This is a genomic window from Micromonospora sp. MP36 (assembly GCF_008119785.1).
Classification (GTDB): Bacteria; Actinomycetota; Actinomycetes; order Mycobacteriales; family Micromonosporaceae; genus Micromonospora.
Genome location: NZ_VSFA01000003.1, coordinates 166,451 through 224,121, shown reverse-complemented (window position 1 = coordinate 224,121; position 57,671 = coordinate 166,451). Strand labels below are relative to the sequence as shown.

Below are 57,671 nucleotides of genomic sequence, written 5' to 3'. Positions count from 1 at the left end.
CGCGCCCATCAGTGAGCCGCCGAACCATGCCGCCAGACCCAGATCGTGCATCGACCGCAACGCGGTGTGCCGTTCGGACATCTGATCCCCCTCCGCCGTGTTCGGGCGGTGCGGGTTACCCACGTTCCGGCCGGCTACGCCCCCGGTGCGCGGGCGCGGCGGACCGCTGCCCGGATCGGCCGCAGGTCAGCGGTGCGGCAGGGCGGCCGCGAACGCGGCGACCCGGGCGGCCAGCGGAGTCGCGGCGCGTACCCAGGTGAAGTGGTCCAGCGGGGCGCCCGCCTCGGCCACCGGGTAGCGGTGCCGGGTCACCGTCGCGGCGGTGAGCTTGGCGCAGAGGTGGTCCAGCGTCTCGTGCGGGGTGTACTGGTCGTCGTCCACGCTCACCGCGAGGACCGGCGTACGCACCCGCCGCACCGCCGCCTCGGCGTCGACCCCGTCGAGCACGGGGAACCGGCCGGTCCGGGCGGTGTAGGCCCAGTCCCGGATCACCCCGCGGGCCTGCCGGCCGCCGAACCCCCAGCCCGGCCAGACACCGAGCAGCCGGGCCACCGCGGCGATCCCCTGGGTGTACGGCAGCACACCCCAGCCGCGCAGCCCCGGATACCCACGCCACCAGGGCATGCCGACCGCCACCAGGGCCAGCCCGTCCACCGCGTCCGCGTCGTGCAGGGCCTGGTGCAGCAGCGCGACCTGCCCGCCGAGGGAGTGCCCGAGCAGCAGCCGGGTACGGCCGTCCAGCCGGGGCTTGAGCGCGTCGAGCACCGCGCCGACGTCGGCGGCCAGCTCGGCGTAGCCGTACCGGCAGGTGCGGGCGGGGGCCGGGGTGCTCTCGCCGGTGCCCCGCAGGTCGGCCACCACGACGGCGAGCCCGGCCGCGCGCAGCGCGGCCGCCAGGGGCCGGTAGTAGCGGGCCCGGACGCCCATCGCCGGCCAGACCACCACCACCGGCGCGCCCGGCGGCCCGTCCGGCTCCGGATGGACCTGGACGCCGATGCGCGCCCCGTCGACGTCGACGAACTCCTGCGTGTACTCCCCGCTCACCGGCTCAGCGTACGGCGGCAAGCTACCGGTGGGTAGCCAAGGGGGTGCCTCACCGGGCCGCCGACACCGCCGGCCCGGCCGGGGCGGGCAGCTGCGCCCGGTCCCGCGCGGTCGGGACGAGCCGGTTTGCCGGGACGGCTCGTTCGATCCGGTCGACGGCGGCCAGCACCGTGGGCACGTCCAACTCGGCCAGCGCCGGGTGCAGCGCCACGCCGTCGCCCGGCGGGCGCGGCCCCACCCAGAGCGCCTGGTGCCACGGCCGGTCCGGCGGCGGCCCCCACAGCGCGGGCGACACCGGGCCGAAGAGCAGCACCGACGGGGTGCCGTAGGCGGTGGCCAGGTGGCCGATGCCGGTGTCCCCGGCGAGCACCAGCCGGGCGTGCGCCACCAGGGCTGCCAGTTCGCCGACGCCGGTCCGCCCGGCCAGGACCGCCTCCGCCGGCAGCCCGGCCCCGCGCGCCACCGCCTCGGCGATGCTCCGCTCACCCGGGCCGCCGGTGACCATCACCCGGTGGCCACGCGCGGTCAGCTCCCGGGCCACCGCCGCGAAGCGGGCCGGTGGCCAGCGCCGCTCGGCGGCCTTCGCCCCAGGGTGGACGAGGCTCACCCCGCTGGGCAACGCACCGGGGTCGGGGCGGCGCAACGCCAGGTCCGTCCGATCGGCTGGAATGCCGTACCAGGCCAGCAGCCGGCACCACCGGTCCACCTCGTGCTCGTCGGCCCGCCACGGTGGACCGTCGTGGTGCCCGGCCCCGTCGTTGGCGAACGCCAGCAGCCGACGCGGCCGGGCCTCGGCCAGCATCCGGTGCGACTGCGGGCCCCGGCCGTGCAGGTTGACCGCCAGCGCCGGCTTCGGGCCGGGCCACCCCAGGTGGCCCAGCCCGTCCGCCTCGACCAGGCGGTCCACCCCGCCGACCAGGTCGACCAGCGGGGCCAGCCAGCGCGGCGCGACCAGCGCCAGCTCCGCACCGGGGTACGCGGCGCGCAGCGCGCGCAGCGCCGGCACCCCGGCGGCGAGGTCGCCGACGCCGAGCGCACGCAGCACGAGAATCACGGGTACGACGACTCCTGCTCGGCGCAGACCACCAGCTCGCGTACGGCGCAGCCGGGCGGCTGGGCCAGGGCGAACATGACCGCCTCCGCGGTGTCGGCCGGGTCGTTGAGGATCGCGTCCGCGCCGGGCTTGTACTGCTCGTCCCGGTCGTCGAAGAACGCCGTCCGCATGCCACCCGGGATCAGCAGCGTCACGCCCACCGTCCCGGCCAGTTCGGCGGCGAGCGCGCGGGTGAAGCCGACCACCCCGAACTTCGCCGCGCAGTACGCGGTGGCGTCGCTGACCGCCTTGACGCCGAGCGTGGACGCCACGGTGACCACCGTGCCGTGTGCGCGTTCCAGGTGCGGCACGGCCGCCCGGACCACCGCGGCCGTGCCGAGCAGGTTGATCGCCACGATCCGGTCCCAGGTGTCGCCCGGCACGTTCGCCAGCCGCCCCGGCACGTCCATGCCGGCGGCGGTCACCACGCCGTCGAGGCCGCCGGCCTGCTCGGCGAGCTGGCGGGTGGCCGCCTCGGCGGCCCGGGCGTCGGCGAGGTCGCACCCGACCCAGGGCACCCCGTCGGCCGGCGCCTGCCGGTCCAGCACGTACGGCCGCCCGCCGGCCTTGCCGACCGCGGTCACCACCGCCGCGCCGAGGCCGCTCGACCCGCCGGTGACCAGGATGGACCTTCCGTTCATGTCCCTGCTCATACCGCCGCTCCCTTGACGAGGTGGAGGCCGCGCTGGCGCGCGGCGGAGATGGTGCCGGTGGTGGACCGGCCGGCCAGGTAGGGGACGGTGACGACCCGGCCGCCCCAGCGGCGGACCAGATCCGCCTCGGGCAGCTCCGGCCCGCCGTCCCCGGCGTAGTCGCCGCCCTTGACCCAGACGTCGGGCCGCAGCCGGGCCAGCACCCGGTGCGGGGTGGGCTCGTCGAAGACCACCACCGCGTCCACGCAGTCCAGGGCGGCGAGCAGCCGAGCGCGATCCGCCTCCGGGTTGACCGGGCGCTCCGGTCCCTTCAGGCCGCGTACGCTGCGGTCGGAGTTCAGGCAGACCACCAGGCAGTCACCGAGGCGGCTGGCCGCCTGGAGGGTGGCGAGGTGCCCGGCGTGCAGGATGTCGAAGCAGCCGCCGGTGGCCACCACGGTGCCGCCGTCGGCGCGTACCTTCGCCACCAGATCCTCGGCCGTGCGCGCAGCGGCCGCCGTCGGGCGTTGCTGCGGCGCGCGGTGCAGGCCGGCCGCCCCGCCCGCCGCCACGTACGCCGACGCGGCGGCCACCGCCGCGCCGACCGCCTCGGAGAGCGGCGCGCCGTCGCCGAGCGCCAGCGCGGCGGTGGCGGCGAACCGGTCGCCGGCGCCGCAGGTGTCCTCGACTTGGTCGGGAATGGACGGTGGCGGCACGACCAGCGGGGTGGTGCCGGCGTGGCAGAGCACCGCGCCGTCCGGGCCCATGGTCACCGCGACCGCGCTGACCCGCCAGCGGTGCCGCAGCTCGTGCCCGGCCCGGGTCGCCGTGGACAGCGCCGAGCCGGCCCCCGCGTCGCCGGTGAGCTGCCGCAACTCGGCGAGGTTCGGCGTGGTCAGCCGGACCCCGGCCACGGCGGCCGGGCCGCGCGGGTGCGGGTCCCACACCACCGGGGCGGACGCCTCGGCGAGCGCCGCGCGCAGTGCCGGCTGCCGGACCAGGCCGCGACCGTAGTCGCTGACCAGAATGGCCCGGGCCTGGGAGAGCACCTCCAGCACCGCCTCCGGCGGCTCGCCGGGTGGCTGCGGGTCGCCGCCCCGGTCCAGCCGGAGCAGCGTCTGTCCGCCCGCCCGCAGCCGGATCTTCTCGCCGGTCGCGCCCGGCAGGTGCATCGGGTAGACCGCCACTCCCGCCTCGGCCAGCAACTCGGCCAGGCGAGCCCCACCGGCGTCGTCGGCGAGCGCGGTGACCAGCGCGACCTCGGTGTCCTGGGCGGCGGCGAGCAGCGCGGCCAGGCCGGCCCCGCCGGGCCGGTCGACGGCCGTGCGCTCGTCCAGCACCGGTACGGGGGCGTCCGGGCAGACCCGGCCGACCGCACCGGTCACGTCCCGGTCCAGCAGGGCGTCGCCGACCACGACGAGCGGGCCGCTCACCGCTCCACCCACCCGGTGCCGGTGGACCCGTTGCGGTGGTGGCCGTTCCGCCCGTGGCCGTCGACGCCGTGTCCGGTGACGCTGCGTCCGTTCGCGCTCTGCCCGTTGGCGGCGTGGCCGTTGGCGGTGTGCCCGTCGCGGAGGACCGGGATGAGCGGTGGTGCCCACCCGGCGATGCCGGTGCCGCGGGGTGCGGCCACGGTCGTCGTGGGCAGCTGCCGGATCAGGGGGAGGGCCTGGTCGACGTACTCGCAGAGCAGGTGCGTGGCGACCAGGTGGAGCTCCTGCACCACCTGGCTGTCCGGCGACGGGACGGCGAGCACGTCGTGGCACCGCTCGGCGAGCGGGTTGGGCGCCGGGCCGGTGAAGGCCCAGCAACGCAGCCCGACCTCGCGTCCAGCCTGGGCGGCGGCGAGCAGGTTGGCGCTGGCGCCACTGGTGGACAGGAGCAGGAGGATGTCCTCCGCTCGACCGTGGGCGCGGACCTGGCGGGCGAAGACCTCGTCGTAGCCGTAGTCGTTGCCGATCGCGGTCAGCGCGGAGGTCTCGGCGTGCAGGGCGATCGCGGACAGGGGTTCCCGGTCGTCGCGGAGCTTGCCGACGAGTTCGGCGGTGAGGTGCTGGGCCTCCGCCGCGCTGCCCCCGTTTCCCGCGACGAGGATCCGTCCGCCCCGGGCGAGCGTCCAGGCCAGTTCCGTGCCCCAGTCGGCGAGCCGCTCGGCCTCCCGCCGGAACGGCAGCAGCGCCGCGGCCAGCCCGGACAGGTGCGCGTCGATCGGGTCGGGCCGGGGCATCAGGCCACCGCCCGGGCGGGACGGGCGACCGTGGCCACCGCGGCGTAGACCGCGCTGAGCTGCTCGGCGCAGCGCTTCCACGAGTACCGGCTGCGGATCCGGTCCAGCGCCGCCGTGGCGTACGCGAAGCGGCGCATCTTGTCGGTGAGGATCCGGCGGATCGCGGTGGCCAGCGCGCGGGGGTCGCGCGGCGGCACCAGGTCGCCGGTGAGCCCGTCGACGACGGTGTCGGCGATGCCGCCCACGTTGCTGCCGATCACCGGTACGCCGCAGGCCATCCCCTCCAGCGGGGTGAGCCCGAACGGCTCGTACCAGGGGGTGGCGACCAGCACGTCGGCCGATCGGTACCAGCCGGCCATCTCCTCCCGGGGCACCCCGCCGACCAGCTTGACCCGGTCGGCGACCCCGCAGGACTCGGCGAGCGCCCGCAGCCGCCGGGCGAAGGCATCGGCGGGGAGCAGTTCGGCCGGCGGGCCGCCGACCACCACGCATTCGGCGTCCGGCACCGCGGGCAGCGCCCGGACCACGTCCAGGAAGCCCTTGCGCTCCACCAGCCGGCCGACCGTGAGGATGCGCGGCCGGGCCGGGTCGCGCGGCGCGGCCGGACCGTCGGGTTGGAACACGTGCTGGTTGACGCCGGAGGGGACCAGCGCCATCCGGGACCGGGGTACGCCCATCCGGACCAGCTCGGCCACCTCGTCGCTGCACTGCACGACGACCCGGTCGACGGCCCGCCCGAGCGTCCGCTCGTAACCGATCCGCCCTGGTGGGCTGGTGTCCCGCGCCCCCTGGTGGCGGCGTTTCACCGTGCCGAGCGCGTGATACGTGAGCACGGTCGGCACCCCGGTCCGCCGGCCGGCGTGCACGGTGGCCAGCCCGCTCATCCAGAAGTGCGCGTGGGCCACGTCCGGGGTCCAGCCCTCGCGCCGCCAGGTATCGGCCAGCCAGCTGCCGAACTCGCCCATGTACGGCAGCAGTTCGTCCTTCGGCACCCGCCGGGCCGGGCCGGCCGGCACGTGGCAGACGTGGTAGCCGTCCGGGGTGGACACCGCGTCGGGCAGGGTGGGGGAGTCACGGCGGGTGTAGACGCGAACGTCGTGTCCCTCACCGACCAGCGCGGCCGCGAGTTCCGCCACATGGGTGTTCTGACCGCCGGCGTCCTCCTCGCCGAGTACGGCGAGCGGGCTGGCGTGCTCCGAAATCATCGCGATGCGCATGTCTCCTCCTTCATCAGCCGGTCCCAGTCGGCGAGGAACCGGTCGAGCCCGAAGCGTTCCTTCGTCACCTCGCGCGCCCGCGCCCCCAGCCGGTAGGCCGCGTCGCGGTCCTCGGCGAGCCAGCGGGCCGCCTCGACCAGCGTGTCCACCCGGGTGGAGAGCACCCCCGCGTCGGGCGACACGGCGTCCACCGCCTCGGTGGTGGCCAGCGCGATCACCGGTACGCCCATGGTCATCGCCTCGATCAGGCTCAGCCCGAGGGACGTCCACCGGCACAGGTGCAGGTACGCCCGCCGCCGCGCCACCGCCACGTGCATCTGCTCCTGCGGCAGGTCGTCGTGGCTGGCGAGCCGGTCCGGCGGCAGCCCGAGCCGGTCGGCCAGCCCCGCCACACCCATGCCGTAGACGTCCAGCGGGGCGACCGCGGCGAAGCGCGGCATCAGGTCGGTGCCGGTGACCCGCCAGCGGCGTACCGGCTCGTTGGTGACCACCGCGAGGCGGTCGAGGTCGCCGGTCCACTCCACGGCAGGCGGGACGATGCCGTGCTCGATGACGGCCGTCCGGGTGCCTCCGCTGTCCCAGAACAGCTCGTTGAAGTGCGTGACGTGGGCGATGAGCAGGTCGTCCCGGTCGGCCATCGGGTGGCGGGTCTGTGGCACGTCGCCCTTGGGGGTGTTGTGCTCGACGTAGATCGCGGGCAGGTCCCGGCCGGGGCGGCGGCCCAGCCACCGCTCGGCCAGCTCCAGCTCCTCCGGCCGCTGCAGGACGACCAGGTCGACGTCGGTGCGCCCCAGTTCCTGCGGGGTCACCTCGACAACGTTCGCCGGCCAGGCGTACGTCCGCGCCCGGCCCCGCCCGTACGGGCCGCGGTCGGGCGTGACCGGCACCAGGTAGCGGTGTCGGCCGTGCACGAACGAGGTCGTCCAGGAGCCGTGCACGTGCCACAGCAGAATGTTCATGCCTCTCCTCACGTCGGGCCGGTCGGGGCGCGGGGGACAGGTGGTCAGTCGGGCGGGGCGAGCAGCCGTACGGCGGCGACCACCTCGGCCGGTTCGACGCCGGCCAGACAGGGGTGCCCGGCGACCGGGCAGACGGCCGCGCGGGTGCCCCTGCAGGGCGCCCCAGCGTCGCCGAGGCGCACCGTCGGCACCCGGTACGGCCCCCACTGCCCGAACGGGACGGTCGGCGCGAACAGGCTGACCACCGGGGTGCCGACGGCGGCGGCGAGGTGGGCCGGCCCGGTGTTGCCGACCACCAGGCAACGGGCGCCCGCGATGACCCGGACGAGTCCGGCCAGGTCCGTGGCCCCGCCGAGGTCGATGCCGCCGGCGGCGGCCACCCGCGCCGTCAGGTCCCGCTCGTCCGGCCCGCCGGTGACCACGACCCGCCGCCCGTCGGCGACGAGAGCGGCCACGATCTGCGCGCAGCGACCCGCCGGGCAGGCCCGCGCCGGCACCGACGAGCCGGGATGCACCACGACGTAGTCGTCGGGCAGCCCGGCGACCGGGTTCTCCGGCGCCGTATCGGCCCCGGCGCCGGTCGGGACCGGCGAGTCCCGCAGCCGCAGTCCGGGTTCGTCGTCGGGGGCGAGGGTGTATCCGGCGGCGGCGGCGAGGGAGAGGGCTCGTTCGGGTTCGGGGATGCCGGTTGGTACTCGGTGGCGGGTGTCGAGGAGGGAGCCGGGGTAGTCGTCGCTGATGGCGCTGATGCGGGGTACGCCGGCCATGCGCAGGAGCAGGGCGAGGGGTAGTGGGGATTGGTGGAAGGAGGTGAAGATGACCGCCTCGTCGGCGGCGACGGCGGCGAGGCGGGTAGTCAGTCGCCGCATGTCCTGCGGGTCGACCGGCTCGGGGTTGCTGTCGATCCAGGGCAGTGGCCACTCGATGATCTCGTCGATGCCGGGCAGCAGTTCGGCCGCTACCCGGCCGCGTGGCCCGCAGAGCAGCACGACCCGGTCCGCTCCGGCGGCGACGGCGCGGATGCCCGGCCCGGTGACCAGCACGTCCCCCGCCGAGTCGCTGCGCACCACGAGGACCGTGCCGGCCCGCCCGGCGCGAGGCGCCACCGGCCGGACCGCCCGCATCCGGCGCAGGATCTCGTCCACCGCGGCGGGCAGGTCCCGGGCGACGGTCGGCGCCTCGGCGACCTCCTCCGGGCGGGTGACCGGGGTGGGGACCAGGATGCCGGTCGCCCCGGCGGCGAGCGCGGCCGTCATGTCCCGGCCGATGTCGCCGACCAGCGCGCACCGGGTCGGCGTGGTGCCGAGCGCCCGGGCGGCGGCGTGCACCAGGCCGGGCGCCGGCTTGCGGCAGGCGCAGCCGTCGGCGTCGTCGTGCGGGCACACCTGCCAGTCGTCGAACGGCCCGAGCAGCTCCTCGACCCGCGCGTGGACGGCGCGCAGCTGTCGCTCGGTGAAGCAGCCGCGGGCCAGGCCGGACTGGTTGGTGACCACGGCCAGACGCAGCCCGGCCGCGCGCAGCCGGTCCAACGCCTCCCGCGCACCGGGCACCGGGCGGACCTTCTCCGGGTCGCCGTTGTAGGGCACGTCCTCGATGAGCGTGCCGTCCCGGTCCAGCAGCACCGCGTCGAACAGGGCGCGACCGGACGGCGTCAGGTCGGACCAGCCGCCCCGGGCAATCGAGGTGGACATCATCGTCCCGCCCCGAGACCGTCCGCCGGGACGACCGCGCCGGCGGGCACCGAGCGGGCGCGCCACCAGCCGCGTACCCAGTGGACGACCGCGAGCGGCGGGATGAGCGCGCTGGTCGCCACCATGGTGACGACCTCGTCGCGGGTGCGCGGGCCGGGCGCGATGCGGACCCGGGCGAACTCGGCGGTGCCGGCCGCCCAGCCCAGCCCGGCGACGACGGCGGCCACCCCGAGGCCCCGCCGCCGGGCGCCGGGGCGGGCCACGGCACGCAGCACGGTGGCGGCCAGCGCGACCGCGCCGGCCGTGGCGACCGCGACGTGCCCGGGCCGCCGGCCCGGGGGCAGGTCCAGCTCGGTCCGCCAGTTCGGGCCGTACAGCCGGCGCAGCAGCGCGTCGTCGGCGTTGCCGCGCTGGGTGCGCAGGCTCACCCAGCGACTCTCGGGACGTACCGGATGGCCCACCCGGCGTTGGCCGCGCACCAGGTGCCAGCCGGCGAGCCGGACCCGGTGGGCCAACTCGGCGTCCTCCCGGTAGGCCCGGGGGAAGCGCTCGTCGAACCCGCCGACGGCCACGAGGGCCGCCCGGCGGTAGGCCATGTCCGCAGTGATCCACCGGCCCTCGGCCAGGCCGGCGGTACCGCGTTCCCAGTCGGTGGGGCGGCGGTCCGCCGGCAGCGGCACGGTCAGCACGCCCTGCACGCCGCCGACGGCGCCCGGCACGGCGAGGTCGACGCGCAGCCGCCGGGCCCAGTCCGGCGCCGGCACCACGTCGTCGTCCAGGAAGACCACCCACTCGCCGCGGGCCGCCCGCCAGCCCAGGTTGCGGGCCGCCGCCGGGCCCGCGCCGCGACCGGTCAGCACCTTCGTGTACGCCGCGAGCGCCCCCGGCACCGCCAGCTCCCCGGTCTCGTCACACCGGTCGTCGACCAGCAGCAGTTCGGGCTCGGGCAGGTCGGCGAGCTGACCGGCGAGGGTGTCCAGCAGCACGGCCAGGCTCGGCCGGCCGAGCGTGGGCACCACCACGCTGATCACCGGCCACCGCCCAGCGCCCGGCGGTGCACCGCGAACGGGCCGAGGGCGAGCAGGTCCACCGGCGCCGAGCCGAACAGCTCCATCGCCTCCCGTGGGGTGTCCACCATCGGCCGTCCGGCGGTGTTCAGCGAGGTGTTGACCACCACCGGCAGCCCGGTGAGCCGTTCGAACTCGGCCAGCAACTCGGCCACCAGCGGCTCGGTGTCGGCGTGCACGGTCTGCACCCGGGCGGTGCCGTCGACGTGGGTGACCGCCGGGATGCGGTCCCGCCACGGCGGCTTCACCCGATGCACGAAGAGCATGTACGGGCTGGGGTAGACGCCCTCGAAGATCTCCGCGAAGCGTTCCGCGCGGACCATCGGGGCGATCGGGCGAAACTGCTCCCTGCCCTTGACGTCGTTCATCCGCCGAGTGGTGTCCGGGTCGCCGGGGTGGGCGAGCAGCGACCGGTGGCCCAGCGCCCGCGGGCCGTACTCGCTGCGACCCTGGTACCAGGCGACGATGCCGTTGTCGGCGAGCACCCGGGCCGCCTCCGCGGCGATCGACGCCGGCCGGGTGTACGGCAGCGCCGCCCGGCGCAGCTCCGCCTCCAGCTCCTCGTCCGACCAGCCGCGGCCCAGGTCCGCCCCGGCCATCGGGGTGGACCGGTCGCCCAACTCGCCAGCCAGGTGCAGGGCCGCGCCCAGCGCGGTGCCCGCGTCGCCGGCCGCCGGCTGCACCCAGACGTCGCGATACGGCCCCTCGGCGGCGACCCGAGCGTTCGCCACGCAGTTCAGCGCCACCCCGCCGGCCATGGCCAGTGTGGCGGCGCCGCCGGAGGCGTCGTACAGCCAGCGGGACAGGTCGAGGACGACCTCCTCCAGCCGGGCCTGCACGCTGGACGCCAGGTCGGCGTGCTCGTCGGTCATCTCGCCGTCGGCGGTCCGCGCCTTGGCCATGGTGGCCCAGTCGATCCGGTCGATCCGGAAGCCACCGTCGTCGGTGACCCGGACCAGCTCGCGGAGCATGCCCAGGTGCCTCGGCCGGCCGTAGGAGGCGAGCGCCATCACCTTGTACTCGTCGCTGGAGTGCAGGAAGCCGAGGTGCCGGGTCAGATCCTCGTACAGCAGACCGAGCGAGTGCGGCAGCTGCTGCGCGTACAGGGGGGACAGCCGACCGTCCCGGTAGACGCCGGCCAAGTGGCTGGCCACCTCGCCGCGCCCGTCGAGGACCAGCACCGCGGTGTCGTCGCCGGCCGGTGGCGCGGCCAGGCCGGCGGACGCGGCGTGCGCCACGTGGTGCGGCACGAACCGCACCTTCTCCGGGTCGAGCCCGGGCAGCGCGGCGGCGAGGAACTGCGGCGCCCGCGCGGCGTAGTCGACCCGCAGCCAGTCCCACGGGTCGTCGAGGCCCAGCTCGGCGGCGTCCCGGGTGAGGCCGGGGTCGAAGGAGTACGCGACCGCGTCGAGACTGTCGACGTCGATCCCGGCGCTGGTCAGACACCAGGCGGCGGACAACTCCGGCAGCTCCCAGGCGGCGAAGGGCACCGGGCGCTTGCCGTGCTTGCGTCGGCTGAACCGCTCCTCTTCGGCGGCGGCCACCACCCGGCCGTCGACCACCAGGGCCGCCGCGGGGTCGTGGAAGATCGCGTTGATTCCGAGGACGCGCATGGGAATCCCCTACCCCCGCGAACCCCGCCTAACCTGTAGATCATCGACTTCTCCTGAGGAGATCGATGTCGCCTGTGGAGACTCGCATCAGTGACCAAAGTCCCTGGTCGGCGGGCCGGAAGCGACGAAGCTGAGCAAAGAGGCGCGGCCGGCTCCGGTTTTGTGACCCACCTCGCTCGAGTCGACCTCCGGAGGTGACCAACCGTGTCCACGCCCTCGCAATCCGCGCTGACCGGGGAGCGCCACGCCACGCCCCGCGCCACCGCCGGATCAGCGGTCGCCGGCCGGCAGCGGGGTCGCCGACACCGCTGGCTGCCGCCGCAGCACGGCGCCTGGCCGACGCTGCTCCTCCCGTACGCCACGGCGGTCTGCGTCACCGGCCTCCGGTGGCCGCACCTGCCGCTGCTCGGCGCCTGGCTGGCCGGCTACCTCTTCTCCTACTACGCCCTGCTGGCCGTGAAGACCGGCCGAACCGACCGGGTACGCCCGCAGCTGCTGCTCTACGGCGCCGCGGCCGCGCTGCTGGTCACGCCGGTGCTCCTCGCCCGGCCCGAGGTCCTCGGCTACGCACCGCTCTACGCCCTGCTCGCCGCCGTCAACGCCGGGCACGCCCGGTGGCGTCGCGAGCGGGCCCTGCTCAACGACCTCGCCGCGGTGGCGCAGAGCGTGCTGATGGTGTTCGTGGTGGCCACCGTCGCCGGGGTCCCGCCCGCCGGGCTGGCCGGGGTGGCGGGCGCGGTCGCCGCCTACCTGGTCGGCACGGTGCTCTACGTCAAGACGACGATCCGCGAGCGGGGGAGTGTCGGCTACCGGTGGGCGTCCGGGGCGTACCACCTCGCCGCGCTCGTCGTGGCGGCGGCCTGGTGGGGGCCAGCGGTGGCGGGAGTCTTCGCGCTGCTGCTGCTCCGCGCGGTGCTGTTGCCCGGCCGGCGGCTCGCCCTGGTCCGGGTCGGGCTGATCGAGCTGGTCGGCTCGCTGCTGGTGTTCGCCGCAGTGGTCGGGCACTGGGCCTGACGGCCGACAGGCCAGGCAGCCGCCTGGCGCGCTGTCGACAACTGTGGGTGACAGGCATCCTGGGAGGTCTGCTGTCACCCAGCGTGACGCCGCCGCCTGGCACCCCGTCCGCTGATGCCGCGGCCACAATCCCGTGACCAGCGGAAATTCGTGCGCTAGTCCCCGCGCCGAAACATCCTCCACTCGCCTTTACTCTGCAGCCATATGCGCACCGCTAAACCGTGGGTGACCGCTGCGTCCGTGGCTGCAGAGCAAAGGGCCCGCACCGATGGGTGCGGGAGGCCGGCTGTGGTTACCCGACGTGACCGTGGTCACGCCGGGTCGAGGTCGGCAGGGCGAGAGCCGGTGCCCGGGCATCTCCCGGCACCCGCCCCGCGCCGCCGGGCGGCTCAGCCCTGCAGCATGCCCGGGCCGAACACCTCGTACGCGATCCGCTCCGCCGGCACGCCCCGGCGCAGCAACCCGCCGCGGACCAGGGTCATGAACGGCACCGGCCCGCAGAGATGCACGTACGCCCCGGGAGCCAGCGGAATCCGCGCCGGGTCGACGAGCCCACTGGCGACCTCCGCCTTCAGCCCGGCCAGCTCGCCATCGGCGGCGTCCTCGTACCACAGGCGCACCGACAGGTTCGGCAGCTGCTCCTGGAGCCCGGGCAGTTCATGGCGCAACGCGTGCGCGGCGCCGGCCCGGTCGGCGTGCACCAACGCCACCTCGCGCTCGGGCGCGGTGGCGGCCAGGTGCGCCAGGGTGGCCATCGCCGGGGTGAGGCCGATGCCGGCGCTGACCAGCAGCAGCGGAGCGTCGTCGCCGACCGCGCTGACCTCGCCGAACGGCGGGCTCAGCCGGAGAATGTCGCCCTCCGCCACCCGCTCGTGCAGGTGGCTGGACACCATGCCGTCGGGCGCGCCGGCGGTGCCGGGCACTCGCTTCACCGTGATCCGCCAGTGGTCGGCGTCGGTCCGGCCGGAGAGGCTGTACTGCCGGATTTGCTGGCCCCGGCCACCGTCGAGGTCGACCGCGACCGACACGTACTGGCCCGGGGTGAAGCCGGGCACCGGGCCGCCGTCGGCCGGGACCAGGGTGAACGAGACCACGTCCGCGGTCTCCCGGGTCTTCTCCGCCACCCGCCACGGCCGCCACACGGAGCCGTGCTCCGCCACCCCGGCGACCGTGTAGAGCCGCGCCTCCCGGGCGATCAGCTCGCAGGCCAGCAGCCAGTAAACCTCGTCCCAGGCGGCCACGACCTCCGGGGTGACCGCGTCGCCGAGCACCTCGCCGACCGCGGCGAGCAGGTGCCGCCCGACGATCGGGTACTGGGTGGCGGTGATGCCGAGCGCGGCGTGCTTGTGCGCGATCCGGTCCATGATCGGCCCCCACGACACCGTGCTGCCGCCGATCAGGTGCTCGGCGTACGCGACCACCGCGGCGGCGAGCGCGGCCTTCTGCTGCCCGGTGGCCTGGTTGCCCCGGTTGAAGATGTCCAGCAGCTCCGGGTGGGCGTCGAACATCCGCTGGTAGAACCGGCCGGTGATCGCCTCACCATGGGCCTGCACGGCGGGCAGGGTAGCCGCCACCACCGCTGCTGAGGATTCCGAGAGCACTACTACTCCTTGAGACGGGGAACGGGTCGAGCCCACTGAACAGGAATCTGAGATTCCGCTTCAGGGTCGAAGGTCCTGGCCGGGGAATGATCCAGGTCACCCACCAGGTCCGGCCGGTCGGCCCGTGTTGCGCCGCCCCGCCGCTGGCTACGGTCGAGGAGTGAAGCTCAACCGGGCGACGGACATGGCTCTGCGGATCGCCATGTTCACCGCCGCGTCTCCGGCCCGGACGACCGTGGAGGAGCTCGCCACCCAGCTCGCGCTGCCCCGCAGCCACGTCGCCAAGGTCGTGCAGCGGTTGCAGCGGCTGGGTGTGCTGGTGACCATCCGAGGCCGCTCCGGCGGGGTGGCCTTCGCCGAGCACGCCGGCGAGCTGACCGTCGGGCGGGTGGTCCGGGCCTTCGAGGGGGACGACGAGGTGGTCTCCTGCGAGCAGCCGGCCTGCCCGCTGGTCGCCGGCTGCCGGCTCCGTGGCGAACTGCGCCGGGCCCAGGCCGCCTTCCTCGCCGTGCTCGAGGAGGTACGCCTCGGCGACCTCGTGGACGGCCCCACCGGCCGGATCCTGCTCAGCCTCGGGGCGCCGCCGGCCCGCGGCGCGAACGTCGGGTCATAGGCCATCGCCGGGCCCGCCGAGCGGTTCGGCCTCGGCGTAGAGCCGCTCGAACCAGCCCGTCGGATCGCCCTCAACGGGCACGCGGGAAGACAACCGGCGGGTCGGATGGTTGTGCTCCACGGACGCCTCCTCGCCTCCGGACGCCCGTGACCGGGCGGGGGCACAGACCCCGGACGCACCCTAACCGGACGCCGCACCCACCCGGTGCCACGGCTCTGTCGGATCGCCGGGCTAGGCTCGCTGCGGCGCGCCGCGCGAGGCGATCAAGCCGGCGAGCGGTACCACACCGCCGAGACCTGGGAGTACGACCAGTTGACCGCACAGCCTGAGACCCTGTACGGGGCCGACGACCTGACGCACCTCGAGGGGCTGGACGCCGTCCGCAAGCGCCCCGGCATGTACATCGGCTCGACCGACAGCCGTGGCGTGGGTCACCTCGTCAACGAGATCCTCGACAACTCCACCGACGAGGGTGTCGGGGGTCACGCCACGAAGATCGACGTGATCCTGCACGCCGACGGCTCGGTGCAGGTCGACGACGACGGCCGGGGCATCCCCACCGACGTGCACGCCAAGTCCGGCATCTCCGGTGTGGAGCTGGTCTTGACCCGGCTGCACGCGGGCGGCAAGTTCGGCGGCTCGGGCTACAAGACCTCCGGCGGCCTGCACGGAGTCGGCGCCTCCGCGGTCAACGCGCTCTCCCGGCGGTTCGACGTCACGGTCCGCCGCGGCGGCAAGGTCCACTCGATGTCGTTCCGGCACGGCGTACCCGGGATCTTCGACGGGGACGGCCCGGACGCGCCGTTCACCCCCGGCCCCGGGCTGCAGATCGTCGGTGCCATGAAGCGCCGCCAGCCGACCGGCACCTCGATCCGCTGGTGGCACGACCCGCGCTACTTCGAGACCGGGGCGAAGCTCGACACCGAGGCGGTCCGGCTCAAGCTGCGCAACACCGCCTTCCTCGTCCCCGGCGTGGCGTACCGGTTGCGCGACGAGACGGGGGAGGAGGTCGTCGAGGAGAACTTCCACTTCCCCAACGGCCTCACCGACATGGTGGAATACCTGGCCCCGGCCGGCGACCGCGCCGTCTCCGGCACGCTGCTGGTCACCGGCGAGGGGACCTACCGGGAGAACGCCGCCGACGCCAACGGCGTGATGCAGTCCAACGTGCAGCGCCGGGCCGAGGTCGAGGTCGCATTCCGCTGGGGCACCGGCTACGACCGCACCGTCGAGTGCTTCACCAACACCATCCGCAACGCGCACGGCGGCACCCACCGCAAGGGCTTCGAGCGCGCCCTGGTGCGTACCCTCGCCGAGGCCGCCCGCAACACTCGCGGCCTGCTCAAGCCCAAGGAGGACGCGCCCACCCTGGACGACGTCCTGGAGGGCATGACCGCGGTGGTGCACGTGCGGATCCCGGAGCCGCAGTTCACCTCGCAGACCAAGGACGAGCTCTCCACTGCCGGCATCACCAAGGTGCTCCAAGGCCTGGTCGAGCAGCACCTCAAGGCCTGGCTGGAGGACCGGAAGACCAAGGCCGAGGCCCGTACGGTGCTGCAGAAGATCGTCGACGCGGCCCGGGTCCGGCTCACCCAGAAGCAGCAGAAGGACGCCGCCCGGCGCAAGACCGCCCTGGAGGGCGCGTCGATGCCGGCGAAGCTGGTCGACTGCCGGGCCACCGGGGTGGACCGCAGCGAGCTGTTCATCGTGGAGGGTGACAGCGCCCTCGGCACCAGCCGGATGGCCCGCTCCTCCGAATACCAAGCCCTGCTGCCCATCCGCGGCAAGATCCTCAACGTGCAGAAGGCCAACCTCCAGCAGGTGCTGGACAACGCCGAGTGCGCGGCGATCGTGCAGGTGCTCGGCGCCGGCTCCGGGCGTACCTTCGACCTGTCGGCGATGCGCTACGGGCGGGTGCTCATCATGGCCGACGCGGACGTCGACGGCGCGCACATCCGTACCCTGCTGATCACGCTCTTCGCCCGGTACATGCGGCCGCTGATCGAGGCCGGCCGGCTCTACGCGGCGATGCCGCCCCTGCACAAGATCACCACCAAGGGGCGCAACCCGCAGACCATCTACACCTACACCCAGGCTGAGATGGAGGCGACGGTCCGCAAGCTGGAGAAGGCCGGCAAGCAGATCGTCACCCCGATCCCGCGCTTCAAGGGCCTCGGCGAGATGGACGCCGACGAGCTCTGGGAGACCACCATGAACCCGGCCACCCGGGCGGTCCGCCGGATCACCCTCGACGACGTCGAGGCCGCCGAGCAGATCCTCGAACTGCTCATGGGGGAGAAGGTCGAACCCCGCCGCAACTGGCTGATCGACTCGGCGGACCGGGTCGACCGCGAAGCCATCGACGCCTGACACCGGGTTCTTTTCGGAAGGAAAGCTGAACCATGGCACGCCGTAGGGACGACCGCGCCCGCGCCGACCTGTCGGCCTTCGACCAGGCCGGGGCGCGGGTCTTCGACAACCCGCTGGTCACCGAGGTCTCCGACTCCTACCTGGAGTACGCCTTCTCGGTCATCCACTCCCGCGCCCTGCCGGACGCCCGGGACGGCCTCAAGCCGGTGCACCGGCGCATCCTCTGGTCGATGTACGAGCAGGGCCACCGCCCCGACCGGGGGCACGTGAAATCTGCCCGAATTGTCGGGGATGTGATGGGAAAGTACCATCCGCACGGCGACGCCGCCATCTACGACGCGATGGTCCGCCTCGCCCAGGACTTCTCGCTCAACGCGCCGCTCATTGACGGGCATGGCAACTTCGGCTCCCCGGACGACGGCCCGGCCGCCGCCCGGTACACCGAGGCCCGGATGTCTCGGGAGGCGATGCTGCTCGTCGGCGAGCTGGGCGAGGACACGGTCGACGTCGAGCCCAACTACGACGGCTCGCTCACCCAGCCCACCGTGCTGCCGGCCGCCTTCCCCAACCTGCTGGTCAACGGCGCGTCCGGGATCGCCGTCGGGATGGCCACCAACATGATCCCGCACAACCTCGGCGAGGTGGTCCAGGCCGCCCGCTGGCTGATCAACCACCCGGACGCCACGCTGGACAAGCTCATGGAGTTTGTCCCCGGCCCCGACCTGCCCACCGGCGGGCTGCTGCTCGGCCTGGACGAGGTGCGCCGGGCGTACGAGACCGGCCGGGGCGTGGTGCGGATGCGCGGCCGGGTGCAGATCGGCCCGCTGGAGGGCAGCCGCGGCCGGCAGGCCATCACGGTCACCGAGCTGCCGTACGGCGTGGGCGCGGAGAAGGTCATCGCGGCCATCACCAACGAGGTCAACAAGACCAAGCGGCTCAGCGGCATCGCCGACGTCAAGGACCTCACCGACCGGGAGAACGGCACCCGCCTGGTCATCGAGTGCAAGGTCGGGGTCAACCCGCAGGCGCTGCTCGCCGACCTCTACCGGCTCACCCCGCTGGAGCAGTCCTTCGGCGTGAACAACCTGGTCCTGGTGGACGGCCAGCCGCAGACCCTGGGGCTCAAGGAGCTGCTGGAGGTCTTCCTGGCCCACCGGTACGAGGTGGTGACCCGGCGCAGCGCGTACCGCAAGCGCAAGCGCGAGGAGCGGCTGCACCTGGTCGACGGTCTGCTGATCGCCCTGCTCGACATCGACAAGGTGGTCAAGTTGATCCGGGCCAGCGAGGACGCCCAGGCCGCCAAGGACGGCCTGATGCAGAAGTTCAAGCTCTCCGAGATCCAGGCGACCTACATCCTGGACACCCCGCTGCGGCGCCTGACCAAGTACGACCGGCTGGAGTTGGAGGCCGAGCAGGAGAAGCTGCGCGCCGAGATCGCCGAGCTGTCGAAGATCCTCGACGACCCGAAGGTGCTGCGGAAGCTGGTCTCCGACGAGCTGGCCGCCGTGGTCAAGCAGTTCGGCGCCGAGCGCCGCACCACGCTGGTCGACGGCGACCTCAAGGAGGTCCTCGCGGCCTCCGTGCCGGCCGGGCCGCTGGAGGTCGCCGACGACCCCTGCCAGGTGATCCTCTCCGCCACCGGGCTGGTCGCCCGGACCGCGGCCGAGTCGGAGGAGGCCGCCGAGGCGCGCCGCCGCTCCGGCCGGGTCAAGCACGACGCGGTACGCGCGGTGGTGCACTCCACCGCCCGCGGCCGGGTGCTCCTGGTCACCAGCGCCGGGCGGGCCTTCAAGATCGACGTACTGCCGCTGCCGGTGCTGCCCGAGCAATCCGGCACGGTGTCACTGCGTGGCGGCATGTCCGCCGCCGAACTGGTGCCGCTGGAGCCCGGCGAGACGGTGGTGGGGCTGGCGCCGCTCGGCCCGTCCGCCGAGGGCTCGCCCGGCCTGGCGCTGGGCACCCGACAGGGCGTGGTCAAGGTGTGCGCGCCCGAGTGGCCGGTCCGCTCGGACGAGTTCGAGGTGATCTCCCTGCGCGACGGCGACGAGGTGATCGGGGCGACCTGGCTCGCCGACGGCGCGGAGGCGCTGGCGTTCATCTCCTCGGAGGCGTCACTGCTGCGCTTCGCCGCGTCCCTGGTGCGGCCGCAGGGCATCAAGGGTGGCGGCATGGCCGGCATCAACCTGCCGGCCGGGGCGAGCGCGGTCTTCTTCGGCGCGGTCCGCACCGACGACCCGGGGCACGGGGAGCCGATGGTGGTCACCTCGACCGGGGCCACGGTCAAGGTGACGCCGTTCGCCGCGTACCCGGCGAAGGGGCGGGCGACCGGCGGGGTGCGCGCGCAGCGATTCCTCAAGGGTGAGGTGGACCTGGCGGTGGCCTGGGTGGGCCCGCGCCCGGTCGGCGCGACCGCGAACGGCGATCCGGTGGAACTGCCGCCGGCGGATCCCCGCCGCGACGGTTCGGGCTTCGCCGTCATGCTCGGCCCCACCGTCGTCGGCCACCAGATCGAACGCGACTGACCCACGCGCTGCGGGGGCCGGCGCTCACGCCGCCGGCCCCCGCAGCGTTTCCCGTCCCACCCGTCCCGCCCGCTGGCTGGCGGTGATCATGAAGTTAGCGGTGACGGAACAGGCATTCCGTGCGGCCAACTTCATGATCACCGGGGCGAGTCCGGCGAGTCCCGGGGAGGGAGGTGGGGTGGGGTGGGGTCAGAGTTCGGGTTCGGGGCCGCGGCGGGATTCCGCCGTGGTGCCGCGGAGGCGGGCGATGAGGCGCATGCCGTGGTAGATGATCAGGGCGGCGGCGGTGCCCAGGGCGATGCCGTTGAACGACAGGTCGCCGGCGGTGACGGTGTAGTTGGCCGCGCCGACGATCACCGCCACGGCGGCGGTCATCAGGTTGACGGGGTCGTGGAAGTCGACCCGGTTCTCGATCCAGATCCGCGCGCCGAGGATGGCGATCAGGCCGTAGAGGGCGGTGGTCGCCCCACCCAGCACACCGGCCGGCACGGTGAGGATGAGGGCGCCGAACTTCGGGCTCAGCCCGAGCAGCACCGCCGCCACGCCGGCCACCCAGTACGCGGCGGTCGAGTAGACCCGGGTCGCCGCCATCACGCCGATGTTCTCCGCGTACGTGGTGGTGCCGGAGCCGCCGCCCGAGCCGGCGAGCACGGTGGCGATGCCGTCACCGAGGAACGCCCGGCCCATGTCCCGGTCGAGGTTGCGGCCGGTCATCGCGGCGACCGCTTTGACGTGCCCGGCGTTCTCCGCGATGAGCACCAGGATCACCGGGATGACCAGCACCACCGCCCGCACGCTGAAGTTCGGGGCGTGGAACTGCGGCAGCCCCACCCAGGCGGCCTCCTTCAGGGCGGTGACCGCCTTCGGGTCGAGTTCGCCGAGCACGGCGGCGAGCACCCAGCCGACCACCACGCCGAGCAGGATGGAGAGCCGGGCCAGGAAGCCCCGGAACACCACCGTGGCGACCAGGATCGCGACCAGGGTGACCACCGCGATCAGCGGCTGCGCCTTCACGCCCGTGCCGCTGCCCCCGCCGTCCCAGGCGACCGGGGCGAGGTTGAGCCCGATCAGCGCGACGATCGCGCCGGTGACCACGGGCGGCATGAACGCGTCGATCCATCGCGCGCCGGCCCACTGCACCACCGTGCCGACCAGGGCCAGCACCGCGCCGACCACCACGATCCCGCCGAGCGCCGCCGGAATGCCACCGCCGGTCTTGGCGGCCAGCACCGGGGCGATGAACGCGAACGACGAGCCCAGGTACGACGGCAGCCGGTTGCCGGTGATCAGCAGGAACAGCAGCGTGCCCAGCCCGGAGAAGAAGAGCGTGGTGGCCGGCGGGAAGCCGGTGATCAGCGGCACGGTGAAGGTGGCGCCGAACATCGCGACGACGTGCTGCACGCCGACGCCGACGGTACGCGGCCAGGAGAGCCGCTCGTCGGGATGCACCACGTCGCCGGGGCGGATGGAGCGGCCGTCGCCGTGCAGGCGCCACGGGGACCAACGGGATCGCGGCTCGGTGGGGGACTGGGACATGCTGCGCCCTTCGCGTCGTCAGGTGACGGGGGCGTGATCGACCCTGAGAGTCGTTTCTAGCACGTCACCGATCCGCGCCCGGGCGCGGTCGGCCGGATCCCGGACCACGAACGTTCGCCGAGGGCGGCCGATCCGCCCGGTGGCGTCCGGCGGCGCGGCCGGGCGGCCGTCAGGCCACGCCGGCGGGGCGGAACTGGACGCTGACCCGGGGGCCGACCGGGCGGGCGGTCTTCGGGATGGCGTGCTCCCAGGTGCGCTGGCACGACCCGCCCATCACCACCAGGTCACCGTGGCCGAGCGGGAAGCGCAGGCTCGCGCCGCCACCCCGGGGCCGCAGCAGCAGCGGGCGCGGCGAGCCGAAGGACACGATGGCCACCAGGGTGTCGCTGTGCGCCGAGCGGCCCAGGGTGTCGCCGTGCCAGGCCACACTGTCCCGGCCGTCCCGGTAGAGGCACATGCCGGCGGTGACGAAGGGCTCGCCCAACTCGGCCGCGTAGTGCCGGGTCAGCGCTTCGCGTGCCGCGGTGAGCACCGGATGGGGCAGCGGCCGGCCGGCGGCGTACCAGCAGAGCAGGCGGGGGACGTCGACCTCGCTTTCGTACATGGTGCGGCGCTCGGCCCGCCACGGCACGTCGCGTAGCAACGTGTCGAGCACCCCGTCGGAGCCCCGCACCCAGCCCGGCAGGTGGTCGACCCAGGCTCCGCGGCTCAGCTCGTGCCGGCGCAACCGGCCGGCGAGCGGGCCCAGGGTCGGCCCCTGCTCGGCGAAGTCGAGCATCGAGGGCTGGTACGCGACGTCGGACACGCCGCCGATCCTACCTCCTTCTCGAACAGACGTACGACGACGCGATGCGCGACGCCGGAGCGTCCCGATGACCGGGCGACACGCGACGCCGGAGGGCGCCGATGACGGGGCGACACGCGAGGTCGGAGCGTCCCGATGGCCGGGCGGCGCCACGGCGCGGGCGGCGGTCCGGGGCGCCGGCGGGTAGGGTGCCCGGCGGCGGCGTCGCGGTGGAGCGCCGCCCCGGGTGGTCCCGGTGCCACCCGTCGCCGACGCCCGAGGAGGGGACGCGTGCTGGTGATCCTGCTGACGGTCGGGCTGCCGGCATGACCAGCGCGCCGACCATCGTCCGCGCCGTCCGGCTGCCGTCGCTGACCGGGTTGCGCTGGATCGCCGCCCTGCTGGTCTTCGGCTTCCACGCCGGGACCATGCGGATCGTCGCCGAGCCCGACTACAAGGCCGTGGTGGACTGGCTCTTCGCGCTCGGCCTATCCGGTGTGGAGTTCTTCTTCATTCTCAGTGGATTCGTGCTGGTCTGGTCCTACCGGGACGGTGAGCCCCGGCGTACCTTCCTGCGCCGCCGGCTGGCCAAGATCTACCCGAACCACCTGGTCACGTTCGTGGCGGCGCTGCTGGTCGCGTTCTGGTTCGCCGATCCGGTCGCCCCCTGGGCCGCGCTGGGCAACCTCACCCTGACCCAGGCGTGGAACCCCACCCCCGGCTACTTCTACAGCGTCAACACGGTCAGCTGGTCGCTCTCCTGCGAGCTCGCCTTCTATCTGTGCCTGCCGTGGGTGCTGCCGGCGCTGCGCCGCACCCGCCCGGGCGTGCTCTGGGCGGTGGTGGTCGCCGCACCGCTGCTCATCCTGGCCCTGTGGCCCGGCCAGCGCCTGGTGCCCGAGGAGAGCCGCTGGTGGTTCGCCCAGATCTTCCCGGTGGTGCGGTCGCTGGAGTTCTGGATGGGCGTGGCGGCGGCCGAGCTGATGCGCCGGGGCCGCTGGCGGGGTCCCGGGCTGACCCCGGCCACCGTGCTCTTCGTCGCCACCTGGGTGGTCGCCGCGCAGTGGGTCCGCGCGGAGCTCTGGGCGGCCCTGCTCGCGGTGGCGTACCTCCTGGTCATCACCGCCGCGGCCGACGCCGACGTGCGCGGGCGGCGCACCCCGTGGCGGTCCCGACCGATGGTCTGGCTCGGTGAGGTCTCGTTCGCGTTCTACCTGGTGCACGTGCTGGTGATGCAGACAGTGCTGCGCCTGACCGGGCACTGGGGCGAGGGGCTGCGCGGCTGGTGGGGCCCGCTCGCGGTGCTCGGTTTCCTGCTGGTCAACCTGCTGCTCGCCGCAGCCCTGCACCGCTGGGTGGAGATGCCGCTGATGCGCCGGCTGGGACCGCGCCGCCGGGACCGTCCGCCGGCCGCCCCCGCCGTGGCGCCCGGCGAGCCGGTCGAGGTCCGCGTCCCGCGGCCCAGGTCGATCGAGTACGCCGGGCGGCGCGACCCGCACTGAACGGGCCACAGCCGATCGGCGGCGCCCGCTGGCCCTGTCCACCCTGGCCGGTGCGCAAGTCCACCGGCGGTGCGACACGCCCGGCGATGGTGCGATACGGCCGTTTCGGCGGTAATTTGGGCACGTGCTTCCGATCGCGCTCACCTGTCCCGTGTGGTGGGTGGCGCGCTGGACGGCGCGGATGCTGGCCAGCCTGGCCGTGGTCGTCGCCTGCTCGCTCGGCGCCGCCACGTTGCCCCTCGGCCCGGCCGCGACGGCGCACGCGGCTTCCCCCACGGTCGCCGTCGACCGCGCGGCCCTCGACGCCGGGCAGCTCGGCGACGTCCGGTCCACCGGGGTCGACCGGACCCTCCGGGCGCTGATCCGCTGGTCCGACCGGGCCGCCCACGCGGTCGCCCGGGCCGGCGCGGGATCGTCCGGTCCCGCCGCGCGGATCGGGACCGGATCGCCCGAGGCGGCCGGGTGGACGGCGTCCGGCTCCGCCGAGGCCGACAGCGCCGTGGCGGCGGGTCCGGTGGCAACGCGGGCGGCCGCCGCCGGCGACCGGCAGGTCGGCCCGGTCGACGTCCTGGACCCGATGGTCCGGGGTGTTGTGGTCGCCCCTTCCGACCGGCACCGCGTCCTGGTCGGGCTGGTCCCGGCGACCGTCGGCTCCCGGGCCCCGCCCGCCCGCTGACGAGCCCGGCGGGTCCGCCCGCCCACGCCGTACCACCGAACCTCACCCCGCACCCGCCCGGCGGCCCGGCGGCAGCCGTGACCGGTCGCGCCCCGCCCCGCCGGCCGTGCGGACCTCTCCACCACATCGTTCCGTTAGGTGCCGACCTTGAAGCAGACCGTTCTCCATCACTTCCTGACCGAGATTCCCGCGGCCGCCGCCATCTGGTCGGCCCTGCTCGTGCTCGCCATGGCCGTGCTCGCCGCCCTGGTCGCCCGGCCGGAGCGGGACACCCCGCCGGATCCCGTCCCCGACCCGGCCGCCGAGGAGGCGGCCCGCCGCGCCGACCTGCGCCGCTACGCCGAGGAGGTGGCGGTGGCCGCCGCCGGGGCCGCGCAGACCGCCCGCCGGTGGCGCGAGCAGTGGCTGACCGCGCACGACGAGCTCGACCGGGCCTGGCGGGCGTACGACGAGGCCGAGGCGGCCGCCCGGCGGTTGGCGGGGGCCACGGTGCTGCGCGCGCCGCGGACGCCCCGGACGCCGGCCGAGTACGCGGCCCGGGAGCGGTGGCTGCACCACGCCGCCATGACGGCGCACTGGCGGGGCGACCTGACCGCCCGGCAACTCGCCGACGTCCTCGCCGGCCGCAACGGGTGGGATCCGCGCCGGCACCCGGCCGAGCAGGAGATCGTCCTGGCCCGGGCGGTACGCGAGGGCCGGCGGGCCCACTGGCGGGCGGTCGCCGAGCGGGAGCGGCGGGCCTGGCGGGACGCCGAGCTGGCCGCCGAGGCGGCGCGGGTGCTGGCCGTGGAGGCGTACGCGGCCGCCGAGGCGGTCCGGCCCGAGGCGGTTCCGGTACGCCCCGCCGAGGCGGTGACCCAGACCCTCGCCCCGGTGGCGGCCGGCGCCGCCGGGGTGCCCGCCGCGCGGTGGCGGCCGGCGCGGGTCGGCTGAATCGTTATCCGATTTGGGTGAGCCCGGTCACGGCGACCGGGAAAACGGTCATCCGGATCAGGCCGGGCGATCGAGCCCCGCAATTCCCCTGCGATCGGCGCCCGGATGTCCGAAAGTGGCCCCTACGGTTCCCGCTAAAACGGTCGTCCCATTGAGTCACGTCAGTGACCGGCTGTTCCGGTCTCGGTAACGATGGTTGACGTTTACGCAGTTGGGAGCGCTTGGCAGGCCGGGTGCCCACCGGTAGTGTCAGCGCGTCCGGCGCGGTTTCCGATCGCAAGTGGCGACGCCGTGCCGACCCGCTCAATCGTGATCTCACGAACCGGGGACCCAGTGCAACACCGGGGTGAATCCGCGAGCCGACGCCCGCGGTAGGGCCTACTTCCCGCCCGAATCCGTCAGCTAACCCGGTAGGCGGCCACGGAAGGAGTTCCAACCTCGTGCGAACCACCCCCCGATCCTCCCCCCGCCTCCACGGCGCCACGGTGCCGGCGCTCGCCTGACCGGCGAGTTCCGGTAACCGACCCCCGCAGCCCGGCCCGCCGGGCGCTCTTTTCCCGCGGCCACCCGCCCCAGCAACGCGCGTGAGCTCCTCCGCGCGTCGGGGCGACGTGTGCCGCTCCGGCCCCCCGTGGAGGAACACGTGAAGCACCACCTGAAGCGTCAGCTGCGGCGCCTCGCGAGCGAGCGCCCGTACCAGATCGTCGCCGGCTCCGCCGCGGCCCTCGTGCTGGCCGGCGGCGCCAGCGCGGCCCTGGCCAACACCAACGACGCGCCCGTCCGGCAGGAGACCACCGCCGCCGTCGCCGAACTGGCCCCGCGCCTCGGTGACGTCGCCACCCGGAGCGAAGCCCGGGTCGCCGCCCCGTCCCCGACCGCTTCGCCCAGCGCGTCACCCTCGGCGAAGCCCAGCTCTGCCAAGCCGGACCCGGACGTCACGAAGACCGCGAAGGCGAAGCCGAAGCCGCCGTCGACCAAGGTCCTCGACTACTCCTACGAGGCGCAGACCGCCTACTGGAACTGCGGCCCCGCCGCGGTGCGGAACGCGCTCAGCGCGAGCGGCGTCGAGACCACCCAGGACGCGATGGTCGCCCCGCTGAACGCCGGCGTGAACGGCACCAACTCCGCCGAGGACACCACCCGCGGGCTCAACCAGATGGTCAAGGGCAGCCCGTACCGGACCCACATGATCCCCGGCCAGGCCGCGACCCCGGCGCAGATGGACCAGCTCCAGGCCGACGTGGTCAAGGCGATCACCGACGGCCGTGGCGTGGTGGTCAACATCGCCGGCTCCGCCACCGACACCGACGGCGGCTGGCACTCGTTCCCCGGCGGCCACTACATCGCCGTGATCGGCTACAAGGACGACGGCCGGACCGTGCGCATCGCCGACTCGGCGAACCCGGCGCTGCCCGAGTACTGGATCACCACCATCGATCTGGCGAACTGGGCGGGCACCCGCGGCTACTCCGCCTGATCCCACCCCGGCACATCGGGCACCGGCTCCTTTCGCCGGTGCCCGACGTCGTATCCGGGTCCGGTCTCGCGCCTGGTGTCCGTCCGGTGGCACACTGCGCCGTATGGGTGACGAGACGGGTACCCGCCATCTGCTGCTGCTGCACGGCATGGGCGCCACCGGTGAGGTGTGGCTGCCCTGGGCGCCGCTGCTGGAGCGCCGCTGGGCGGGGCGCTGGCTGGCGCCCGACCTGGCCGGCCACGGCTGGTCGCCGCCGCTGCCGGCGTACTCCTTCGAGGCCCTCGCGGGGCGGGTGCTGGCCGGGCTCGGTCCGGTCGCCGAGCGGCTCGGCCCCCGGGACCGGCTGGTGGTGCTCGGGCACTCGCTCGGCGGGGTGGTGGCGCTGGCGCTGGCCGCGCGGGAGCGGCAGCTCCCGATCGACGGAGTGGTCGGGCTCGGCCTCAAGGTCGCCTGGTCCCCGGCCGAGCTGACCAAGGCCCGCGAGCTGGCCGAGCGGCCGGTGACCTGGTTCGCCAGCCGGGACGAGGCGGCCCGCCGCTACCTACGGGTGGCCGGGCTGACCGGGCTGTTCGCCCCGGACCACCCGGTCGTGGACGCCGGACTGCGCCGCGAGGACGGCCGCTGGCGGCTGGCCATGGACCCGGCCGCGTTCGCGGTGGGGGAGCCGCAGCTGCCCGCCCTGCTCGCCGCCACCGACGTGCCGGTGCTGCTGGCCCGGGGCGAGCAGGACCCGATGGTGAGCGACGCGCAGCTCAAGGAGCTGGGCGTGCCGGTGATGACGCTGCCGGGGCTGGGCCACAACGCGCACGTCGAGGACCCGGAGGCCGTGCTCGCCCTCCTCGACGCGTACCACTGACCGCCGTCAGGCGGTGGGTGACAGCGGCGAGCCGTCCGGCGCGACCGGGTCGGCGGCGCGGGGGGCCGGCGCGGTCCAGCCCGGTTCGAGCTGCCGGCGGGCGGCGTCGAGGAACGCCTCCGCGTACGAGTCGGCGGGGAAGTCGCCCAGGTAGCGGGTGCGGGTGGCCCAGCGCGCGGCGGCCTTCGGGTCGGTGTCGAGCAGCTCGGTCAGCACCTCGTCCACGTTGGACATGTCCCGGCGCAGCACGTAGCCGGAGCCGGCCAGGGGGAACCGCGCGACGAACTCGTCGCCGTCGGCGCCCATGTCGGTCACCGCGTACGGCTTGCCGGAGTAGAGGTAGTCGGAGATCACCCCGGAGACGTCCGAGACCAGCGCGTCGGAGCGGTTGACGCAGTCGGTCAGGGTCAGCTCGCGGGTGGCCGCCGCGCCCCACACGTGCTCCCGGCCGGTCTTCGCCTTGTCTGCGGCGAGCAGCTCGGTGAGCCGGGCCAGCTGCCGCGCCGAGGCCGGGTTCTGCGCGGTGTACGGGTGGTGCCGCAGGATCACCGTGGCGCCCCGGTCCAGCAGCCGGCGGAGCACCGTCTCGGCCACCGGCAGGGAGCAGTAGTTCGCGTCGGCGTGGTGTCCCGTCCAGGTGGGGGTGTAGAGCACCGTCGGGTTGGTCAGGCCGCGGGCCGGCTCCCGGCGTACCTCGATCGCCTCCACCTGGGGACGGCCGACCACCACGAACTTCTCGGCGGGGATCTCCACGCCGGCCCGCGCGTACCGCTCGATCGCCGCCTGCCCGGCCACGAAGATCCGGTCGAAGATCGCCGACACCGGGTTGGCGCTGGGCGCCTTGTCGCTGTCCCCGTGGTGCAGCTGCACGTGGGTCAGGTGGGAGAACCGGATGCAGTGGCTGTTCTTCGCGCCGTGGTTGACGTAGAACGCCGCCCGCAGGCTGGGCACCAGCGCCTCGTCCATGGCCTTGAGGGTCGGGCAGAAGACCACCGGCGCGCGGGTCGCGGCGGCGATCGTCGGCAGGAACTCCGGCTCCCGCAGCATGACCAGGAACGGCCGGCCGATCCGTTCCAGATAGGGCAGCCACATGGTGACCTGGTATTCCGACCCAGGCGGGGCGGAGAAGTGGAGCACGAACTCGGGCTGGTGGCGGCGCAGCGCCCGGCCCACCGGGCCGCCCCCGGCCGGCGGCCGGAACCGCCGGCGGGCCAGGTCCAGCCCGACCGCGCCGCACCCGACGCCGACGAGCAGAGCGGCGACCAGCGCCAGCCAGGCCGGGAGGGCCAGGCCGGCGGCCACCGCCACCACGGCGAGCAGCACCAGCAGCGCGTCACCGAGCCGCGCGGCCACCAGCGGCGTCCAGGTGCGGACCGGCAGGTTGGCGGCGCGGATCTCCAGCGCCCCCGCCTCGCGCAGCGGCCCGACCAGCAGCACCAGGCCGAGCAGCACCAGCGCGGTGGCGGCCAGCGCCGGCTCGAAGCCGGCGTCGAGCCGGCGGGCGTAGCCGACCAGGATCCCGGCGGCGACCAGCACCGACTCGGCGACGCCGTCGGCGGTGGGTCGTACCCGGCGCTCCCATGCGGCGGCGGCCAGGGCGGCGACCGCGATCGCCAGCCCCCAGCCGGTCGCCCCGGTGAGCGCCACGACGAGGAACGCCAGCACCGCCAGCCCGGTGGTCAGTGCCCGGGCGAGCAGCTTCCGGACCAGGTCACCACGCATCGCTACCACCCCGTCCCGCTGGTCGCCCGGCCCGGCGTCGGCGCCGGGTGCGGGTCCGGCTGGGCCGGCACCACGGCGACCTGCTCGCCGGCCGCCGCTGGCTCGCCCGGCGCCCGGCGGACGTCGATGACCTGGCCGGTCAGGTCGGAGATGAGCACGTCGAGGGAGGCCTGCGCGACCGCCTCGGCGGAGAGCAGGGTGTGCTCCGGCTCCTCGCCGAACGCCCTGGTACGCATCGGCGTGGCGGTGCGCTCCGGGTTGACGCAGTTGACCCGTACGCCGAACTCGGCCCACTCGTCGGCGAGCGCCTGGGTCAGGTTGACCAGGGCGGCCTTGGTGGCGGAGTAGAGCGCGTACCGCGCCCGGCCCCGGGTGTAGGAGCTGGAGGTGTAGAGCAGCAGCTGGCCCTTGGTCTGCTGGAGGTACGGCAGGGACTGCCGGGCGATGGTGACCGGGCCGACGAAGTTGACCTGCAGGAGCCGGTCCATCGTCGCCTCGTCCATCTCGGCGAGGGCGCCCTTCTCCAGGATCCCGGCGGTGACCACCACGTGGTCGATCCGGCCGGTCGCCTCGAAGGCGATGGTCAGCGCGGCCGCCACGTCCTCGGCGCGCTCCACGTGGGTGCCGGTGGTGGAGCGGCTGAACGGGAAGACCTGGGCACCGTAGCGGCGGGCCAGCTCGGTCAGCTCGTGGCCGATGCCGTAGCTGCCGCCGAAGACCACCACGGTCCGGCCGGTCAGCTCCTCGGTGTAGCTGCGGTGGTCGGTCACCCGGGGCGTCTGCGCGGCGGCGAGCTGGAAGAGCTTGTCCGCCAGGTGCACGTCGACCGGGTGGGTGACCTTGATGTTCTCGTCCGAGCCGTCGATCACCTTGATCGGCGTGCCGGGCAGGTAGCGCAGCACCACGCCGCAGTCGTCGGTGGCGGCGAAGTCCGGGTCACCCGCGGCCCGCCGGTACGCCTCCCGGATGGTGCCGGACCGGAACGCCTGCGGGGTCTGGCCCCGGCGCAGCGCGGCGCGGACCGGGATGTCGGTGATGCAGTCGTGCTCGTCCACCTGGATGATCGTGTCGGCGGACGGGATGGCCACGTCGACCGCCGAGTAGGTCCAGAGGGCGTTCACGCACTCGCGGATGATCCGGCCGCTGACCAGCGGTCGCACCGCGTCGTGGAAGAGGATGTTGCAGTCCTCGGGGCCGATCACGTCCAGGGCCAGCCGGGTGGTGGCGTTGCGCGTGTCGCCGCCCTCGCCGATGAAGGTGACCTTGCGGAAGCCGGCCTGTTCGACGATGCGTTCGGCGTCGTGGACGTGGCCGGCCGCCATCAGCACGATGATCTGGTCGATCTCCGGCGCGGCCTCGAAGACCGCGAGGGTGTGCTCGATGATGGGCTTGCCGGCGACCTTGAGCAGCTGCTTGGGAATGCCCAGGCCGAGCCGGGTGCCCGTGCCGCCGGCCAGGATCACCGCCACGGTCCGGCTGGGGCGCCAGGGGGCGGGGGCCGGCGCCGTGGCCGGATGCTGGGTCATGCGGTCCTCACCGTTGTCACCAATGTTGCTCAAGGGTTCACCGAGCCGGGCTTGCGGGAGTCGTCGCGCGGATCCGCCGAGCGCTCGGGTCGTACGACCATAGCTCCCGGCCCGGCCCGAACGACGCGGGACGGGCACCCCGGCCGATACGTCGGGGTGCCCGTTTCCGCACTACTTGCCGCTCGTGAACGCCTCGTACTGCGCGATCACGTCGGCGGTCGGCCCGTCGGCCCGCATCACGCCCGACTCCAGCCAGATCGTCCGCTCGCAGGTCTCCTGGATGGTGCTGAGCTGGTGGCTGACCAGGAAGACGGTGCCGGCGCTCTCGCGCAGCTCGCGAACCCGCTGCTCGCTGCGCCGGCGGAACTTCCGGTCACCGGTGGCGAGGGCCTCGTCGATGAGCAGCACGTCGTGGTCCTTCGCCGAGGAGATCGCGAAGCGCAGCCGGGCCGACATGCCGGAGGAGTACGTCCGCATCGGCAGCGAGCCGAAGTCGCCGCGCTCGTTGATGCCGGAGAACTCGATGACCTCAGGCGTCCGCTGCTTCACCACCTCGGGCGAGAAGCCCATCGCCAGCAGGCCCAGCGCCACGTTCCGCTCGCCGGTGAGGTCGTTGAGCAGGGCCGCGTTGACGCCGAGCAGGGCGGGCTGGCCCTGGGCGTAGACGGCGCCCCGGGTCACCGGCAGCAGGCCGGCGATCGCCCGCAGCAGGGTGGACTTGCCCGAGCCGTTGCTGCCGATGAGGCCGATCGCCTCGCCCCGGTAGGCGGTGAAGGTCACGCCCTTGACGGCGTGCACCTCCCGCACGGTGGGGGCGGGCATCCGGGTCAGGATCCGCTTCAGGGCGCTCACCGGCGTGTTGGTGTTGGCCGAGCCGGCGCCGTGCACCCGGTAGATCACGTGGGCGTCGTCGACGATCACCGTGGGGATGCGCCGCCCGTCGGCCGTCGTCTTCGCGTGCTGGGGGAGGGTGGTGGTCTCAGCCACGGCCGTACTCCGTTTCTCCGCGCCAGAAGTAGAGGTAGCCGCCGACGCCGATCACAGCGGACCAGATGGCCGCCATGACCCAGAGCCGGGGTGCCGACGAGCTCAGCGGGGCGTTCTCCATGAGCGCGTGCCGGACGAGCTCGATGTAGATCAGCAGCGGGTTGGCGTGCACGATCTCGATCGCGATCGGGTTGTGGATGTTCTGGGCGAACTTGTCCACGCTGTAGAGCACGCCGGAGCCGTACATCCAGGTCCGCATGATGAACGGCATCAGGTTCTTGATGTCGACGATCTTGGCGCCGACCCGCGCGAGTCCCAGCGCCAGGCCGGCGTTGAAGATCGACTGCAGGATCACCGCGGGCACCACGAGCAGCCACTCCAGGGTGATCGGCTCGCCGGTCACCAGCACGATGCCGACCAGGACCACCATGGCGGTGACCAGGTGCTGCAGCTGGATCAGGGTGGCCGCCAGCGGCATGGTCGCCCGGGGGAAGTGCATCGCCCGGATCATGCCCAGGTTGCCGCTGATCGACGACACCCCGGTGGAGACCGCGGCCGAGGTGAAGGTGAAGACGAACAGGCCGATGCAGAGATACCCGATGAAGTTGCTGACGCCGCCGCGGGTGTTGAGGATCACACCGAAGATCAGGAAGTAGACCGCCGCGTTGGTCAGCGGGGTCAGCACCTGCCACAGCCGGCCGAGCCGGGCCGTGCTGAACGACGCCACCACCTTGGCGTTCGCGTACGCCGCGATGAAGTGTCGGTAGGACCACAGCTGCCGCGTGTACGCGGCCAGAGAGGGGCGGGCCCCGGCGAACGTCAGGCCGTAACGCTCGGCGAGCTGCCTCTGCGTCAGTCCTGCGTCGGGGTCGGCCACCGCCGTGTTGGCCATGGGTAGGCGCTCCGATCTTTCGGTGTGCGGGATGAGCGCGACAACGGAAGGTGGGGCGCGAAGCCGTCGCCCCGCCCGCTCGCTGGACGCAAGGTAGTCCATGGGTACGTCGCGACGCAACCGTTCCGTCGCTGCGCTACATTGTTCCACGTGGCGACCGAGAAGAGGCGTGCTCCGGCCGGCGCGGCGGTGCTCCGAGACGACATCACCAGCGCGATCCGGGACGCCGTCATGCACGAACTCGCCGTCGTAGGCTACGCACGGCTGTCGATCGAGGCGGTGGCCCGGCGCGCCGGGGTGAGCAAGGCGGCCGTCTATCGCCGCTGGAGTTCCAAGCTCGACCTGGTCCTGGAGATCGTCGGGTCGGTGGCCGGCCAGCGCCTGCTGCTGCCGGACACCGGCAGCCTCACCGGCGACCTCGAGGTGGTCTACCTGATCATGTCGCGCGCCCTGCGCCACCCGCTGGCGTCCCAGATCATCCCGGACCTGCTCGCCGAGGCCGCCCGCAACCCGCAGATCGGGCAGACCCTGCAGGAGGTGCTGCGCAACAACCAGCAGGCGCTCGGGGAGCGGCTGATCGGACTCGCCGTGACGCGGGGCGAGCTGACCGCGATCGACCCGGTCGCCGCCACCGACCTGATCGTCGGCCCGCTCTACTGGCGGCTGGCCATCGCGCGGGTGCCGCTGGACCCCGCCGAGATCCCCCGGCTCGCCGCGGCCGTCGCCGGCGCCCTCCAGGCCGCCTGCCAGACGCCCCTGTCGAGCCAGGACGAGGGGCAGTTGGTTGCCCAGCAGCAGTGACGCACCCGCCCCACACGTCCCACCCGTACCGCCCATCCCACCCGAATCCGTACCGGTTAGCATCGCGGCCGGACGAGCTCCAACCGACAGGAGGAAGCCCATGTCTGGGCCCAATGCAGAGTTCATCCCCCCAGCCAGGCCGGTGATCGGCGAGGCCGAGATCGAGGCGGCTGTGCGGGTCCTGCGCAGCGGGATGGTCGTCCAAGGCCCTGAGGTGGCGGCCTTCGAGCAGGAATTCGGCGACCTCGTCGCCGGCCGCCACTGCGTGGCGGTCAACTCCGGCACCTCCGCCCTGCAGTTGACCCTCATGGCCCTCGGCTTCGGCCCGGGCGACGAGATCATCGTGCCCTCGTTCTCGTTCGCCGCGAGCGCCAACGCCGTCCGCCTGGTCGGCGCCACGCCGGTCTTCGTGGACATCGAGCCCGGCAGCTTCTGCATCGACCCGGCCGCCGTCGAGGCGGCCGTCGGGCCCCGCACGGTCGCGATCATGCCCGTCCACCTGTACGGCCACCCGGCCGCCATGGACCGGATCATGCCGATCGCGGAGCGGCACGGCCTGGCCGTGGTCGAGGACGCGGCCCAGGCGCACGGGGCCAGCCTCGGTGGCACCCCGGTGGGCGCCTTCGGCACCGCCGGCTGCTTCAGCTTCTACCCGACGAAGAACATGCACAGCCTCGAGGGCGGCATGATCACCACCGCCGACGCCGGCGTCGCCCGCACACTGCGGCTGCTGCGCAACCAGGGCATGGAGCAGCGGTACGCCAACGAGATCGTGGGCGCCAACATGCGGATGACGGACGTGGCGGCGGCGATCGGCCGGGTGCAGCTGCGCCAGCTCCCGGAGTGGACCGCCCAGCGCCAGGCGAACGCCAAGTTCCTCGACTCGAAGATCACCGGCATGGTGACCCCGCCGGTCGCCGACGCCGCGGTGCACGTCTACCACCAGTACACGGTCCGGGTCCGGGGTGACCGGGACGCGGCCCAGAAGCGCCTCACCGAGCTGGGCATCGGCAACGCCGTCTACTACCCGACCCCGATCCACCGGCTGAAGCCGTACCTCACCGAGGACGGCCAGCCCGGCCCGTGGGACCTGCCGGAGACCGAGCGGGCCGCCGCCGAGGTGGTCTCGCTGCCGGTGCACCCGTCGCTGAGCGCGGCCGACCTGGAGCGGATCGCCGAGGGCGCGAACCTCGCCGGGGGCGCCCGATGAGCCGCGGCAAGCAGCTGCGCGCCGGCCTGATCGGCCTGGGCGCGATGGGGCGCAACCACGCCCGGGTGCTCTCCGGCCTGGACGGAGTCGAGCTGGTCGGCATCGTCGACCCCGCCGGTGACCCGACCGGGCAGCTCCGCGCGCCGGTGCTGCCCACGCTGGAGGACCTGCTCGCCCTCGGCATCGACTACGCGGTCGTGGCCTGCCCCACCGCGCTGCACGAGCCGATCGGCGTGGAGCTGGCCCGCAACGGGGTCAGCGCCCTGATCGAGAAGCCGCTGGCGCAGTCGGTGGAGGCGTCGGTCCGCCTGGTCGAGGCGTTCGAGACGGCCGGCCTGGTCGCCGGCGTGGGCCACATCGAGCGCTACAACCCCTCGCTGCAGAACCTGCGGGTGCGCCTGGAGGCCGGTGAGCTGGGCGAGGTGTACCAGGTGGTCACCCGGCGGCAGGGCCCGTTCCCGCACCGCATCGCCGACGTCGGCGTGGTCATGGACCTGGCGACCCACGACATCGACCTCACCGGCTGGGTGACGGGGCGGGAATACACCTCGGTGTCGGCCCGCACGGTGTCCCGCAGCGGCCGGCTGCACGAGGACATGGTGGCCGCGGTCGGGCAGCTCACCGACGGCACCATGGTCAGCCACCTGGTGAACTGGCTGAGCCCGCTCAAGGAGCGGTCCACCGTCATCACCGGCGACCGGGGCTGCTTCGTCGCGGACACGCTCACCGCCGACCTCACCTTCTACGCCAACGCGGCCATCGACATGGAGTGGGAGGCGCTGCGGACCTTCCGCGGTGTCGCGACCGGCGACATGATCCGGTACGCGATCCCGAAGCGGGAGCCGCTGCTGGTCGAGCACGAGCGCTTCCGCGACGCGGTCGAGGGCAAGGAGAGCGACATCGTCACCCTGCGGCAGGGACTGCGGACCGTGCAGGTCGCCGCCGCACTGCTGGAGTCCGCGTCGGCCGGGGTGACCGTCTCGGTCGCGCCGTCCGACAGCGGCGACCCGCTGCCGTCCGCCGTCGCGTCCTGACGGCCGGCGGCACGAGGAGACAGGGCACCTGATGGAAGCCGGTAGCACGCCGCGCCCGACCCGGGGCCGCGTCGTCATGCTCGTCGACAATGGCGTGCAGGGCGACTCGCGGGTCCAGAAGACGGCCCGTTCGGCAGCGGAGGCCGGGTGGGACGTCGTGCTGCTCGGCATCCTCAGCAACGGTGCCCAGGAGAACTGGTCGATCGGGGACGCGCGGGTCCGGCTGATCCGCGTGCCCCGGTCGCTCGGCCAGCACCCCAGCCAGTTCCACCGCTCGCTGCGCCGGCCGCTGGCGTACCCGCCCGGGCGGCACGGCGGCTACCGGATCCAGCGGATGAAGGCGTGGCAGGCGGCGATCGAGGAACGGCGGGTGGCCCTCGCGGTCGCCCGCCGCACCGGCTCTGCCTCGCTCACCCAGCGCCTCGGCGGTCTGCTCGCCCCGCCGGCCTCGCTGGCCGCCAGGGCGCTCGGCCGCTGGGCCAAGTTCCGCGGCGGCGAGCTGCACCGCCTACGGCTGCGCCAGCAGGACCCCGACAACCTGATCACCCGCACGTCGATCCGGTTCTGGCAGACGCTGCTCGGCCCGCGCAGCTGGCGCCGGCTGGACCGCGGGCTGTGGGACTACGAGTTGGCGTTCGGCCCGGTCATCGACCAGCTGGCGCCGGACATCATCCACGCCAACGACTTCCGCATGATCGGCGTGGGTGCCCGGGCGGCCCGGCGGGCCCGGGCGCGCGGGCTCGGCACCAAGCTGGTCTGGGACGCGCACGAATTCGTCGGCGGGGTGCTCGGCCGCGCCGACAACCCCCGCTGGCTGCCCGCCCAGGTCGCCCACGTGGAGGAGTACATCGGCGCGGCGGACGCCGTCATCACCGTCTCGGCGACCCTGGCCGAGCTGCTCCAGCGCACGCACCGGCTCCCGGTCCGCCCCGACGTGGTGCTCAACGCCCCGCCCCGGCCGGTCACCGGCGTACCCGACGACGGCGGCACGGACGTCCGCGACGCGTGCGGCATCGACGCGGCGACGCCGCTGCTGGTCTACTGCGGCGGGGTGAACCCGTCCCGGGGCGTCGAGTTGATGATCGACGCGTTGCCGCAGCTGGAGAAGCTGCACGTCGCCCTGGTCACCCTGCACCCCACGGCGAGCAACGCGGCCTCCGAGGCGTTGCGGGCCCGGGCGGTGGAGCTCGGCGTCGCCGACCGGGTGCACCTGCTGCCGTACGTGCCGCACTGGCGGGTGCCGGCCTTCCTGGCCAGCGCCGACGCCGGCGTCATCCCGATCCACCACAAGCCCAACCACGAGCTGGCGCTGATCACGAAGTTCCTCGAGTACTCCCACGCCCGGCTGCCGATCGTGGTGAGCGATGTCCGCACGATGGCCGACACGGTCCGGGAGACCGGCCAGGGCGAGGTCTTCCGCGCCGAGGACGTCGCGGACTACCTCCGCGCGGTGCGGGCGGTGCTCGCCGACCCGGCCCGCTACCGGGCCGCGTACGACCGCCCCGGCCTGCTGGACGGGTGGACCTGGGAGGCACAGGCCGAGGTGCTGGAAGGCGTCTACCGCCGGCTCCGGCCCGACCTGGCCCCGCCGGCCGCGGCGCCCACCGGGGCGGCGGTCGCCGCGGGCTGACCCGCACCGGCACGGGCACCTCTCGTGCCGCCGGTCGCCCCACCACTGCCAGACGACCTCGGCCGGCCCGCGTGATCCGGGCCGGCCGAGGTAGTTCGTACGCCTATGCCTGGCGACCCGGCAGGAACAGCTCGTCGAAGTCGTGCCGGACCACGCTCCAGTCCCAGGTCTTCGTCGCGTGCCCGGCCGCGGCGGCGCCCTCCGCCCGCCAGACGTCCTCGGTGGCGGTCGCCGCCCGGATCCGCTCCGCCGCCTCCGCCGGAGTGCCGACCACCCAGTCGGCGGGGAACAGCGTCCGGGCACTGGCCTCCCGCCCGGCGAAGAACGGCCAGTCCCGCGCCACCGGGACCGCGCCGCTGGCCGCGCCCTCGACCAGGGCGCAGTGGAAGCTCTCCCGCACCGAGCTGCTGAGAATGACCCCGATCCCGCTGAGCACCCCGGGCACGTCGTCGGTGTGCCCGATCCGGGTCACCGCGCCGGACGGTTCCAGCTCGGCCAGGTCCGCCGTCAACTCGGCCTGGTACTGGCGGACGGACTCGCTCGCCTTCGGGTCAAGGCCGCCACCGACCAGCACCAGCCGGTACCGTTCGTCGTCCGCCCGCAGCCGGCGGAGCACCTCGATCGCCCAGCGCGGGTCCTTGGCCACCGCGCTGGTGCCGATCAGACCGAGCGTGAACCGGGCGGACGGCTCCTTCGGGCGGTCGTACCGCCGCAGGTCCATGGCGTTCGGGATGACGTGCAGTCGGGGAGCCTGCTCCCCGGTGAGCGCCGGCACCACCTCGCAGGTCAGGTCCCGGAGGTGGTCCGAGACGAAGACCAGGTCGTCCACCCGGGAGAAGTCGATCAGGTGGGGCCAGAAGCTGAACGCCTCGAAGCTGTGCAGCCGCATGACCACCCGGGTGTCGCCGGGGTCGACCAGGGTGGTCATCCCGGCGGCGGCGACGCACCAGTCGACGAAGAGGGTGTCCGCCCAGTCCAGATGCGGCCGCAGCCACTCCTCGACCCGGTTGCCGTACTCGCTCCGGCCGGCGACGAGATGCTCGACGATGCCGGCCGGGTTGTGGGTCAGCGGCGCCGCGACCGGATCGTCGGCCAGGTGCAGGTAACGCAGCTCGACGCCGGGCGCCTCGGCGTACCGCTCCTTGATCTCCCGCAGGAAGTGGGCGTTGCCGTTGGTCATGATGAGCAGGCGCAGCGGCCGGTCCGCCGGGGGTGCGGCCGCCGGCGTCGCCCGACCGCGCGGGGTGGCCATCGCCCGGGCGGTCGCGCTGGCCCGCAGCGGGGCCAGGAACTCGGCCGGCCGCTCGGCCAGCGGTGAGCTGAGCTGGTCGAAATGCGGCACCCGGTGGAACAGCAACCGCATGGCCTTGTACAACGACTTCGCCGCCCGGGCCTGCTGGCGGGGGAGGAACTCGTCGGCGAGCGCGAGTTCGGCCGTGACCGCCTCGGTCAGGCAGACCGGGACGCGACCCAGGTCGAGCTCGGCGCTGGCCTCCCGGGTCAGCAGGTCGGCCCGGCTCTTGCGGCCGCCGATCCGGCCGGTCGCGGCGGCGGTCGTCGCCGCCGCGAGGCGGGGGGCGTCCGCCTGCACCGACCGCAGGTGCACCCGGTACGCGAGGGCCACCCGCACCCGTTCCGGCAGACCGGGGGCGGCCACCGCCGAGCGCCACAGCCGACCGCCGACGCGGCTGCGCAGCACCGCCGGCGCCATCGCCGCCTCCAGCGACTCCCGGGCCCCGGTCACCGCCGCGCGCCGCGCCCCGCGTACCACGATGCCGGCCCGGGCGGACAGCCGCTCCGACGCCCGCCGGGCGACCCGGTGCGTCCCCTCGTGGCGGGCCCGGACGATCCGCCCGGCCGCCCCGATCCCGTTGCAGGCGTCCGCCCGCGGCTGCCGCTGAGCCATCTCCCACACCGCGTGCACGGCCGTCGAATCGAGCGCGACCAGCACGTCGGCCGTCCGCACCCAGCGGCGGGTCCACGGATCGGCCCAGGCCCGGACCCAGAGGGCGCGGGACGGCTGGGTGATCCGGGCCAGGGCCCGGCGCAGCCGGGGGTCCGCCGGCTCGGCCGCGAGCGTGCGGACCTCGGCGAGACCGGGCTCCAGGGCCAGCGCGTCCGCGTCGACGTCGCCGACGATGCCGACCGAGGCGCCCTGCGCGCGGAACCGACGCAACGCCTCGACCAGCACGGACTTCTGCTGTGGCCGCTCACCGGCCACGATGAGCACCTTCGTCATGCCTGTCCGCCTTCGCTGGAGGTGCCGTCACTGCCCGGGCCGGTCGCCGCTCCGGTGACCATCGCGGTCGCCTCGGCGACCGCGGGGGCGAGCTGCGCGCCGCGGGCGAACCGGCGGGCGTGCGCCTGCGCGGCGGCCCGCTGCTCGTCGGTCGCCTCGACGGCGAGCCGCGCCGCCGCCGTGAACGAGTCCGCGAGCCGGCGCGGGTCCAGCCCCACCGCTCCGGTCCACAGGGGATGGCCGGCGAGGACGGTGGCGGCGTCATGGTCGACCTCGTGCGCCGACACCACCGGCAGCCCGCTGGCGGCGTACTCGTAGACCTTGCCGGAGGTGACGAAGCGGCCACCCACCAGCATCAGCACCAGCGCGTCCCAGCGGCCGTAGGCGGCGGCGACCTCCGCCTTGGCCAGCGGCCCGCCGAACTCCACGCCGTCGCCCGCGGCGGCGCGCAACAGCTCCATGTGCGCGTTCGCCTCGCGCAGCGCGCCCGCGCCGATGTGCCCGCGCACCTCGAACCGGCTCCGGGCGAGCAGCGGGTCCTCGCGGCGCGCCATGCGCCAGGCGGTGAGCACCGAGTCGAGCAGCGCGGGCGCGAAGTTGATCGACCCGAGGTAGCCGAAGGTCAGCCCCGCCTCCGGATCGGGGCGGTGCGGGGTCGCCGGCACGCAGTCCTCGTCGTAACCGTTGCGCACCACCCGCACCCGGTCGCGCAGCGCCGGGTAGCGCTCGCGGTAGAAGTCGGCGATCGGCTCGTTGACGCACCACACCGCCCGCGCCTCGGCGAGCACCTTCTCCTCCCAGCGGCCCGCCGCGGAGTCCTTGGTGAAGGCCGCCCCGCCGCCGATCACATCCACCGACCAGCCGTCGCGGAAGTCCACCACGTACGGCACCCGGTACTCCTGCCACAGCCGCCAGGTCGCGGCCAGGTTGACGTACGGGGCGCAGGTGGTCATGAGCAGGTCCGCCGCGTGCTCCTGGTGGACGCGCAGCACCGCCCTCTCCAACTCCGGCCGCCAGCCACCGAAGACCGGCTCAGGGAAGATCCGCAGCTCCTGCCGGCGCTGCTGCTCAATCCACCGCTGCGGGTGCAGCGAGCGGGCCTCGGAGAACGCCCTGATGTCGGTCTCCAGGTCCGTCCGCGCCAGCGGCAGCCGCTCGATGACGATGCGCGGGTCGACGCCCTCGGAGAGGGTGTGGTCGAGCCCGTACTCCCGCTCCCAGGACTCGTCCGCGATGGTGATCACCGTGACGTCCCAGCCCGCCGCGGCGAACTGGTTGGCGGTCTCGCGCATCCGGTAGGCGGAACTCTTGGCCGCCGGCGGAAAGCCGATGGCCAGGTAGATGACGTGTGGCCGGGCGCCCCGGCGGGGACGGCGGCGGCCGGCCCGGGTCAGGGCCGCGAGGGGGGAAAGTCTGCTCTGCATCGTGCTGCTGGCGATCTCTTCCGGCAGGGATTGAGGGGTGTCGTGCGTGGGTCAGGCGAGGGCGTCGGCCAGGACCTCCACCACGCGGTGGGCGGCCCGCCCGTCGCCGAACGGCTCGCCGCGGGGAGCGGTCGGGGCCGGTCGGGTCAGCGTCGCCGCCAGGGCCGCCGTCCCCAACTGGTGGGGGTCGGGCACGAGGCGGTTCCAGTCGCCGTCGAGGGTCTCCGGCCACTCGGTCTGCGGGCGCAGGGTGGTGCACGGCCGGCCCAGGAGGTATGCCTCCTTCTGCAGCCCGCCGGAGTCGGTGACCACGCCCACCGAGCCGAGCACCGCGGCCACCATGCCCGCGTACGGCAGGGGGCGGCCGACCCGCAGCGCGCCCCGGTCCAGCTTCACGCCGTGCTCGTCGGCCCGGGCCGTCAGCCGGGGGTGGGCGAGCAGCGCCACCGGCACCGGCAGGGCCGCCAGCGCGTCGACCAGGGCGGCGAGCCGCTCGGGGTCGTCGGTGTTCTCCGCCCGGTGCAGGGTGGCGACCAGGTACGGCTCGGTGGGGTCGATCCCGGCCGGCAGCGCGGGTGCCGGCTGCGCGCCGGCTAGCACGGTGTCCCGCACGGTGAAGCAGACGTCGACCATGACGTCGCCGACCAGCACCGACCGGCCCGCCAGGCCCTCGGTGGCGAGGTGCCGCATGGCCTCCTCGGTGGGCGCCAGCAGCAGGTCGGCGGCGTGGTCGGTGAGCACCCGGTTGTGCTCCTCCGGCATCCGCCGGTTGAACGAGCGCAGCCCGGCCTCCAGGTGCGCCACCCGCAGGTGCTGCTTCACCGCGGACAGCGCCCCGGCCAGGGTCGAGTTGGTGTCGCCGTAGACCAGCACCCAGTCGGGCCGTTCGGCCGCCAGGACCGGGTCGAGGGCGGCGAGCGCCTGCCCGGTCTGCACCCCGTGGCTGCCCGAGCCGATCCCGAGGTGGACATCGGGCGCCGGGATGCCCAGACCGGTGAAGAACACGTCGGACAGGTCGGCGTCGTAGTGCTGGCCGGTGTGCACGATGACGTGCCGATGCGCCGTGCCGGCGAAGGCGGCGGCGATCGGTGCCAGCTTGACCAGCTGGGGTCGGGCGCCGACGATGCTGACGACCTTCACGTGGCGGTACTCCAAGTCCTGCAGGCCGGCGCGGGCCGATGTCGTGCCGCGGGTCCGGGCCCCGACGCGCGGGCCGGCGCTGATCATGCGCTGCGGCTACCTTGCAACAGGGAGTCTAGCCAGTCCGGGACAGTGACTACCGTAGACTCGCCAGGCCCCCGCAGGGGCGGGAGACGACGGGGAGGGACACGGGCCGGATGATGTCCACAGGTGCCGACGGCGCCCGGCGCGGACGAATCGTGATGCTGGTGGACAACGGCGTCACCGGTGACTCCCGGGTCCAGAAGTCCGCCCGCTCCGCCGCCGCGGCGGGCTGGGAGGTGATCCTCCTCGGCCGGTCGCCGTCCGGGCTCCCCGAGACCTGGCACCTGGGGGAGGCCGAGGTCCGGCTGCTGCCCGTGCCGGCCACCCTGGCCAAGCACCGGCACGAGTACCGCCGCCGCTGGTTGCGCGCGCCGCTGGCGTACCCGCCGGGTGGCCTGGCCGCCCACCGCAAGCAGTGGGTCCGCGCCTGGCGGGCCGACCTGCGCCTGCGCGCGGCCCGCTCCGGCGCCTCGTCCCGGCTGCGGGCGGAGGAGAAGGCGGCCGGGCTGCTGGAGCGCTGGGTCGACTTCCGCGCGGCCCAGCAGAAGCGCTCGCCGCGGACCCTGCACGGGCCCTGGGACCGGACGTACACGGCGTTCTGGCAGCGGCTGATGGGCGACCGGGCGTGGCGGCGGCTGGCCCCGGGCCTATGGGACTGGGAGCTGGCGTTCGGGCCGCTGATCGACCGGCTGAAGCCGGACCTGATCCACGCCAACGACTTCCGGATGCTCGGGGTCGGGGCCCGCGCCAAGATCCGCGCCCGGGCCCGGGGACGCGACATCAAGCTGGTCTGGGACGCCCACGAGTTCCTGCCCGGCGTCCGGCCGGTCGCGCACAACGCCCGGTGGCTGCCGGCGCACGCCGCCCACGAGCGGGAGTACGCCCCGTACGCGGACGCGGTGCTGACTGTCTCGGACTCGCTGGCCGAGCTGCTGCGCGCCACGCACCGCCTGCCCGAGCTGCCGACGGTGGTGCTGAACGCCCCAGAGGCGCAGCCCGACCGGCCGACCGACGACGGCGAACCGCTGGACCTGCGCGCCCGGTGCGGGCTCGGGCCGGCGGCGCCGCTGGTGGTCTACAGCGGGGCCGCGGCCGAGCAGCGCGGGCTGGGCACGATGGTCGAGGCGCTGCCCCAGCTCGACGGCGTGCACGCCGCGTTCGTCGTCAACAGGCCGGACGGGGACTACGTCCAGGGGCTGCTCACCCGGGCCGCGGAGCTCGGGGTGGCCGACCGGGTGCACGTGCTGCCGTACGTGCCGCACTGGCAGGTCGCGCCCTTCCTGGCCGGCGCCGACGTCGGGGTGATCCCGATCCACCACTGGCCCAACCACGAGATCGCGCTGATCACGAAGTTCTTCGAGTATTCGCATGCCCGACTGCCGCTGGTCGTCAGCGACGTGAAGACTATGGCGGCGACGGTGCGCTCGACGGGCCAGGGCGAGGTGTTCCGGGCGGAGGACGTGGCCGACTACGTCCGTGCCGTTCGTCACGTGCTGGCCGATCCGCAGCGCTACCGGGCGGCGTACGAGCAGCCCGGGCTGCTGGCCGGCTGGACGTGGGAGGCGCAGGCGCGGGTGCTGGACGACCTGTACTCCCGGCTCCTGCCGGCCGCGCCCGCCGGCCCCGCCGGCCCTGCCGCCGAGGCGGGTACGGCCGATGTGCGGCACCATGGAAGGACGGGGAGCACCCTTTCCGCCTGAGCTTCGCCGACCGCCGGCCCGGTGCCCGCCGTGGCCACGACACCCGACCGAAGAAAGCGCGATGCGACGAGACGTGAAGTCCACCGGCCCCACCGACGCGAGCGGGGCCGACTGGTCGACAGGATCCGCCGACAACGACAGCAGCTCCATCACCGGGCCGCAGGAGACCGCGCAGCGGGAGGGTCGGCGGCCCCGCCTGCTCTACCTCGCGTTCTTCTTCCCGCCGAGCCGGGGCAGCGGGGTGTTCCGGGCCCGGGCCACGGCCAACCACTACGCCGAGGCCGGCTGGGACGTGACCGTCATCACCGCGCCCCGGGAGTTCTTCAGCTACTACCTCGACGGCGGCAGCGACGAGACCCTGGAGGCGACGGTCGACCCCCGGGTACGCGTCGAGCGGCCCCCGATGAACACCTACCACTGGGAGACGGACGTCCGCCGGTTCAGCCGGCTGCGCAAGGCCATGCCCGTGGTGGCCGACCGGTTCTACCGGCGGATGCAGCGGTGGTTCCTGCCGGAGCACTACATCGGGTGGATCCCCGGGCTGTTGAGCCGGGCGTTCAAGCTGCACACCCGCCGCCGCTTCGACCTGGTCATCGCCACCGGCAACCCGTTCGTGTCGTTCGCCGCGGCCTGGTTCCTGGGCAAGACATGGCGGGTGCCCTACGCGGTCGACTACCGGGACGCCTGGACCTTCAACCAGTTCACCGAGCAGGTCCGGTTCGGCCCCGGCACGCGTACCGCCTCCTGGGAATCCCGCATCGTGCGGGACGCGGCCGAGGTCGTGTTCGTCAACGACGGCATGCGGCAGTGGTACGCCGATCAGTACCCCTTCGCCGCAGACCGGATGACCGTGGTGCCAAACGGCTGGGAGCCGGAGTTCGTCGGTCGTCCCGAGTTCCAGCCACCGGCGCCGGATCGTCCGCTGCGCTTCGGCTACCTCGGCACCGTGACCCCGTACCTGCCGCTCGACGAGCTCTTCGAGGGGTGGCGCCTGGCGCGCAAGGATCCGGTGCTGGCCGACGCCGAACTGCACGTGCACGGCCATCTGGGCTTCTTCGCCCAGACCGCCGAGGAGTTGCGCGAGCGGTTGGCCGCCCACGAGGACGCCGGGGTCCACTACCGCGGCTCGTTCGGCAAGGCCGACGTGCCGCGGGTGTACGGGGAGACCGACGCGCTGGTCTTCTGCGTCCCCGGCGCGAAGTACGTCACCTCGGGCAAGGTGTTCGAGTACATGGCCTCGGGCAAGCCGATCGTGTCGGTGCACCGGCCGGACATCGCCGCGTCCGAGGTGCTGGAGGGCTACCCGCTCTGGTTCGCCGGTGACCGGCTCGACGCGGAGACCGTGGCCGAGTCGTTCGTGGCCGCGGCCAAGGCGGCCCGCGAGCTGGACCCGTCCCGGCACGCCGCCGCCCAGGCCCACGCCGAGAAGTACACCCGGACCGCGACCCTGCAGCCGTGGGAGGCCCGGATGCGCGCGCTGGTGGAGGAGTCCCGTTGAGTGCGAATGCCCATAAGGTCGTCTTCCTGGCGCTGGGCCCGCACCGGGTCCGGGCCGCCGAGCGGCACGTGGCGCAGCTGACCGCCGACGGTGCGCGGGTCGAGCTCGTCGCGCCCGACCTGCCCGAGTGGCGCGACGTCGACGTGCCGCAGGACGTGGGGGTCCACCGCGTCGACGCCCCCGACCCGCGCGCCGCGACGCGTGCCGCCCGGCGGCTGCTGCGCGACCGCAGCGGCCCGCTGCATGACGCCGACCTGCTCGTGATCGGCGACCCGTACGCCTTCCCGGCGGCCTGGGACGCTGTCGCGCGGCGGCCGGACCTCGCCGTCGCCCTCGAACCGACGGCGGACCCGGCCCGCCGCCCCGCCCCCGCCGACCTGGCCGTCGTCACGCCCTGGTACCCGTCGGCCAACAACCCGCTGGCCGGCGCCTTCGTCCCGCCCACCATCGGCGCGGTGCGGGCCGACCACCCCCGGATCTCGGTGTTGCACACCGAGGACTGGCCCTACCGCTACGACGCGCCGAACGTCGAGGCGATCTCCGTCGCGGCCGACCGGCTGGCGGCCCGCGTCGGCCCGGTCATCGAGGACACGGCGGCGGGGGAGGTCACCCGGGTTCCGGTGCCCATCTCGTCCAAGCGCGACTACGCCGCCTGGGCCCTCGGCCACGTCGAGGCCATCCGCCGGACCCTGCCGACGGGGCGGATCGAGGCCCCGCTCGTGCACGCCCACACGGGCATCTACGGCGGGGTGGTCGCCCAGCGGCTGGCCCGGCCCGACGCCCGGATCATCGTCACCGAGCACGCCAGCTTCCTCTACAACATCTTCAAGCAGCCCGCCGCGCGCCGGCTCTACGAGGAGGCGCTGCACCGGGCCGACGTGTTCCTGTGCGTCAGCCAGCACCTGCGCAACGAGATCCGCGACCAGTTCCCGCACCACGCCCACAAGCTCCGCGTCATCCCGAACGCGATCGACTTCAGCGACTTCACGCCGCGGCCGAAGCCGCCCCGGGACCTGCTGCGCTGGCTGTACGTCGGCCGGCTGAGCACCCAGAAGGGCGTCGACCGGGTGCTCGCCGCGTTCCTCGCGATCGCGGCCGAGGAGCCGGCGGCCACGCTGACGCTGGTCGGCACCGGTCCGCTGGTCGACCAGATCCGCGCTGAACTGGCCCGCAGCCCGTACGGGGACCGGGTGGACCTCCGCCCGGCGGTGCCGCCGGCCGAGGTGCCCGAGCTGATGCGCACGCACGACCTGCTGGTGCACGCCAGCCCGGCGGAGACCTTCGGGATGACCGTGGTCGAGGCGGTGGCGTGCGGCACCCCCGTGCTGGTGGCCGAGAGCCTCGGCCCACAGGAGACGCTGGGCGGGCTGAACGGACGCGCCGGCCTGCTGGTCGAGATCAGCGAGGACCCGGCGGTGCTGGTCGAGGGCTACCGGGAACTCCGCAAGCGGATCGACGAGCTGGACCTGCCGGCCGCGAGGGCCAGCCTGGTCGAGCGGTACGGGCGGGATGCGGTGGCGGCCCGGCTCCGCGAGGTGTACGCGGCCCCCGAGCCCGCCCCGATCGAGGTGACCACGCCGGCCGCCCCGGCGCAGGTGGCCGCGCCGGCCGCCGCCGAGGTCGCGCCGTCCGGCCAGGACGACCCGGACGCGCCGCGGGTGGTGCTGGTGGCGATCAGCCCGCCGCAGTTCAAGGTCGTCCGGCAGTACGTCCGGCGCCTCATCGAGCGCGGCTACGCCGTCGACGTGATCACCAACGACCCGCTGCAGTGGCGCCGCTCGGAGGTCGACAAGCGGGTCCGCCTGCTGCGCCTGGACACCGCGGAGCGCAAGCGGCCGGTGCTCTGGACCGAGCAGCTGTTCGTCTACCGGGCGCCGGGGAAGGCCCTCGCGGTGGCCCGTAAGCGGGCTCGCGGGAAGGACGCGCTCTGGCCGGAGCTGGTCGTGTCCCGGCTCGAACGCGGCCACGCCTCGGCCGCGCGCTGGTTCCACACCTCGGTCTTCTACCCCGGCTACCGGGTGGTCCGCTCCCAGGTGCTGTGGCGGATCGTGCGCCGGGACGTGCTGCCGAAGCTGGACCTGGCGCGGACCGAACGGGTGGTGGTGGCCGGCGTCTTCGGCGTGTCGATCGGGTGGCAGCTGGGCCGCCTGCGACCCGACCTCACAGTCACCACGTCCCTTGTGCCGCCGGAGCCGGTGTCGCCCTGAGCGCCGCCCGACCCTCACCGGACAGGCCGGCCGGCGGGGTCGAATCATCCGCAAACCGGGCAAGGTGAGGTGGCGGCAGATCGGGGCGAGCCTCGCGTAGACTCGCGACGGCTCGCCGGCCGGTTACGGCGTGTCAGGTCGACGGCCCCGGTCGGCGCGGGCCGTCCCCTAGGCGAACCAGCGGTTCCCAGAGAGGCGGAAACGGGCACGATGGCGATGGACGGCACTGCCGCGCAGCCGCGCGGGCGGGTTGTCATGTTGGTCGACAACGGCGTCAACGGTGACTCCCGGGTGCAGAAGGCCGCCCGCTCGGCCGCCGAGGCCGGCTGGGAGGTGGTCCTGCTGGGCCGGTCCCCTGGCAGCCTGCCGCAGACCTGGCAGCTCGGCCGGGCCGAGGTGCGCCTGCTGGCCGTGCCCGCCCCGCTCGCCCGTCGCCGGCACGAGTTCCGTCGCGCCTGGCTGCGCTGGCCGCTGGCGTACCCGCCCAGCGGGATCGCCGCGCACCGGCAGCAGAGCGTCAAGGCGTGGCGGGCGGACCTCGCGGTGCGGGCGGCGCAACTCGCCGTGGCCGACCCGGCGACGCCCCGGCTCGGCCTGCGTCGGCGCGCGCTGCGGGCCGAGGAGGTCGCCGCCCGGGCGGCCGGCAAGTGGGTCTCGCTGCGCTACTGGATGCTGACGCAGGCCCACCGCCGGCGGCGCTTCCGCAACCCGTGGGACCGGGCGTACACCCTCTTCTGGCAGCTGGCGAAGGGCGACGGCGCCTGGCGGCGGCTCGAGCCCGGCCTGTGGGACTACGAGCTGGCCTACGGGCCGGTGGTCGACGAGCTGCGACCGGACCTGATCCACGCCAACGACTTCCGGATGCTCGGCGTGGCCGCCCGGGCCAAGATCCGCGCCGCCGCCGAGGGCCGGGACGTCAAGGTGGTGTGGGACGCCCACGAGTTCCTGCCCGGGCTCAAGCCGTGGCAGGACAATGCCCGCTGGCTGCCCGCGCACCGGGCGCACGAGCGGGAGTACGCCCCGTACGCCGACGCCGTGATGACGGTCTCGGACGGCCTGGCCGAGCTGCTGCAGCGGGAGCACGGGCTGGCCGAGACGCCGGACGTGGTGTTGAACGCCCCGGCCGCCCACCACGAGGAGCTCGTCCCGGACGCCCCCGCGCCGGACCTGCGGGCGCTCTGCGGGATCGGCCCCGACGTGCCGCTGCTGGTCTACAGCGGGGCCGCCGCCCGGCAGCGCGGCCTCGACATCATGGTCGACGCGCTGCCCCAGCTGCCCGGGGTGCACGTGGCGCTGGTGGTCAACAAGCCGACCGGGCCGTACGTCTCCGGGGTGCTGGCCCGCGCCGCGAAGCTCGGCGTCGCCGACCGGGTGCACGCGCTGCCCTACGTGGCACACTGGCAGGTGGTGCCGTTCCTGTCCGGCGCCGACGCGGGGGTCATCCCGATCCACCACTGGCCCAACCACGAGATCGCGTTGATCACCAAGTTCTTCGAGTACTCGCACGCCCGGCTGCCGCTGGTGGTCAGCGACGTGAAGACGATGGCCGGGACCGTGCGGTCCACCGGCCAGGGTGAGGTGTTCCGCGCCGAGGACGTGGCCGACTACGTGCGGGCGGTGCGCGCCGTCCTGGCCGACCCGGCCCGCTACCGGGCCGCGTACGACCGCCCCGGCCTGCTGGCGAACTGGACCTGGGAGGCGCAGGCCGAGGTGCTCGACGGCGTCTACTCCCGGCTGCTGCCGGGCCGGCCCCGTCCGGCCGCAGCCGGCACGCCGGCGGAGCCGGGCGCGCAGCCGCCCGTGGGAGCCGCCCGGTGACCGAGCCCGACGTGACGGTCATCACGGCCGTCTACAACACCATGCCCTACCTCACCCGCTGCCTCACCTCGCTGGTGGAGCAGACGATCGGGCGGGACCGGCTGGAGGTCGTGGCGGTGGACGACGGTTCGACCGACGGCAGCGGCCGGGAGCTGGACCGGTTCGCCCGGCTCTACCCGGGCACGGTCAAGGTCGTCCACCAGCCCAACTCCGGCGGGCCCGCCGCGCCCAGCAACCGCGCCCTGGAGCACGCCACCGGCCGCTACGTCTTCTTCATCGGCTCCGACGACTACCTCGGCCCGGAGGCGCTGGAGCGGCTCGTCGCGGCGGCGGACCGGTACGACTCCGACGTCGTGCTGGGCCGGACCGTCGGGGTCAACAGCCGTAACATCCACCAGGCGGTCTTCGCCCGCAACGAGCCCGACCTGGACCTGTTCGACTCGGCGCTGCCCTGGTCCCTGTCCAACACCAAGCTGTTCCGGCGGGACCTGATCGAGCGGTACGGGCTGCGGTACCCGGAGGACATGCCGGTCGGCAGCGACCAGCCGTTCACCATCGAGGCCTGCGTCCGGGCCCGCCGGATCTCCGTGCTGGCCGACTACGACTACTACTACGCGGTGCGCCGGCTCAACGCCCGCAACATCACCTACCGCAGCCGCCACCTCGAGCGGCTGCGCTGCGCCGAGTCACTGGTGGAGTTCGTCGCCGGCCTGGTTGAGGCGGGCAAGCGCCGCGACGCGATCCTGGTGCGGCACTTCAGCTGGGAAGTCGCGAGGCTGCTGGAGAACGACTTCCTGGCGCTGGAGCGGGGCGTGCAGGAGCAGGTCCGGGCCGGCGTGCGCGCGCTGGTCGAGCGGTACCTGACCGACGAGATCCGCGACCAGCTGCCGATCCAGGCGCGGGTACGGCTGGGCGCCGCCCGGTACGGCGAGCTGGCCGACCTGCTCGCCGTCATCCGGCAGGACGCCGAGGAGGGCATCCCGCCGGCCGTGGTCGACGGGGACCGCTGGTACGCCGGCTACCCGGGATTCCGCGATCCCCGGCTCGGCATGCCCGACCGCTGGTTCGAGGTCACCGACCGGGTCGCCGACTGGATCGCCCGGCTGGACACCGTCTCCGTGTCGTTCCTCGGCAACCGGGCGCTGGCGGTGACCGCCCGTAGCCCCCGCGGAGACCTGCCGCGGCTGGCCACCGCGGTCCGGCTCCGCGCCGGCGAGACCGTCAGCGCCGACGCCACGGTCGAGGCGGACGGCGCCGGGACCCTGGTGCGGGCGCAGCTTCCGCTGGCCGGGCTGCTCGCCGGCGTCGCCCCCGGTGGCGAGCTGCGGGTGGTCCGGGCGGAGGTCGAGGCGTTCGGTACCGTTGGTGAGACGGCCCTGCGCGGACCGGCGCGGCCCGTGCCACAGCGCACGGTGCAGCGGCGGGGAGGCCACCTGCACGTCCTTACCGCCACGACGAACCACAAGGGTGAGCTCGTGATCGCCGTAGCACCTCTGACGCCGCGCCGGCTGCTGGCCCGCCTGCGGCGCAGGCTTCCACTAGGAGGAAAGAAGTAGCCATGAACATCTGCGTCGTCGCCCTGGGCAAGATCGGGCTGCCGCTCGCCGTGCAGTTCGCGTCCAAGGGCCACCGGGTGATCGGAGCGGACGTCTCCGAGCGGGTCGTGCAGCTGGTCAACGACGGCGCGGTGCCGTTCCCCGGTGAGACCGACCTGGACACCAAGCTCAAGGAGGCCGTGTCCGCCGGGCTGCTCAGCGCGACCACCGACACGGCCGCCGCGGTCGCCGAGTCCGAGGCCGTCGTCGTGGTCGTGCCCCTCTTCGTGGACGCCGAGGGCGTGCCGGACTTCGGCTGGATGGACGACGCCACCCGGGCCATCGCCCGTGGCCTCAAGCCGGGCACCCTGGTCAGCTACGAGACCACCCTGCCGGTCGGCACCACCCGCAACCGCTGGGCGCCGATGCTGGAGGAGGGCTCCGGCCTCACCGCCGGCAAGGACTTCCACCTGGTGTTCAGCCCGGAGCGGGTGCTCACCGGCCGGGTCTTCGCCGACCTGCGCCGCTACCCGAAGCTGGTCGGCGGCATCGACGAGGCGTCCGCCGCGCACGGCGTGCGCTTCTACGAGGCGGTGCTGGACTTCGACGAGCGGGCCGACCTGAACCGCCCGAACGGTGTCTGGGACCTGGGCTCGGCCGAGGCGTCCGAGCTGGCCAAGCTCGCCGAGACCACCTACCGGGACGTGAACATCGGCCTGGCGAACCAGTTCGCCCGGTTCGCCGACACGGTGGGCGTCGACGTCACCAAGGTCATCGAGGCCTGCAACACCCAGCCGTACAGCCACATCCACCAGCCGGGCATCGCCGTCGGTGGGCACTGCATCCCGATCTACCCGCGGATGTACCTGTGGAACGACCCGGCCGCCACCGTGGTCCGCTCGGCCCGTGAGGCCAACGCCGCCATGCCGCAGTACGCCGTCGACCTGCTCGCCGCCGCGTACGGCGACCTGACCGACGTGGGCGTGCTGGTGCTCGGCGCCGCCTACCGCGGCGGCGTGAAGGAGACCGCCTTCTCCGGCGTCTTCCCGACCGTGGAGGCGCTGCGGGCCCGGGGTGCCAAGCCGTACGTCTCCGACCCGATGTACACGAACGAGGAGCTGGCCGCGCACGGCCTGCCCGGCTACGACGGCGAGCCGGTCGGCGCCGCCGTCATCCAGGCCGACCACGCCGAGTACCGCACCCTCACCCCGGCCGACCTGCCGGGCGTGACCGTGCTGGTGGACGGGCGTCGGGTGACCGACCCGGCCCGCTGGGAGGGCGTCCGCCGGGTGGTCATCGGCGGCTGACCCCGGCCAACGCGACGCGGGCCCTGACCGGATCACCGGTCAGGGCCCGCTCTCGTCGACGGGGCCGGCCGCCCGCCGCTCAGCCCTGGGTCAGGCCCGCCGGAGGGTTGTCGACGTCCCGGGAGACGACCTCGCCCTTCTCGTCGACCCAGCCCTTCGGCCGCGCCGGGTTGCCGACCACCAACTGGTACGGCTTGACGTCCCTGGTGACCACCGAACCGGCGGCGATCATGGCGTACTCGCCGACCTCGATGCCGCAGACCAGGGTGGCGTTGGCGCCGATCGAGGCACCTCGCCGGACCAGGGTCGGGGTGATCGTCCAGTCCGGGTTCTGGGCGCGCGGGCGGAAGTCGTTGGTGAACACCGCGGACGGCCCGACGAAGACCTCGTCCTCGATGGTGACGCCCTGGTAGACCGAGACGTTGTTCTGGATCTTGACGCGGTCGCCGACGGTGACGTTCGCGTCGACGTACACGTTGCGCCCGATCACGCAACCGGCACCGACCTGGGCGCTCGACCGGATGTGGGCCAGGTGCCAGACCTTGGTGCCGTCGCCGACCTGGGCACCGTCCTCCACGTCGGCCGTCGGGTGGACGAACACGGACGGGGAACGGTCGTTGGTGTCAGTCATCAATCAACTCGCATCGTCGGGCGCGCCGTCGCGCCAGCGGAGCCGTGCGTCGGACCGCGCCGGGGGACCGAGGCGGCCGCGCGGGCCGGGACCAGCCGACACCCGGCTGCCTGCATCGGCCGGCCGATAGTCGGACTCGGCGTAGCATAACGAGCCCCCTGCCGCGCGGCGCCGCCACCGGGTCGGCGGCCGGTCAGCGCGCCGGGCGGGTCACGGGGAGTATTTCCACTGCAGGCTCAGGTAGGTGCCGTACCAGGCGGAGACGAGCACGAGGAAGCCGAACACGGCCAGCACGGTGCTCCGTCGCGCCTTCGTCAGCCCCACGGCGACCGGCAGGAGCAGCGCGAAGGCGGGCATCAGGTAGCGGCCCTTCGCCCAGAAGTAGTTCTCCGTGCCGATGCTGATCAGGAAGAACGTGACCGAGTAGACCACCAGGGGCAGCGGGTAGCGGTGCAGCACGAGCAGCGCGATCAGCACCACCGCGACACCCAGCAGCAGGGCGGACACGTACATGGGCAGCGAGGTGGGCGCGATCAGCACCTTCTTCAGCGTCTTGACCGTCGAGGCGCCGCCGTCGAAGCCGATCCGCCAGTACTTCTCCTGCATGGTGAAGTAGGCGCTGGGCGAGCCCAGCCGGTGCCCGATCCAGGCCAGGTAACCCAGGTAGCCGAGCGGGGCGAGCGCGGCCCCCACCCATGGCCGCCAGCCGTCCTGACGGCGGACGATCGCCACCAGAGCGGCCAGCCCGACTGCCGCGATCAGGGTCGTGGCGGTCGGGCGGGCGAGACCGGCGACGAGGCAGAGCAGGCCGGCGGTGAGCCACTGCCGGCGTAGCACCGCGTAGAGCGTCCACGCGACGAGCGCGGTGAACACCGTCTCGGTGTAGGCCATGTTCTGCACGATGGCGTGCGGCAGGACCGCCCAGAGGGCGACCAGGATCAGGCCCACCCGGCGCGAGCCGAGGTGCGCGCCGACGGCGTAGATGCCCCACGCGGCGGCCAGGCCGGCCGTCCAGGCGACGATCAGCGCGGCGACCGGGGTGGAGAACGGGGTGACGGCGGCGACCGCCGCGATCAGCCCCGGGTAGAGCGGGAAGAACGGCAGGTTCGGCAGCGTGCTGTGGGACTTCGGGTGGTGGCCGACCAGCCCGGTGTCGTACCCGTCGTCGGCGATGCCCACGTACCAGATGCCGTCGAAGCGGCTGTGCAGCAGCGACCAGAAGTCCGCGCCCGACCGGTGGGCGAAGAGCGCGAGGACGACCAGTCCGCTGAGCCGCAGCAGGGCGTAGAGACCCATCGCCGCCAGCGCCGGGTGACGGTGCCAGCCCCGTCCCGGACGCTCCTCGGCCGCGGCGTCCGTCCGGCCCGCCGCGTCGGCGCGGGTCCGCGTGTCGACCGGGCGTTGCTGCGGGGCGGTGGGGGCGTCGACGTCGTGGCGGAACGACCCGTCGTACGCGGGGGCGGGAGCGGACACAAGGCAGAACCATAGCCCACCGATTCGGCCCGCCCCACCCATGGCGTGCCCGGGGCTCCCGCCGCGCGCGCCGGTCTGCCACGATGCGTGGGCAGCAGGTCGAGGGACGGAGGCACGGGTGCGGATCCTCCTGGTCGAGGACGATCGTCGGGTGGCCGGCGCCCTGTCGTCCGCGCTGATCCGGCGGGGCTACGAGGTGGAGCACGCCGCCACCGTGGAAGCCGCGCTCTCCGCCGCCCCCTGCGACCTGGTGCTGCTCGACCTGACCCTGCCCGACGGGGACGGCACCGACCTGTGCCGGGAGTTGCGCCGGCGCAGCAGCCAGCTCGGCATCATCGCGGTGACCGCCCGGGGCGAGGAACGCGACCGGGTGCTCGGCCTCCGGCTGGGCGCCGACGACTACGTGGTCAAGCCGTTCTCGATGGTGGAGCTCCAGGCGCGGATCGAGGCGGTGCTGCGGCGGGCCGCCCACACCGTGCCGGAGCGCAACCTGATCGAGGCGGGCGCGGTCCGCATCGACGTGGGCGGCCGGACGGTCAGCGTGGCCGGCCGACAGGTGACGCTCACCCGCAAGGAGTTCGACATCCTGCTCTCCCTGGCCCGGCAGCCCGGCGTGGCGGTGCCGCGGGACCGGATTTTGCTCGACGTCTGGGGCACCACCTGGGCGGACCGGCACACGGTCGAGGTGCACGTCGGCTCGCTGCGGGGCAAGCTCGGCGACCCGACGCTGGTGGAGACCGTACGCGGGGTCGGCTACCGGCTCCGCGGCGAGTGAGGGGGCTGGGGTGCGGCGCCGTCTGGTGATCAGCTACCTGCTGCTGATGGTGCTCGTGCTGCTGGCCCTGGAGACGCCGCTGGCGGCCACGCTGGCCACCCGGGAGACCGACCGGGTTCGGGCCGACCGGCTCGCCGACGCGAGCCGGTTCGCCTCGCTCGGCGGCCCGGCGCTGCGCGGCGGCGGGGCCGGCCCGCTCGACGGCGAACTGGCCGCCTACGACGACCTGTACGGCATCGGGGCCGCGCTGGTCGACCGGGACGGTCGTACCGTGACCGCCTCGGTGAGCTGGGAGTCCGGCCCGGGGACGGCCGCCGCCCTGGACACCGCGCTGGCCGGCCAGCAGTTCAGCGCACCGGACTCGGTGTGGCCCTGGGTGGACGGGCCGGTGGTGGTGGCGGTCCCGGTCACCGACGGCGGCGAGGTGCTCGGCGCGGTGGTCACCGTGACTCCGCCCGGCAACGTCCGGCGTACCGTGGCCTCCTGGTGGCTGCTGCTGGCCGCGATCGGCCTGCTCGCGGTGCTGGCCTGCGTCTCGACCGCGTTCGGGCTGGCCGGCTGGGTGCTCCGCCCGGTCACCGAGCTGGACGCGGTGACCCATGAGATCGCCGAGGGTGACGGCACCGCCCGGGTACGCCCCCGGCTCGGCCCGCCGGAGCTGCGCCGGCTGGCGGCGAGCTTCAACAACATGGCCGACGTGGTGTCCGACGTGATGGACCGGCAGCGGGCGTTCGTGGCGCACGCCAGCCACCAGCTACGCAACCCGCTGGCCGCGCTCCGGCTACGGGTGGAGGAGCTGGGACCGAGCCTGACCGACGACGACGGCCGCGCCGAGCACCGGCTGGCGCTGGAGGAGACGGATCGGCTGGCCACCCTGCTCGACGCCCTGCTCACCCTGGCCCGGGCCGAGCGGACGGAGAACCAGCGGGTCAGCGTGGACGCCGCCGAGGTCGCGGCCTCCCGGGTGGCGGCCTGGCTGCCGCTGGCCCGGCACCGGTCCATCGACCTCCGGCTCGACACGGTCGCGGCGCCGGCGTACGCCCGGACCGTGCCGACGGCGATCGACCAGGCGCTCGACGCGTTGATCGACAACGCGGTCAAGTTCAGCGACCCCGGCGGCGAGGTGACCGTGGCGGTACGCCCGGCCGACGGGGGGATCGCGTTGCAGGTGCGCGACACCGGCCCGGGCATGACGGCCAGCCAGCTCGGCCAGGCTACCGAGCGGTTCTGGCGGGCACCGGACGTGCAGAACGTGGACGGGGCGGGGCTGGGGCTGACCATCGTGGCGGTGCTGGTCGACGCCTCCGACGGCCGGTTGACGATGCGCCAGGGCCAGCCCCGGGGCCTGGTCGCCGAGCTGTGGTTCCCGAGCCCGGACGACCCCGCCGCGGAGCGGGGGAGCGGCGCCGGCGCGACCGGCACCGACCCGGCCGAGCGGGTCCGCTCGGCCGCCGGCTGAGCCCGCACCGCCGCCGGTTTGACGCGGCACCGGCGTCAGGGTTTGGTCGACCGGTACCAGCCCGCCGCGCCCGGGTGCAGGGGGAGCGGGGTGGTGACGATCGCGGAGCGGGGACTCATCCGGCCGGCCGCCGGGTGGGCCGCCGCCAGCTCCTCCCGGCGGTCCATCAGCAGCCGGGTCAGGTCCCGCACCAGCGCCTCCGGCAGGTCGGCGCGGACGATCAGGTAGTTCGGGTTGGCCACCGTGCTGACCGGGTCCACGCCGTACACCGAGAGGGGGATGTCCCGGGTCACGTACACCTGCCCGTACCGGCGGCGCAGCGGCTCGGTCCACTCACCCAGGTCGACCACCCGGATGGCGGTGCTGCCGGCCAGCTCCGCGACGCCGCGCACCGGCAGGCCGCCGGAGAAGAAGAACGCGTCGATCCGGCCGGCGCGCAGCGCCGCCACGGAGTCGTCCAGGCCGAGATGCTCCTGCCGGACCTGGTCGCCGCCGAGCTGCGCCACCTCCAGCAGCCGCATGGCGGTCACCTCGGTGCCGGAGCCGTCGGCGCCCACCGACACCCGCCGGCCCCGCAGGTCGGCCAGCGTACGTACCGAGCCGCCGGCGGTGGTGACCAGGTGCAGCAGGTCGTCGTAGACCCGGGCCACGGCGAGCACGGCGGGATGCTCAGGGGACCGGGGCGGCAGCACGTCGGCCTGGGTGAAGCCCAGCTCCGCCGCGCCGGAGCCGACCAGCCGCACGTTCTGCGCGGAGGCCGCGGTGACCACCACGCTGGCCTGCACCCCGGGCAGCTCCCGGTTGAGGATCGCCGCCAGCGACTGGCCGAAGGCGTGGTAGACGGCGGTCGGGCTGCCCGTGGCGATCCGGATCCGCACCGGCCGGGTTGGCTCGTCCCGGCAGCCGGCCAGCCCGCCGAGGGTCGACACCAGCAGCAGTACCAGGGCCGCCGGCATCGGGGTCCGCCGCCGGCCGCGCACAGACCAGCGTCGGCTCACGGGCTGCACTCTGCGCCGTGCACCCGCCGCCGCGCAAGCCCAACCGGCGGGTAGCTGTACCCGCCCGGCGCGGTGGGGGCGGCTGGTCCCGGCAGCGGCGCGGGTGGGCTGTGCCGGGTGAACGGCTCAGCAGGCCGGCGCCGGGGCGAGGGTG

At 74.3% G+C, this 57,671-nt stretch carries 46 protein-coding genes, 1 pseudogene and 1 riboswitch (2 of these 48 running past the window's edge); of the genes and pseudogenes, 21 read left to right on the top strand and 26 right to left on the bottom strand.

What is annotated here, in order from left to right; translation table 11 throughout:
• From FXF52_RS06065 to FXF52_RS06015, 11 genes and pseudogenes are all read right to left on the bottom strand, one after another.
• A protein-coding gene (locus FXF52_RS06065; RefSeq protein WP_255471763.1) for a hypothetical protein crosses the window boundary here: on the bottom strand, positions 1 to 81 show its 5' portion. 681 nt of this gene lie to the left of the window's left edge; the window shows 81 of its 762 coding nt (coding positions 1–81); it begins with the start codon at positions 79 to 81; its stop codon lies beyond the left edge, outside the window.
• A 105-nt stretch (positions 82 to 186) separates the two neighbouring features.
• Positions 187 to 1,044 carry an alpha/beta fold hydrolase gene (locus FXF52_RS06060; RefSeq protein ID WP_148794253.1) on the bottom strand — a complete coding sequence of 286 codons (858 nt, stop codon included), beginning with the start codon at positions 1,042 to 1,044 and terminating at the stop codon, positions 187 to 189.
• A 133-nt stretch (positions 1,045 to 1,177) separates the two neighbouring features.
• Positions 1,178 to 2,098 (bottom strand): annotated as a pseudogene (locus FXF52_RS06055) (glycosyltransferase family 9 protein); the annotation flags it as partial.
• On the bottom strand, positions 2,095 to 2,790 hold the full coding sequence (locus FXF52_RS06050) for an SDR family oxidoreductase (RefSeq protein ID WP_370517879.1): 696 nt from the start codon (positions 2,788 to 2,790) through the stop codon (positions 2,095 to 2,097). The pseudogene FXF52_RS06055 and the gene FXF52_RS06050, both read right to left, overlap by 4 nt.
• Positions 2,787 to 4,202, bottom strand: coding sequence for a PfkB family carbohydrate kinase (locus FXF52_RS06045; protein WP_148794251.1), 1,416 nt, complete (start codon positions 4,200 to 4,202; stop codon positions 2,787 to 2,789). Before FXF52_RS06045 ends, FXF52_RS06050 begins: the two co-directional genes overlap by 4 nt.
• A complete protein-coding gene (locus FXF52_RS06040; RefSeq protein ID WP_370517881.1) occupies positions 4,199 to 4,999 on the bottom strand; it encodes an SIS domain-containing protein in 801 nt (266 codons plus the stop codon). The genes FXF52_RS06045 and FXF52_RS06040 overlap by 4 nt, the downstream gene beginning before the upstream one ends.
• Positions 4,996 to 6,213, bottom strand: a complete 1,218-nt coding sequence (locus FXF52_RS06035) for a glycosyltransferase (protein WP_148794249.1) — start codon at positions 6,211 to 6,213, stop codon at positions 4,996 to 4,998. Before FXF52_RS06035 ends, FXF52_RS06040 begins: the two co-directional genes overlap by 4 nt.
• A complete protein-coding gene (locus FXF52_RS06030; protein WP_148794248.1) occupies positions 6,198 to 7,172 on the bottom strand; it encodes a glycosyltransferase in 975 nt (324 codons plus the stop codon). Before FXF52_RS06030 ends, FXF52_RS06035 begins: the two co-directional genes overlap by 16 nt.
• A 44-nt stretch (positions 7,173 to 7,216) precedes the next feature.
• Positions 7,217 to 8,863, bottom strand: a complete 1,647-nt coding sequence (locus FXF52_RS06025; protein WP_255471762.1) for an HAD-IIIA family hydrolase — start codon at positions 8,861 to 8,863, stop codon at positions 7,217 to 7,219.
• Positions 8,863 to 9,894: a glycosyltransferase family 2 protein gene (locus tag FXF52_RS06020; protein WP_148794246.1), complete on the bottom strand. Its 1,032-nt coding sequence runs from the start codon at positions 9,892 to 9,894 to the stop codon at positions 8,863 to 8,865. Before FXF52_RS06020 ends, FXF52_RS06025 begins: the two co-directional genes overlap by 1 nt.
• Positions 9,891 to 11,543 (bottom strand): carbamoyltransferase C-terminal domain-containing protein, encoded by a 1,653-nt coding sequence (locus FXF52_RS06015; protein ID WP_148794245.1) that lies wholly within the window; start codon positions 11,541 to 11,543, stop codon positions 9,891 to 9,893. The genes FXF52_RS06020 and FXF52_RS06015 overlap by 4 nt, the downstream gene beginning before the upstream one ends.
• Before the next feature lie 228 nt (positions 11,544 to 11,771).
• Here FXF52_RS06015 and FXF52_RS06010 point away from each other — a divergent pair, with 228 nt between their 5' ends.
• Positions 11,772 to 12,557, top strand: a complete 786-nt coding sequence (locus FXF52_RS06010; protein ID WP_148794367.1) for a YwiC-like family protein — start codon at positions 11,772 to 11,774, stop codon at positions 12,555 to 12,557.
• A gap of 389 nt (positions 12,558 to 12,946) precedes the next feature.
• On the opposite strand, the gene FXF52_RS06005 is transcribed toward FXF52_RS06010, so the two are convergent.
• Positions 12,947 to 14,158: a globin domain-containing protein gene (locus FXF52_RS06005; protein ID WP_255471760.1), complete on the bottom strand. Its 1,212-nt coding sequence runs from the start codon at positions 14,156 to 14,158 to the stop codon at positions 12,947 to 12,949.
• Between the two features lie 160 nt (positions 14,159 to 14,318).
• Between FXF52_RS06005 and FXF52_RS06000 the strand changes: the two genes are divergently transcribed.
• Entirely contained in the window at positions 14,319 to 14,771 is a 453-nt protein-coding gene (locus FXF52_RS06000) for an Rrf2 family transcriptional regulator (RefSeq protein ID WP_148794244.1), read from the top strand.
• Here FXF52_RS06000 and FXF52_RS42875 read toward each other — a convergent pair.
• Entirely contained in the window at positions 14,766 to 14,891 is a 126-nt protein-coding gene (locus tag FXF52_RS42875; RefSeq protein ID WP_255471759.1) for a hypothetical protein, read from the bottom strand. The genes FXF52_RS06000 and FXF52_RS42875 overlap by 6 nt on opposite strands.
• Before the next feature lie 192 nt (positions 14,892 to 15,083).
• Here FXF52_RS42875 and FXF52_RS05995 point away from each other — a divergent pair, with 192 nt between their 5' ends.
• Positions 15,084 to 17,141 (top strand): type IIA DNA topoisomerase subunit B, encoded by a 2,058-nt coding sequence (locus tag FXF52_RS05995; protein ID WP_148794243.1) that lies wholly within the window; start codon positions 15,084 to 15,086, stop codon positions 17,139 to 17,141.
• A gap of 32 nt (positions 17,142 to 17,173) precedes the next feature.
• Complete coding sequence (locus FXF52_RS05990; protein WP_148794242.1) at positions 17,174 to 19,663, top strand: DNA topoisomerase (ATP-hydrolyzing) subunit A; 2,490 nt, start codon at positions 17,174 to 17,176, stop codon at positions 19,661 to 19,663.
• Between the two features lie 189 nt (positions 19,664 to 19,852).
• Here the strand turns inward: FXF52_RS05990 and FXF52_RS05985 are convergent, their stop codons facing one another.
• Entirely contained in the window at positions 19,853 to 21,199 is a 1,347-nt protein-coding gene (locus FXF52_RS05985) for a uracil-xanthine permease family protein (RefSeq protein WP_148794241.1), read from the bottom strand.
• 169 nt (positions 21,200 to 21,368) lie between these two features.
• The gene (locus tag FXF52_RS05980; protein WP_148794240.1) at positions 21,369 to 22,004 is read right to left on the bottom strand and encodes an alpha-ketoglutarate-dependent dioxygenase AlkB; all 636 of its coding nucleotides are present in this window, start codon (positions 22,002 to 22,004) and stop codon (positions 21,369 to 21,371) included.
• Between the two features lie 305 nt (positions 22,005 to 22,309).
• Between FXF52_RS05980 and FXF52_RS05975 the strand changes: the two genes are divergently transcribed.
• The 5 genes from FXF52_RS05975 to FXF52_RS05955 all read left to right on the top strand — a co-directional run bounded on the left by FXF52_RS05975 (position 22,310) and on the right by FXF52_RS05955 (position 27,427).
• A complete protein-coding gene (locus tag FXF52_RS05975) occupies positions 22,310 to 23,485 on the top strand; it encodes an acyltransferase (protein WP_148794239.1) in 1,176 nt (391 codons plus the stop codon).
• A 124-nt stretch (positions 23,486 to 23,609) separates the two neighbouring features.
• A complete protein-coding gene (locus tag FXF52_RS05970; protein ID WP_148794238.1) occupies positions 23,610 to 24,161 on the top strand; it encodes a hypothetical protein in 552 nt (183 codons plus the stop codon).
• A gap of 147 nt (positions 24,162 to 24,308) precedes the next feature.
• Positions 24,309 to 25,094: a hypothetical protein gene (locus FXF52_RS05965; RefSeq protein ID WP_148794237.1), complete on the top strand. Its 786-nt coding sequence runs from the start codon at positions 24,309 to 24,311 to the stop codon at positions 25,092 to 25,094.
• A 290-nt stretch (positions 25,095 to 25,384) separates the two neighbouring features.
• Positions 25,385 to 25,526: riboswitch (cyclic di-AMP (ydaO/yuaA leader) on the top strand.
• 211 nt (positions 25,527 to 25,737) lie between these two features.
• Positions 25,738 to 26,571 (top strand): C39 family peptidase, encoded by an 834-nt coding sequence (locus FXF52_RS05960; RefSeq protein WP_148794236.1) that lies wholly within the window; start codon positions 25,738 to 25,740, stop codon positions 26,569 to 26,571.
• A 103-nt stretch (positions 26,572 to 26,674) separates the two neighbouring features.
• Positions 26,675 to 27,427, top strand: a complete 753-nt coding sequence (locus FXF52_RS05955; protein WP_148794235.1) for an alpha/beta fold hydrolase — start codon at positions 26,675 to 26,677, stop codon at positions 27,425 to 27,427.
• A 6-nt stretch (positions 27,428 to 27,433) separates the two neighbouring features.
• Here the strand turns inward: FXF52_RS05955 and FXF52_RS05950 are convergent, their stop codons facing one another.
• The 4 genes from FXF52_RS05950 to FXF52_RS05935 form a co-directional block, all read right to left on the bottom strand.
• Positions 27,434 to 29,149, bottom strand: coding sequence for a CDP-glycerol glycerophosphotransferase family protein (locus FXF52_RS05950; RefSeq protein ID WP_148794234.1), 1,716 nt, complete (start codon positions 29,147 to 29,149; stop codon positions 27,434 to 27,436).
• Positions 29,150 to 29,151: 2 nt separating this feature from the next.
• On the bottom strand, positions 29,152 to 30,675 hold the full coding sequence (locus tag FXF52_RS05945) for a bifunctional cytidylyltransferase/SDR family oxidoreductase (RefSeq protein ID WP_148794233.1): 1,524 nt from the start codon (positions 30,673 to 30,675) through the stop codon (positions 29,152 to 29,154).
• 171 nt (positions 30,676 to 30,846) lie between these two features.
• Complete coding sequence (locus FXF52_RS05940; protein ID WP_148794232.1) at positions 30,847 to 31,662, bottom strand: ABC transporter ATP-binding protein; 816 nt, start codon at positions 31,660 to 31,662, stop codon at positions 30,847 to 30,849.
• Positions 31,655 to 32,554 (bottom strand): ABC transporter permease, encoded by a 900-nt coding sequence (locus FXF52_RS05935; protein ID WP_148794231.1) that lies wholly within the window; start codon positions 32,552 to 32,554, stop codon positions 31,655 to 31,657. The genes FXF52_RS05940 and FXF52_RS05935 overlap by 8 nt, the downstream gene beginning before the upstream one ends.
• Before the next feature lie 150 nt (positions 32,555 to 32,704).
• On the opposite strand from FXF52_RS05935, the gene FXF52_RS05930 reads away from it, so the two are divergent.
• The 4 genes from FXF52_RS05930 (at position 32,705) to FXF52_RS05915 (ending at position 37,229) form a co-directional block, all read left to right on the top strand.
• Positions 32,705 to 33,355, top strand: a complete 651-nt coding sequence (locus tag FXF52_RS05930; RefSeq protein ID WP_148794230.1) for a TetR/AcrR family transcriptional regulator — start codon at positions 32,705 to 32,707, stop codon at positions 33,353 to 33,355.
• A gap of 100 nt (positions 33,356 to 33,455) precedes the next feature.
• On the top strand, positions 33,456 to 34,565 hold the full coding sequence (locus tag FXF52_RS05925; protein WP_148794229.1) for a DegT/DnrJ/EryC1/StrS aminotransferase family protein: 1,110 nt from the start codon (positions 33,456 to 33,458) through the stop codon (positions 34,563 to 34,565).
• Positions 34,562 to 35,599 carry a Gfo/Idh/MocA family protein gene (locus FXF52_RS05920; RefSeq protein WP_148794228.1) on the top strand — a complete coding sequence of 346 codons (1,038 nt, stop codon included), beginning with the start codon at positions 34,562 to 34,564 and terminating at the stop codon, positions 35,597 to 35,599. The genes FXF52_RS05925 and FXF52_RS05920 overlap by 4 nt, the downstream gene beginning before the upstream one ends.
• 31 nt (positions 35,600 to 35,630) lie before the next feature.
• Complete coding sequence (locus FXF52_RS05915) at positions 35,631 to 37,229, top strand: glycosyltransferase family 4 protein (RefSeq protein WP_148794227.1); 1,599 nt, start codon at positions 35,631 to 35,633, stop codon at positions 37,227 to 37,229.
• 103 nt (positions 37,230 to 37,332) lie between these two features.
• On the opposite strand, the gene FXF52_RS43815 is transcribed toward FXF52_RS05915, so the two are convergent.
• Genes FXF52_RS43815 through wecB form a run of 3 tightly spaced genes read right to left on the bottom strand, consistent with a single transcriptional unit; the run spans position 37,333 to position 42,032 of the window.
• Entirely contained in the window at positions 37,333 to 39,468 is a 2,136-nt protein-coding gene (locus FXF52_RS43815) for a glycosyltransferase (RefSeq protein WP_148794226.1), read from the bottom strand.
• Positions 39,465 to 40,892 (bottom strand): glycosyltransferase, encoded by a 1,428-nt coding sequence (locus FXF52_RS05905; protein WP_222870430.1) that lies wholly within the window; start codon positions 40,890 to 40,892, stop codon positions 39,465 to 39,467. The genes FXF52_RS43815 and FXF52_RS05905 overlap by 4 nt, the downstream gene beginning before the upstream one ends.
• Positions 40,893 to 40,943: 51 nt before the next feature.
• A complete protein-coding gene (gene wecB / locus FXF52_RS05900) occupies positions 40,944 to 42,032 on the bottom strand; it encodes a non-hydrolyzing UDP-N-acetylglucosamine 2-epimerase (RefSeq protein ID WP_148794361.1) in 1,089 nt (362 codons plus the stop codon).
• A gap of 242 nt (positions 42,033 to 42,274) precedes the next feature.
• Between wecB and FXF52_RS05895 the strand changes: the two genes are divergently transcribed.
• From FXF52_RS05895 to FXF52_RS05870, 6 genes are all read left to right on the top strand, one after another.
• Complete coding sequence (locus FXF52_RS05895; protein ID WP_148794359.1) at positions 42,275 to 43,816, top strand: glycosyltransferase family 4 protein; 1,542 nt, start codon at positions 42,275 to 42,277, stop codon at positions 43,814 to 43,816.
• A 61-nt stretch (positions 43,817 to 43,877) separates the two neighbouring features.
• Complete coding sequence (locus tag FXF52_RS05890) at positions 43,878 to 45,314, top strand: glycosyltransferase (protein WP_255471757.1); 1,437 nt, start codon at positions 43,878 to 43,880, stop codon at positions 45,312 to 45,314.
• Positions 45,311 to 47,521 carry a glycosyltransferase family 4 protein gene (locus tag FXF52_RS05885; RefSeq protein WP_255471756.1) on the top strand — a complete coding sequence of 737 codons (2,211 nt, stop codon included), beginning with the start codon at positions 45,311 to 45,313 and terminating at the stop codon, positions 47,519 to 47,521. The genes FXF52_RS05890 and FXF52_RS05885 overlap by 4 nt, the downstream gene beginning before the upstream one ends.
• A 255-nt stretch (positions 47,522 to 47,776) precedes the next feature.
• The gene (locus FXF52_RS05880) at positions 47,777 to 49,339 is read left to right on the top strand and encodes a glycosyltransferase family 4 protein (protein ID WP_148794353.1); all 1,563 of its coding nucleotides are present in this window, start codon (positions 47,777 to 47,779) and stop codon (positions 49,337 to 49,339) included.
• Complete coding sequence (locus FXF52_RS05875; protein WP_148794225.1) at positions 49,336 to 50,895, top strand: glycosyltransferase family 2 protein; 1,560 nt, start codon at positions 49,336 to 49,338, stop codon at positions 50,893 to 50,895. The genes FXF52_RS05880 and FXF52_RS05875 overlap by 4 nt, the downstream gene beginning before the upstream one ends.
• Positions 50,896 to 50,897: 2 nt before the next feature.
• Positions 50,898 to 52,181, top strand: a complete 1,284-nt coding sequence (locus tag FXF52_RS05870) for a nucleotide sugar dehydrogenase (RefSeq protein ID WP_148794224.1) — start codon at positions 50,898 to 50,900, stop codon at positions 52,179 to 52,181.
• Positions 52,182 to 52,260: 79 nt separating this feature from the next.
• On the opposite strand, the gene FXF52_RS05865 is transcribed toward FXF52_RS05870, so the two are convergent.
• Together FXF52_RS05865 and FXF52_RS05860 are read right to left on the bottom strand one after the other, a co-directional pair.
• Positions 52,261 to 52,812: an acyltransferase gene (locus FXF52_RS05865; protein WP_148794223.1), complete on the bottom strand. Its 552-nt coding sequence runs from the start codon at positions 52,810 to 52,812 to the stop codon at positions 52,261 to 52,263.
• Positions 52,813 to 53,022: 210 nt separating this feature from the next.
• Entirely contained in the window at positions 53,023 to 54,285 is a 1,263-nt protein-coding gene (locus tag FXF52_RS05860; RefSeq protein ID WP_148794222.1) for a glycosyltransferase family 39 protein, read from the bottom strand.
• Positions 54,286 to 54,403: 118 nt separating this feature from the next.
• Here FXF52_RS05860 and FXF52_RS05855 point away from each other — a divergent pair, with 118 nt between their 5' ends.
• Together FXF52_RS05855 and FXF52_RS05850 are read left to right on the top strand one after the other, a co-directional pair.
• Positions 54,404 to 55,060 (top strand): response regulator transcription factor, encoded by a 657-nt coding sequence (locus FXF52_RS05855; protein WP_148794221.1) that lies wholly within the window; start codon positions 54,404 to 54,406, stop codon positions 55,058 to 55,060.
• A gap of 10 nt (positions 55,061 to 55,070) precedes the next feature.
• The gene (locus tag FXF52_RS05850; protein WP_148794220.1) at positions 55,071 to 56,519 is read left to right on the top strand and encodes a HAMP domain-containing sensor histidine kinase; all 1,449 of its coding nucleotides are present in this window, start codon (positions 55,071 to 55,073) and stop codon (positions 56,517 to 56,519) included.
• Positions 56,520 to 56,554: 35 nt separating this feature from the next.
• Here the strand turns inward: FXF52_RS05850 and FXF52_RS05845 are convergent, their stop codons facing one another.
• Together FXF52_RS05845 and FXF52_RS05840 are read right to left on the bottom strand one after the other, a co-directional pair.
• Positions 56,555 to 57,517 (bottom strand): TAXI family TRAP transporter solute-binding subunit, encoded by a 963-nt coding sequence (locus FXF52_RS05845; RefSeq protein ID WP_370517878.1) that lies wholly within the window; start codon positions 57,515 to 57,517, stop codon positions 56,555 to 56,557.
• Between the two features lie 126 nt (positions 57,518 to 57,643).
• Positions 57,644 to 57,671 carry the end of a hypothetical protein gene (locus tag FXF52_RS05840; RefSeq protein ID WP_148794219.1) on the bottom strand. The gene runs 638 nt beyond the window's last position, so the window shows 28 of its 666 coding nt (coding positions 639–666); its start codon lies off the right edge, out of view; it ends in the stop codon at positions 57,644 to 57,646.

Bases quoted from the DNA above. Each gene is read 5' to 3' on its own strand.
- FXF52_RS05925 (WP_148794229.1), top strand. From the start codon at position 33,456: ATGTCTGGGCCCAATGCAGAGTTCATCCCCCCAGCCAGGCCGGTGATC.
- FXF52_RS05935 (WP_148794231.1), bottom strand. From the start codon at position 32,554: ATGGCCAACACGGCGGTGGCCGACCCCGACGCAGGACTGACGCAGAGG.
- FXF52_RS06025 (WP_255471762.1), bottom strand. From the start codon at position 8,863: ATGTCCACCTCGATTGCCCGGGGCGGCTGGTCCGACCTGACGCCGTCC.
- FXF52_RS43815 (WP_148794226.1), bottom strand. From the start codon at position 39,468: ATGACGAAGGTGCTCATCGTGGCCGGTGAGCGGCCACAGCAGAAGTCC.
- FXF52_RS05990 (WP_148794242.1), top strand. From the start codon at position 17,174: ATGGCACGCCGTAGGGACGACCGCGCCCGCGCCGACCTGTCGGCCTTC.
- FXF52_RS06015 (WP_148794245.1), bottom strand. From the start codon at position 11,543: ATGCGCGTCCTCGGAATCAACGCGATCTTCCACGACCCCGCGGCGGCC.
- FXF52_RS05890 (WP_255471757.1), top strand. From the start codon at position 43,878: ATGCGACGAGACGTGAAGTCCACCGGCCCCACCGACGCGAGCGGGGCC.
- FXF52_RS05915 (WP_148794227.1), top strand. From the start codon at position 35,631: ATGGAAGCCGGTAGCACGCCGCGCCCGACCCGGGGCCGCGTCGTCATG.
- FXF52_RS05955 (WP_148794235.1), top strand. From the start codon at position 26,675: ATGGGTGACGAGACGGGTACCCGCCATCTGCTGCTGCTGCACGGCATG.
- FXF52_RS06030 (WP_148794248.1), bottom strand. From the start codon at position 7,172: ATGAACATTCTGCTGTGGCACGTGCACGGCTCCTGGACGACCTCGTTC.
- FXF52_RS05895 (WP_148794359.1), top strand. From the start codon at position 42,275: ATGCTGGTGGACAACGGCGTCACCGGTGACTCCCGGGTCCAGAAGTCC.
- FXF52_RS05985 (WP_148794241.1), bottom strand. From the start codon at position 21,199: ATGTCCCAGTCCCCCACCGAGCCGCGATCCCGTTGGTCCCCGTGGCGC.
- FXF52_RS05950 (WP_148794234.1), bottom strand. From the start codon at position 29,149: ATGCGTGGTGACCTGGTCCGGAAGCTGCTCGCCCGGGCACTGACCACC.
- FXF52_RS05865 (WP_148794223.1), bottom strand. From the start codon at position 52,812: ATGACTGACACCAACGACCGTTCCCCGTCCGTGTTCGTCCACCCGACG.
- FXF52_RS05905 (WP_222870430.1), bottom strand. From the start codon at position 40,892: ATGCAGAGCAGACTTTCCCCCCTCGCGGCCCTGACCCGGGCCGGCCGC.
- FXF52_RS06050 (WP_370517879.1), bottom strand. From the start codon at position 2,790: ATGAGCAGGGACATGAACGGAAGGTCCATCCTGGTCACCGGCGGGTCG.
- FXF52_RS05920 (WP_148794228.1), top strand. From the start codon at position 34,562: ATGAGCCGCGGCAAGCAGCTGCGCGCCGGCCTGATCGGCCTGGGCGCG.
- FXF52_RS05880 (WP_148794353.1), top strand. From the start codon at position 47,777: ATGTTGGTCGACAACGGCGTCAACGGTGACTCCCGGGTGCAGAAGGCC.
- FXF52_RS05870 (WP_148794224.1), top strand. From the start codon at position 50,898: ATGAACATCTGCGTCGTCGCCCTGGGCAAGATCGGGCTGCCGCTCGCC.
- FXF52_RS05945 (WP_148794233.1), bottom strand. From the start codon at position 30,675: ATGACCCAGCATCCGGCCACGGCGCCGGCCCCCGCCCCCTGGCGCCCC.
- FXF52_RS06035 (WP_148794249.1), bottom strand. From the start codon at position 6,213: ATGCGCATCGCGATGATTTCGGAGCACGCCAGCCCGCTCGCCGTACTC.
- FXF52_RS05975 (WP_148794239.1), top strand. From the start codon at position 22,310: ATGACCAGCGCGCCGACCATCGTCCGCGCCGTCCGGCTGCCGTCGCTG.